Annotated in this window: 54 protein-coding genes (2 of these 54 only partly in view); 48 read left to right on the top strand and 6 right to left on the bottom strand. The window is 74.5% G+C overall.

The annotated features are described in order from the left end of the window. The 21 genes from ndk to ACWPWV_RS17865 form a co-directional block, all read left to right on the top strand. Positions 1-213 carry the final stretch of a nucleoside-diphosphate kinase gene (ndk, locus tag ACWPWV_RS17965; RefSeq protein WP_454044258.1) on the top strand. Its footprint begins 240 nt before the window's first position, so only the last 213 of its 453 coding nucleotides appear in the window; the start codon falls outside the window, past its left edge; its stop codon occupies positions 211-213. A 208-nt stretch (positions 214-421) separates the two neighbouring features. After that, a complete protein-coding gene (gene smc, locus ACWPWV_RS17960) occupies positions 422-3,994 on the top strand; it encodes a chromosome segregation protein SMC (protein ID WP_454044257.1) in 3,573 nt (1,190 codons plus the stop codon). Between the two features lie 152 nt (positions 3,995-4,146). After that, positions 4,147-4,572 (top strand): hypothetical protein, encoded by a 426-nt coding sequence (locus ACWPWV_RS17955; RefSeq protein ID WP_454044256.1) that lies wholly within the window; start codon positions 4,147-4,149, stop codon positions 4,570-4,572. A gap of 12 nt (positions 4,573-4,584) precedes the next feature. Further along, a complete protein-coding gene (ftsY, locus tag ACWPWV_RS17950; RefSeq protein ID WP_454044255.1) occupies positions 4,585-5,784 on the top strand; it encodes a signal recognition particle-docking protein FtsY in 1,200 nt (399 codons plus the stop codon). A gap of 203 nt (positions 5,785-5,987) precedes the next feature. Then, on the top strand, positions 5,988-7,301 hold the full coding sequence (locus tag ACWPWV_RS17945) for an ammonium transporter (protein ID WP_454044254.1): 1,314 nt from the start codon (positions 5,988-5,990) through the stop codon (positions 7,299-7,301). After that, positions 7,298-7,636: a P-II family nitrogen regulator gene (locus tag ACWPWV_RS17940; protein ID WP_454044253.1), complete on the top strand. Its 339-nt coding sequence runs from the start codon at positions 7,298-7,300 to the stop codon at positions 7,634-7,636. Before ACWPWV_RS17945 ends, ACWPWV_RS17940 begins: the two co-directional genes overlap by 4 nt. 16 nt (positions 7,637-7,652) lie before the next feature. Beyond that, positions 7,653-9,482 carry a [protein-PII] uridylyltransferase gene (locus ACWPWV_RS17935; protein ID WP_454044252.1) on the top strand — a complete coding sequence of 610 codons (1,830 nt, stop codon included), beginning with the start codon at positions 7,653-7,655 and terminating at the stop codon, positions 9,480-9,482. 103 nt (positions 9,483-9,585) lie between these two features. Further along, positions 9,586-11,199 (top strand): signal recognition particle protein, encoded by a 1,614-nt coding sequence (ffh, locus tag ACWPWV_RS17930; RefSeq protein WP_454044251.1) that lies wholly within the window; start codon positions 9,586-9,588, stop codon positions 11,197-11,199. 34 nt (positions 11,200-11,233) lie between these two features. Further along, positions 11,234-12,349 carry an amidohydrolase family protein gene (locus ACWPWV_RS17925; protein ID WP_454044250.1) on the top strand — a complete coding sequence of 372 codons (1,116 nt, stop codon included), beginning with the start codon at positions 11,234-11,236 and terminating at the stop codon, positions 12,347-12,349. A 160-nt stretch (positions 12,350-12,509) separates the two neighbouring features. Beyond that, positions 12,510-12,944: a 30S ribosomal protein S16 gene (rpsP, locus tag ACWPWV_RS17920; protein ID WP_454044593.1), complete on the top strand. Its 435-nt coding sequence runs from the start codon at positions 12,510-12,512 to the stop codon at positions 12,942-12,944. Then, a complete protein-coding gene (locus ACWPWV_RS17915) occupies positions 12,944-13,183 on the top strand; it encodes an RNA-binding protein (RefSeq protein WP_454044249.1) in 240 nt (79 codons plus the stop codon). The genes rpsP and ACWPWV_RS17915 overlap by 1 nt, the downstream gene beginning before the upstream one ends. Before the next feature lie 131 nt (positions 13,184-13,314). After that, the gene (gene rimM / locus ACWPWV_RS17910) at positions 13,315-13,854 is read left to right on the top strand and encodes a ribosome maturation factor RimM (protein WP_454044248.1); all 540 of its coding nucleotides are present in this window, start codon (positions 13,315-13,317) and stop codon (positions 13,852-13,854) included. 1 nt (position 13,855) lies between these two features. Further along, complete coding sequence (gene trmD, locus ACWPWV_RS17905) at positions 13,856-14,677, top strand: tRNA (guanosine(37)-N1)-methyltransferase TrmD (RefSeq protein WP_454044247.1); 822 nt, start codon at positions 13,856-13,858, stop codon at positions 14,675-14,677. A gap of 187 nt (positions 14,678-14,864) precedes the next feature. After that, positions 14,865-15,218 (top strand): 50S ribosomal protein L19, encoded by a 354-nt coding sequence (rplS, locus tag ACWPWV_RS17900; protein WP_454044246.1) that lies wholly within the window; start codon positions 14,865-14,867, stop codon positions 15,216-15,218. Between the two features lie 120 nt (positions 15,219-15,338). Continuing rightward, positions 15,339-16,178 (top strand): signal peptidase I, encoded by an 840-nt coding sequence (lepB, locus tag ACWPWV_RS17895; RefSeq protein WP_454044245.1) that lies wholly within the window; start codon positions 15,339-15,341, stop codon positions 16,176-16,178. Positions 16,179-16,282: 104 nt separating this feature from the next. After that, entirely contained in the window at positions 16,283-17,041 is a 759-nt protein-coding gene (locus ACWPWV_RS17890; protein ID WP_454044592.1) for a ribonuclease HII, read from the top strand. Between the two features lie 46 nt (positions 17,042-17,087). Next, positions 17,088-17,387 carry a DUF2469 domain-containing protein gene (locus ACWPWV_RS17885; RefSeq protein WP_024840525.1) on the top strand — a complete coding sequence of 100 codons (300 nt, stop codon included), beginning with the start codon at positions 17,088-17,090 and terminating at the stop codon, positions 17,385-17,387. Between the two features lie 141 nt (positions 17,388-17,528). After that, positions 17,529-17,888: a YraN family protein gene (locus ACWPWV_RS17880; protein WP_454044244.1), complete on the top strand. Its 360-nt coding sequence runs from the start codon at positions 17,529-17,531 to the stop codon at positions 17,886-17,888. Continuing rightward, positions 17,888-19,423 carry a YifB family Mg chelatase-like AAA ATPase gene (locus ACWPWV_RS17875; protein WP_454044243.1) on the top strand — a complete coding sequence of 512 codons (1,536 nt, stop codon included), beginning with the start codon at positions 17,888-17,890 and terminating at the stop codon, positions 19,421-19,423. The genes ACWPWV_RS17880 and ACWPWV_RS17875 overlap by 1 nt, the downstream gene beginning before the upstream one ends. Further along, entirely contained in the window at positions 19,416-20,882 is a 1,467-nt protein-coding gene (dprA, locus tag ACWPWV_RS17870; protein WP_454044242.1) for a DNA-processing protein DprA, read from the top strand. Before ACWPWV_RS17875 ends, dprA begins: the two co-directional genes overlap by 8 nt. Before the next feature lie 196 nt (positions 20,883-21,078). Next, a complete protein-coding gene (locus ACWPWV_RS17865) occupies positions 21,079-21,975 on the top strand; it encodes a tyrosine-type recombinase/integrase (RefSeq protein ID WP_454044591.1) in 897 nt (298 codons plus the stop codon). A 6-nt stretch (positions 21,976-21,981) separates the two neighbouring features. On the opposite strand, the gene ACWPWV_RS17860 is transcribed toward ACWPWV_RS17865, so the two are convergent. Next, on the bottom strand, positions 21,982-22,647 hold the full coding sequence (locus ACWPWV_RS17860) for a murein hydrolase activator EnvC family protein (protein ID WP_454044241.1): 666 nt from the start codon (positions 22,645-22,647) through the stop codon (positions 21,982-21,984). A 518-nt stretch (positions 22,648-23,165) separates the two neighbouring features. Between ACWPWV_RS17860 and rpsB the strand changes: the two genes are divergently transcribed. From rpsB to ACWPWV_RS17805, 11 genes are all read left to right on the top strand, one after another. Then, positions 23,166-24,185: a 30S ribosomal protein S2 gene (gene rpsB / locus ACWPWV_RS17855; RefSeq protein ID WP_454044240.1), complete on the top strand. Its 1,020-nt coding sequence runs from the start codon at positions 23,166-23,168 to the stop codon at positions 24,183-24,185. Between the two features lie 130 nt (positions 24,186-24,315). Further along, positions 24,316-25,155 carry a translation elongation factor Ts gene (gene tsf, locus ACWPWV_RS17850; protein ID WP_454044239.1) on the top strand — a complete coding sequence of 280 codons (840 nt, stop codon included), beginning with the start codon at positions 24,316-24,318 and terminating at the stop codon, positions 25,153-25,155. A gap of 157 nt (positions 25,156-25,312) precedes the next feature. Further along, a complete protein-coding gene (gene pyrH, locus ACWPWV_RS17845; RefSeq protein WP_454044238.1) occupies positions 25,313-26,071 on the top strand; it encodes a UMP kinase in 759 nt (252 codons plus the stop codon). Between the two features lie 51 nt (positions 26,072-26,122). After that, positions 26,123-26,680, top strand: coding sequence for a ribosome recycling factor (gene frr / locus ACWPWV_RS17840; protein WP_454044590.1), 558 nt, complete (start codon positions 26,123-26,125; stop codon positions 26,678-26,680). 29 nt (positions 26,681-26,709) lie between these two features. Then, positions 26,710-27,606, top strand: coding sequence for a phosphatidate cytidylyltransferase (locus tag ACWPWV_RS17835; protein WP_454044237.1), 897 nt, complete (start codon positions 26,710-26,712; stop codon positions 27,604-27,606). Between the two features lie 113 nt (positions 27,607-27,719). Then, complete coding sequence (gene rlmN / locus ACWPWV_RS17830) at positions 27,720-28,811, top strand: 23S rRNA (adenine(2503)-C(2))-methyltransferase RlmN (protein ID WP_454044589.1); 1,092 nt, start codon at positions 27,720-27,722, stop codon at positions 28,809-28,811. Then, positions 28,808-29,359, top strand: a complete 552-nt coding sequence (locus ACWPWV_RS17825; RefSeq protein ID WP_454044236.1) for a DivIVA domain-containing protein — start codon at positions 28,808-28,810, stop codon at positions 29,357-29,359. Before rlmN ends, ACWPWV_RS17825 begins: the two co-directional genes overlap by 4 nt. A gap of 43 nt (positions 29,360-29,402) precedes the next feature. Continuing rightward, on the top strand, positions 29,403-30,602 hold the full coding sequence (gene dxr, locus ACWPWV_RS17820) for a 1-deoxy-D-xylulose-5-phosphate reductoisomerase (RefSeq protein WP_454044235.1): 1,200 nt from the start codon (positions 29,403-29,405) through the stop codon (positions 30,600-30,602). A gap of 72 nt (positions 30,603-30,674) precedes the next feature. Beyond that, complete coding sequence (locus ACWPWV_RS17815) at positions 30,675-31,985, top strand: M50 family metallopeptidase (RefSeq protein ID WP_454044234.1); 1,311 nt, start codon at positions 30,675-30,677, stop codon at positions 31,983-31,985. 143 nt (positions 31,986-32,128) lie between these two features. After that, on the top strand, positions 32,129-33,268 hold the full coding sequence (gene ispG / locus ACWPWV_RS17810) for a flavodoxin-dependent (E)-4-hydroxy-3-methylbut-2-enyl-diphosphate synthase (RefSeq protein ID WP_454044588.1): 1,140 nt from the start codon (positions 32,129-32,131) through the stop codon (positions 33,266-33,268). Positions 33,269-33,272: 4 nt separating this feature from the next. Further along, positions 33,273-34,202 (top strand): GNAT family N-acetyltransferase, encoded by a 930-nt coding sequence (locus ACWPWV_RS17805; RefSeq protein WP_454044233.1) that lies wholly within the window; start codon positions 33,273-33,275, stop codon positions 34,200-34,202. A gap of 43 nt (positions 34,203-34,245) precedes the next feature. On the opposite strand, the gene ACWPWV_RS17800 is transcribed toward ACWPWV_RS17805, so the two are convergent. Further along, positions 34,246-35,163: an Fpg/Nei family DNA glycosylase gene (locus ACWPWV_RS17800; RefSeq protein WP_454044232.1), complete on the bottom strand. Its 918-nt coding sequence runs from the start codon at positions 35,161-35,163 to the stop codon at positions 34,246-34,248. Between the two features lie 33 nt (positions 35,164-35,196). On the opposite strand from ACWPWV_RS17800, the gene ACWPWV_RS17795 reads away from it, so the two are divergent. Next, the gene (locus ACWPWV_RS17795; protein WP_454044231.1) at positions 35,197-37,059 is read left to right on the top strand and encodes a proline--tRNA ligase; all 1,863 of its coding nucleotides are present in this window, start codon (positions 35,197-35,199) and stop codon (positions 37,057-37,059) included. Positions 37,060-37,096: 37 nt separating this feature from the next. Here ACWPWV_RS17795 and ACWPWV_RS17790 read toward each other — a convergent pair whose 3' ends face one another. Then, positions 37,097-37,726 carry a DUF4439 domain-containing protein gene (locus ACWPWV_RS17790; protein WP_454044230.1) on the bottom strand — a complete coding sequence of 210 codons (630 nt, stop codon included), beginning with the start codon at positions 37,724-37,726 and terminating at the stop codon, positions 37,097-37,099. Continuing rightward, complete coding sequence (locus ACWPWV_RS17785; protein ID WP_454044229.1) at positions 37,654-38,295, bottom strand: hypothetical protein; 642 nt, start codon at positions 38,293-38,295, stop codon at positions 37,654-37,656. Before ACWPWV_RS17785 ends, ACWPWV_RS17790 begins: the two co-directional genes overlap by 73 nt. A 122-nt stretch (positions 38,296-38,417) precedes the next feature. On the opposite strand from ACWPWV_RS17785, the gene rimP reads away from it, so the two are divergent. From rimP to ACWPWV_RS17710, 15 genes are all read left to right on the top strand, one after another. Then, a complete protein-coding gene (rimP, locus tag ACWPWV_RS17780; protein WP_454044228.1) occupies positions 38,418-39,038 on the top strand; it encodes a ribosome maturation factor RimP in 621 nt (206 codons plus the stop codon). Next, complete coding sequence (gene nusA / locus ACWPWV_RS17775; RefSeq protein ID WP_454044227.1) at positions 39,038-40,123, top strand: transcription termination factor NusA; 1,086 nt, start codon at positions 39,038-39,040, stop codon at positions 40,121-40,123. The genes rimP and nusA overlap by 1 nt, the downstream gene beginning before the upstream one ends. Positions 40,124-40,239: 116 nt before the next feature. Then, positions 40,240-40,524 (top strand): YlxR family protein, encoded by a 285-nt coding sequence (locus ACWPWV_RS17770; RefSeq protein WP_454044226.1) that lies wholly within the window; start codon positions 40,240-40,242, stop codon positions 40,522-40,524. Positions 40,525-40,719: 195 nt separating this feature from the next. Continuing rightward, a complete protein-coding gene (gene infB, locus ACWPWV_RS17765; RefSeq protein ID WP_454044225.1) occupies positions 40,720-43,569 on the top strand; it encodes a translation initiation factor IF-2 in 2,850 nt (949 codons plus the stop codon). 273 nt (positions 43,570-43,842) lie between these two features. Beyond that, positions 43,843-44,286, top strand: a complete 444-nt coding sequence (rbfA, locus tag ACWPWV_RS17760; RefSeq protein ID WP_251150676.1) for a 30S ribosome-binding factor RbfA — start codon at positions 43,843-43,845, stop codon at positions 44,284-44,286. After that, positions 44,267-45,250, top strand: coding sequence for a tRNA pseudouridine(55) synthase TruB (truB, locus tag ACWPWV_RS17755; protein ID WP_454044224.1), 984 nt, complete (start codon positions 44,267-44,269; stop codon positions 45,248-45,250). Before rbfA ends, truB begins: the two co-directional genes overlap by 20 nt. A 137-nt stretch (positions 45,251-45,387) precedes the next feature. Beyond that, positions 45,388-46,392 (top strand): bifunctional riboflavin kinase/FAD synthetase, encoded by a 1,005-nt coding sequence (locus ACWPWV_RS17750; RefSeq protein ID WP_454044223.1) that lies wholly within the window; start codon positions 45,388-45,390, stop codon positions 46,390-46,392. A gap of 5 nt (positions 46,393-46,397) precedes the next feature. After that, the gene (locus ACWPWV_RS17745; RefSeq protein WP_454044222.1) at positions 46,398-47,087 is read left to right on the top strand and encodes an ABC transporter ATP-binding protein; all 690 of its coding nucleotides are present in this window, start codon (positions 46,398-46,400) and stop codon (positions 47,085-47,087) included. Next, a complete protein-coding gene (locus tag ACWPWV_RS17740; protein ID WP_454044221.1) occupies positions 47,084-48,676 on the top strand; it encodes a DUF6297 family protein in 1,593 nt (530 codons plus the stop codon). The genes ACWPWV_RS17745 and ACWPWV_RS17740 overlap by 4 nt, the downstream gene beginning before the upstream one ends. A 186-nt stretch (positions 48,677-48,862) precedes the next feature. Beyond that, positions 48,863-50,806 carry a peroxidase family protein gene (locus ACWPWV_RS17735; RefSeq protein ID WP_454044220.1) on the top strand — a complete coding sequence of 648 codons (1,944 nt, stop codon included), beginning with the start codon at positions 48,863-48,865 and terminating at the stop codon, positions 50,804-50,806. 275 nt (positions 50,807-51,081) lie between these two features. Beyond that, entirely contained in the window at positions 51,082-51,351 is a 270-nt protein-coding gene (rpsO, locus tag ACWPWV_RS17730; RefSeq protein WP_251150682.1) for a 30S ribosomal protein S15, read from the top strand. A 291-nt stretch (positions 51,352-51,642) separates the two neighbouring features. After that, positions 51,643-53,892: a polyribonucleotide nucleotidyltransferase gene (locus tag ACWPWV_RS17725; protein WP_454044219.1), complete on the top strand. Its 2,250-nt coding sequence runs from the start codon at positions 51,643-51,645 to the stop codon at positions 53,890-53,892. 1 nt (position 53,893) lies between these two features. Next, on the top strand, positions 53,894-55,225 hold the full coding sequence (locus ACWPWV_RS17720) for a M16 family metallopeptidase (protein ID WP_454044218.1): 1,332 nt from the start codon (positions 53,894-53,896) through the stop codon (positions 55,223-55,225). 190 nt (positions 55,226-55,415) lie between these two features. Next, positions 55,416-56,159, top strand: coding sequence for a 4-hydroxy-tetrahydrodipicolinate reductase (dapB, locus tag ACWPWV_RS17715; RefSeq protein ID WP_454044587.1), 744 nt, complete (start codon positions 55,416-55,418; stop codon positions 56,157-56,159). Beyond that, positions 56,156-56,662, top strand: coding sequence for a tetratricopeptide repeat protein (locus ACWPWV_RS17710; protein WP_454044217.1), 507 nt, complete (start codon positions 56,156-56,158; stop codon positions 56,660-56,662). The genes dapB and ACWPWV_RS17710 overlap by 4 nt, the downstream gene beginning before the upstream one ends. 19 nt (positions 56,663-56,681) lie before the next feature. Here ACWPWV_RS17710 and ACWPWV_RS17705 read toward each other — a convergent pair whose 3' ends face one another. Then, the gene (locus tag ACWPWV_RS17705) at positions 56,682-57,140 is read right to left on the bottom strand and encodes a hypothetical protein (protein WP_454044216.1); all 459 of its coding nucleotides are present in this window, start codon (positions 57,138-57,140) and stop codon (positions 56,682-56,684) included. Between the two features lie 92 nt (positions 57,141-57,232). Next, a protein-coding gene (locus ACWPWV_RS17700) for an N-acetyltransferase family protein (RefSeq protein WP_454044215.1) crosses the window boundary here: on the bottom strand, positions 57,233-57,671 show its 3' portion. Its footprint extends 71 nt past the window's final position; only the last 439 of its 510 coding nucleotides appear in the window; its start codon lies beyond the right edge, outside the window; its stop codon occupies positions 57,233-57,235.

Raw genomic sequence — 57,671 nt, 5'->3', positions numbered from 1 at the left:
GTCCTCGCCGTCGTGGCCGAGGGCCAGGGCGTCATCCCCGGCTTCCGCTCGCTCGCCGGGGCCACGAACCCCACGGAGGCGGCGCCCGGCACGATCCGTGGCGACCTCGGCCGGGACTGGGGCCTCAAGGTCCAGCAGAACCTCGTGCACGGCTCGGACTCGCCGGAGTCCGCCGCGCGCGAGATCGCGCTCTGGTTCCCCGAGCTGGGCTGAGGACCGACCGCCGACACCTTCGCGGGGGAGGGGCGGGCCGTCGACCCGCCCCACCCCCGCTCCGTCCACCCGCTCGTGCTCGGCCCGTCCGCGCGGCGGTACGGTGCGTCGCGTCGTCCGGCTGTCGCGAGGTGCCGGCCGTCTCCGGGCTCTCCCCGCGGCCGCCGAGATGCGCGGGATCGTGGGGAGGCCGGTCTAGGCTCGGGCCGTGCACCTCAAGACGCTGACGCTCCGGGGCTTCAAGTCGTTCGCCTCGGCGACGACGCTGAGCTTCGAGCCCGGCGTGACGTGCGTCGTCGGACCGAACGGCTCCGGCAAGTCCAACGTCGTCGACGCGCTCGCCTGGGTGATGGGGGAGCAGGGCGCGAAGACGCTGCGCGGCGGCAAGATGGAGGACGTCATCTTCGCCGGCACGACCGGTAGACCGCCGCTCGGGCGCGCCGAGGTCGCGCTGACGATCGACAACACCGACGGCGCGCTGCCGATCGACTACACCGAGGTGACGATCTCCCGCACGCTGTTCCGCAGCGGCGGCTCGGAGTACGCGATCAACGGGTCGCCGTGCCGCCTGCTCGACATCCAGGACCTGCTCTCCGACTCGGGCCTCGGGCGCGAGATGCACGTCATCGTCGGGCAGGGACAGCTCGACGCGGTGCTGCGCGCGACGCCGGAGGACCGCCGCGGGTTCGTCGAGGAGGCCGCGGGCGTCCTCAAGCACCGCAAGCGCAAGGAGAAGGCGCTCCGCAAGCTCGACGCGATGCAGGCCAACCTCACGCGGCTCGCCGACCTCACCTCCGAGGTGCGGCGCCAGCTCGGCCCGCTCGGGCGGCAGGCCGAGGTCGCCCGCAAGGCCGCGACCATCCAGGCCGACGTGCGCGACGCACGGGCGCGCCTCCTCGCCGACGACCTCGCCCAGCTCACGGCGACCCTCGAGCAGGAGATCGCGGACGAGGCCGCGCTGCGCGCCCGGCAGGCCGACGTCGAGCGCGAGCTCGCCGTCGCCCGGGACCGCCTCGCGGCGCACGAGCGCGAGGCCGCCGCAGCGGCCCCGGCGCTCGGGGCGGCGACCGACGTCTGGTACCGGCTGTCGTCGCTGCGCGAGCGGCTGCGGGGTACGCAGACGCTCGCGGAGGAGCGGCTGCGCCTCCTCGGTCGCCCGGAGCCCGCCCAGCGCGGCCAGGACCCCGACGACCTCGACCGGCAGGCGGAGCGGGTGCGGGCCACCGAGGCGGAGCTCGAGGGCGAGGTGGCCCGTGCCCGCGCGGCGCTCGAGACGGCCGTCGCGGAGCGCGAGCAGGCGGAGGCGTCCGCGGGCGAGGCGGAGCGCGTCGTCGCGACGCTCCTGCGCGGTGCCGCCGACCGGCGCGAGGGTCTCGCGCGCCTCGCGGGCCAGGTCGCGGCGCAGCGCACGCGCGTGGAAGCGGCGGAGGCCGAGATCGGCCGGCTGCGCGAGTCCCTCGCGGAGGCCGAGCGGCGCGGCGCGCAGGCGAGCACGGAGTTCGCCGTCCTCGAGACCCAGGTCGTGGGTGTCGAGGAGGGGGAGGAAGGGCTCGACGCCGAGCACGAGGCCGCGGCCGACGAGGTGGAGCGCACGACGGCGGAGGTCACGGCGCTGCAGGAGCAGGCGGGCCGCGCCGAGCAGGAGCGCGCCACGTGGAGCGCGCGCATCGAGGCGCTCGAGCTGAGCCTCGACCGCAAGGACGGCGCCGGGGCGCTGCTCGCCGCGGACCAGGTCGGCGTCGTGGGCTCGCTCGCGGCGATGCTCGGCATCGAGTCGGGGTACGAGGACGCGATCGCGGCCGCCCTCGGTCCGGCGGCCGACGCGGTCACGGTCGAGTCGGTCGACGCCGCGGTCGACGCGCTGCGGTACTTGCGCACCGAGGACGCGGGCCGCGCCGGGCTGGTGGTCGCCCAGGACGGGGCGGGGGACGGACCGAGGACGGCGGCGGCGTCGCTGCCCGACGGCGTCCGGTGGGCCGCCGACGTCGTCACCGCGAGCGGGGGGGTCGGACGCGCCGTGGCCGAGCTGCTCGCGGGCGTCGCCGTCGTCGACGACCTCGCGCAGGCGCGCGCGCTGCTCGGGACGCGGCCCGACCTCGTCGCCGTGACCCGCGCCGGTGACCTGCTCGCGGCGGGGCGCGCCTGGGGCGGGAGCGCGTCGGCGCCGAGCGTCCTGCACCTGCAGTCCGCGCTGGACGAGGCCCGGGTCGCCCACGGGGAGGCGACCGCGCGCGCCGAGCGTGCCCGGTTCGCGCTCGTCGCCGCCCGGGAGGCCGAGACCGCGGCGCGCGGGCGCTACGAGGAGACGCTCGAACGGCTCAACGAGTCGGACGCCCAGCTCGCGGCGGTCGCCGAGCAGCTCGGGCACCTCGGGGCGGCCGCACGATCGGCCGCGGCCGAGGCGGAGAGGGCGCGCGCGACGCTCGCGCGGGCGTCGGACGGGCTGGACGAGGCGCGGACGGCGCTCTCCGCGCTCGTCGAGCGGCTCGACGCCGCGCAGGACGCGCCGGAGCAGTCGGAGGACGCCCTGACCGACGCGGGCGCCGAGCGCGACCGGCTCGCGGCCGGAGCGGTGGAGTCCCGGGCGCGCGAGACCGAGGCGCGGCTCGCGCTGCGCACGAGCGAGGAGCGGGCACGCGCCGTCGCCGGTCGCGCCCAGGCGCTCGCCCGGGCGGCCGCGGCCGAGCGCGACGCGCGGGAGCGCGCGGCACGGCGCGAGGAGCTGCGCGCGCGCCAGGCGGGCCGCGCGGCCACGGTGCGCGACGGCGCCGCGCTCGCCCTGTCCGCCCTCGAGCGCTCGCTCTCGCGAGCGGGCGACGAGCGCGACGCCGCGGAGGCCGCGCGGGTCGAGCACGACGCCGCAGTGACCGCGGCGCGCGCCGCGGTCGACGAGCTCGCGTCGCGACTGCGCGAGCTGACCGACGTGGCGCACCGCGACGAGGTCGCGCGCACCCAGCAGCAGCTGCGCATCGAGCAGCTGCGGGCGCGCAGCGTCGACGAGCTCGGCCTCGACCCGGACGTGCTCGTCGACGAGTTCGGCCCGCACCGTCCGGTGCCGGTCGCGGGCGCGGGCGACGGCGCGGACGACGCGCCGAGCGCCGTGCCCTACGACCGTGCAGCCCAGGAGAAGCGGCTCAAGGCCGCCGAGCGCGACCTCGGCCGGCTCGGGAAGGTCAACCCGCTCGCGCTCGAGGAGTTCGCAGCGCTCGAGGAGCGGCACAAGTTCCTCGCCGACCAGCTCGCGGACCTCAAGAAGTCCCGCGCGGACCTCCTCGAGATCGTCCGGGAGATCGACGAACGGGTCGAGCGGGTCTTCGCGGACGCGTACCGGGACACGGCCGAGCAGTTCGAGCGCGTCTTCGCGCGCATGTTCCCGGGCGGCGAGGGCCGGCTCGTCCTCACGGACCCCGACGACCTGCTCACCACGGGCATCGAGGTCGAGGCCCGACCGGCCGGCAAGAAGGTCAAGCGGCTCTCGCTCCTGTCCGGCGGCGAGCGCTCCCTCACGGCCGTCGCGCTGCTCGTCGCGATCTTCAAGGCGCGGCCGTCGCCGTTCTACGTCATGGACGAGGTCGAGGCCGCGCTCGACGACGTGAACCTGGGTCGGCTCCTCGAGATCTTCCGCGAGCTCCAGGAGGACTCCCAGCTCATCGTGGTCACGCACCAGAAGCGCACCATGGAGATCGCGGACGCGCTCTACGGCGTGACGATGCGCGGCGACGGCGTCACGACCGTCATCAGCCAGCGCCTGCGCGAGGCGAAGGAGCCGCAGCCCGCGTGACTCCTCGTCCGGGACGAACCGCCAGCGTGCGCACGGACCGGACAATCACCGAGAATCGTTGCAATTCCGCGGCTTGTGAAGATGTGGTGCTGATTGCCGGACCTTCCGCGCGCCGGTGAGCGATCGCCTCCTCCCACCGGATACTGGGACGCATGGTGTGGATGTTCGTGTGGCTCGGGATCGCGCTCGGCGCTGCCGCCGTCGTGTTCCTCTTCGCGAGCGTCGTCGCCCGGTCGGAGTCGGCGGCGACCGACGAGCAGGGGCTCGGAGGCTTCTGGCGGAACTTCCGGGCAGGGCTGCGCCCCGGACGCCGTGGTCGCGACCAGGAGGCCGCACGCCACGTCGGCACCGTCCGGCTGCCGAAGCCGGTCGACTCGACGATGGACGAGTTCTTCACGGCCACCGAGGTGTCCTCGAGGGCCTACGTCGACGCCGAGGAGCTCACGGAGGTCCTGCACCGGGCCCGCGAGCGGGCCACCCGTCCCCTGCACGCGCACGCCGAGCGGTCGCGGGGCTCGGCGGTCCCCGGAGCGGGCTCGCCGGCCGGTGCCGGCGACGACGGCACGACGACCGTCTGAGAGACTGCCCGCGTGAACGACCTCCTCCCGCTCTGGATCCTTCTCGGCCTCCTCGTCGTCGTCGGCCTCGTCACGGGCGGCGCGATGTCCGTCCGCCGCCGTCGCGGCGCGCCCGGCGCGGGGCCCGCTCCTCGACCGACGGGCATCACGACACCGCGGTCCGCGGAGCACGCGGACGGTGAGCTGCCAGGAGCCGTCGGGACGGCGGTGCTCGACCCCGACGCGGCCGTCGTCGAGGCCGAGGCTCCGTCCGCGCCACCGATCGAGCGCCCGGAGCCCGTCGGCGGTCGCCTCGTGCGACTGCGGGAGCGGCTCGCACGCTCCGGCTCGCCGCTCGGCGCGCGCCTGCTCTCGGTGCTGTCGCGCGACCACCTCACGGAGGACGACTGGGACGAGCTCGAGGAGACGCTCCTGCTCGCCGACGTCGGCGCGGGCCCGGCCGGTGAGCTCATCGAGAACCTGCGCACCCGGGTGCGCGTGCTCGGCGTGCGCGACGCGCAGAGCGTGCGGGCCCTGCTGCGCGACGAGCTCGTCGCGCTCGTCGACCCCACGCTCGACCGGTCCCTGGCGACCGCGCCCACGGCGACGCCGGAGGGGCAGGTCCCGGCCGTCGTGCTGGTGGTCGGGGTCAACGGCACCGGCAAGACGACGACCGTCGGCAAGCTCGCGCGCGTGCTGGTCGCCGAGGACCGCAGCGTCGTGCTCGGCGCGGCGGACACCTTCCGCGCGGCCGCGGCGGACCAGCTCCAGACGTGGGGCGCGCGCGTCGGCGTCCCGACGGTGCGCGCGGACCGCGACGGCGCGGACCCGGCGGCGGTCGCCTTCGACGCGGTGCGCCGTGGACGGGTCGAGGGCGTCGACGTGGTCCTCGTCGACACCGCGGGTCGCCTCCAGAACAAGGCGGGCCTCATGGACGAGCTCGGCAAGATCCGGCGCGTCATCACCAAGGAGGCGCCGTTGTCGGAGGTCCTGCTGGTGCTCGACGCGACGACGGGCCAGAACGGGCTCAACCAGGCCCGCGTCTTCGGCGAGGTCGCCGGGGTGACCGGGATCGTGCTCACGAAGCTCGACGGGACCGCCCGGGGCGGCATCGTCGTCGCGGTGCAGCGCGAGCTCGGCGTCCCGGTGAAGCTCGTCGGCCTCGGAGAAGGGCCCGACGACCTCGCCCCGTTCGACGCGGAGGACTTCGTGGACGGGCTGCTCGGCGCCTGACGGAGGTCACGGTCGTATCACGGTCCGATCACGCGGATGTCGCGATCCGGACGTCGGACACCGCCCGCGAGGCTCGGAAACGGAACGTTTACCTCCGAGAACCGCTTGTCACACCCGCGTAACACGACGACACCCCCGGTGAAACCCGCCGCCACCAACGTTGTCCCCGACCGGCCGCCCGGCTGGCGAGGGGAGATGATCCGATGGAGTGGGACACCGGGGCTACCGCGTGGATGCTGATCTCAGCATCCCTCGTGCTCCTGATGACGCCCGGACTGGCGTTCTTCTACGGCGGCATGGTCCGCGCCAAGTCCGTGCTGAACATGATGATGATGTCGTTCGGGGCCATGGCCGTGGTCGGCGTCGTGTACGTGCTGTGGGGATGGTCGATGTCCTACGGCGAGGCAGGGACGGGCGGGCTGTTCGCGAACCCGTTCGCGCAGTTCGGTCTCTCGGGGGCGATCACGGACGCCGAGGGCAGCGCCGTCGCCAGCACGCTCGGCAACTACCCGAACGTCGTCGACATCGCCTTCCAGGTGACGTTCGCGATCATCACGGTCGCGCTGATCTCCGGTGCGCTCGCCGACCGCGTGAAGTTCGGCACGTGGCTCGCGTTCACCGCGATCTGGGTCACCGTCACGTACTTCCCGCTCGCCCACATGGTGTGGGGCGGCGGTTTCCTCTCGGCCAACGAGAACGGCCTCGCGGCGATGGTCTTCGGCGTCACGGACGGCGCCGCCACGGTCGCGCCGATCGACTTCGCCGGCGGGACGGTCGTCCACATCAACGCCGGTGTCGCGGCGCTCGTGCTCGCGCTCCTCGTCGGCCGCCGCAAGGGCTTCGGCTCGGAGCCGATGCGTCCCCACAACCTCCCGTTCGTCATGCTCGGCGCGGCCCTCCTGTGGTTCGGCTGGTTCGGCTTCAACGCGGGCTCCGCGTTCGGCGCGAACGAGACCGCCGGCCTCGCCTGGGTCAACACGACGTCCGCGACCGCCGCGGGCATCATCGGCTGGCTCCTCACCGAGAAGATCCGTGACGGCCACGCCACGTCGCTCGGCGCCGCGTCCGGTGTCGTCGCGGGCCTCGTCGCCATCACGCCCGCCGCGGGCGCCCTCACCCCGGTCACGTCGATCGTCCTCGGTGTCGTCGCCGGTGCGCTCAGCGCCCTCGCGGTCGGTCTCAAGTACCGCTTCGGCTACGACGACTCGCTGGACGTCGTCGGCGTCCACCTCGTGTCCGGCCTCTGGGGTACGGTCGCGATCGGCTTCCTCGCCGCGGACACCGGCCTGTTCTTCGGCGGCGGGGCCCAGCAGCTCGTCGTCCAGGTCCTCATCGCCCTCGTCGCGATCGTCTTCTCGGCGGTCACCACGCTCGTCATCGGCCTCATCCTCAAGGTGACGATGGGCTGGCGCGTCAGCGAGGACGCCGAGGTCGGCGGCATCGACCTCGCGGTGCACGGCGAGACGGCGTACGAGTCCATCCAGCAGGGCAGCGTCATCAAGGAGGTTCGGGCATGAAGCTCGTCACGGGAATCATCCAGCCCCACCGTCTCGACGACGTGAAGTCGGCGCTCGAGGCAGCGGGCGTGCGTGGCATGACCGTCAGCGAGGCCAGCGGCTACGGCCGGCAGAAGGGCCACACCGAGGTCTACCGCGGCGCCGAGTACACGGTCGACCTGGTCCCCAAGGTCCGCATCGAGGTGCTCGTCGACGACGCCGACTCGGAGGTCGTCACCGAGGTCATCGTCAAGGCCGCCCAGACCGGCAAGATCGGTGACGGCAAGGTCTGGACGGTCCCGGTGGAGGACGTCGCCCGGGTGCGCACGGGCGAGCACGGCCCCGGCGCCCTGTGAGGATGCTGATCCGCGCATGACGGACAACGCCGACACCCCGACCACGGGCGGGGTCGCGGGGGGATCGGCGGAGCACGGCACGGAGGTCCCGCACCCTGACGGGGTGCGGGACCTCCGCGCTCGCACGCTCGAGCTCGCCCGCTCCATGAGCGGCCGCGGCCGCAGCGCCGTCGCGCGCCGCGCCGCCGTCGTCGACCTCGTGACCACGAGCCTCGCGACGCTGTGGAAGGAGGCCACGGACGACGTCGCCCCCGACGGGATCGCGCTCGCGGCCGTCGGCAGCCTCGGCCGAGGCGACATGGGCCCGGCGAGCGATCTCGACCTGGTGCTCGTGCACGACGGCCGGACCCACTCGCCGGAGCAGGTCGCCCGGGTCGCCGAGCGCCTGTGGTACCCCCTCTGGGACGCCGGCGTCGACCTCGACCACTCCGTCCGGTCGCTCTCGCAGTGCCGCCAGGTCGCGTCGAAGGACGTCCCCGCGGCCGTCGGCTGGCTCGACGTCAGCGCCGTCGCCGGTGACGCCCTCGTGGTGCACCGCGCGTCGTCGGCGGTGCTCACCGACTGGCGGTCGGCGTCACGGCGCCGGCTGCCGGAGCTCCTCTCGTCGACCCGCGACCGCGCCGAGCGCTCCGGCGAGCTCGCCTACCTCATCGAGCCCGACCTCAAGGAGTCCCGCGGCGGCATCCGGGACGCGGTGGTCCTCTCGGCGCTCGCGGCGACGTGGCTCACGGACCGCCCGCACGGGTCCGTCGACCGCGCGTACGCCCACCTGCTCGACGTGCGCGACACGCTGCAGGTCGTGACGGGCCGGCACACGAGCCGGCTGCTCCTCGCGGACCTCGACGAGGTCGCCGACGACGCGGGGTTCGACGACCCCGACGAGCTCCTCGCGAGCCTCGCCGAGGCGGGGCGCGAGATCTCCTACGCCCTGGACACCACCGTGCGTCGCGCCCGCCAGGCGCTGCAGCGGCCCTCGGTCGCCCGTCGGCCGGTGCTCATCCGTGGCCGCCGTGCCGCGCCGCGCCTGCGCTCGGTGGGCGACGGTCTCGTGGAGCACGACGGCGAGCTCGTCCTCGCGGTCGACGCGCACCCCGCGTCCGACCCGCTCCTGTCGCTGCGCGCCGCCGCGACGGCGGCGCGCACCGGCCTGACGCTCTCCCCGGTGTCGGTCGCGAGCCTCGCCGAGTGCCCCCCGCTGCCCGAGCCGTGGCCGAAGGCCGCCCGGACGGCCTTCCTCTCGCTGCTCGGCTCGGGCCAGGCGCAGGTGGCCGTGTGGGAGGCGCTCGACCTCGCGGGCGTCGTCACGACGTGGATCCCCGAGTGGGCCGGCGTCCGGAACCGGCCGCAGCGCGCCGCGGTCCACCGCCACACCGTCGACCGTCACCTCGTCGAGGTCGTGGCGCGTGCGTCCCGCGACCGCAAGGGGGTCGCGCGGGGGGACCTGCTCGTGCTCTCCGCGGTGCTCCACGACATCGGCAAGCGCGCGGGCGCGTCGGACCACTCGATCGAGGGCGCGAGGCTCGTGCCGGTGATCCTGGGGCGGATGGGCTTCGACGCGGGCGTCGTGGCCGACGTCGAGCGCCTCGTGCGGCACCACCTCACCCTCTCGCGGCTGGCCGTGAGCGAGGACCCCGACGACCCGGCCACCGTCGCCGAGCTCGCCGAGGCGGTGGACCACCGGCCGGAGGTCCTGGAGGTCCTGCGGGCGCTCACGGAGGCCGACGCCTCGTCGCTCGGCCCCAGCGCGTGGACCGCGTGGCGCGCCCGGCTCGTCGACGACCTCGTCGGCGAGACGGCGCGGGTGCTCCGCGCGGACGACGACGCCGGGCCTCGGGCGCCCGGGTAGGCTTGACCCTCGCGGACGCGCCGTCCCGTGCCCTTCCGGTGTGACGGGTCGGGTGGCGCGAGCCCGCTCCCCGAGACGACCGGCGACTGGTGAGGATGACGCGGTGTTCAACACGCTGTCGGACCGACTGACATCGACCTTCAAGAACCTGCGGGCGAAGGGCCGGCTGTCCGAGGCGGACATCGACGCGACGATCCGGGAGATCCGTCGCGCGCTGCTCGACGCCGACGTCGCCGTGCCGGTGGTCCGCGAGTTCACCGCGACCGTGCGCGAGCGCGCGCTCTCGGCGGAGGTGTCGGGCGCGCTCAACCCGGCGCAGCAGGTCGTCAAGATCGTCAACGAGGAGCTCGTCGCGATCCTCGGCGGCGAGAGCCGAGGGCTGCGCTTCTCGAAGACCCCGCCGACGGTGATCATGCTCGCCGGCCTCCAGGGCGCGGGCAAGACGACCCTCGCGGGCAAGCTCGCGCTGCACCTGCGCGAGCAGGGGCACACGCCGCTCCTCGTCGCGGCCGACCTCCAGCGGCCGAACGCCGTCACGCAGCTCTCGGTCGTCGCCGAGCGCGCAGGCGTCCCGGTGTTCGCCCCGCACCCGGGGAACCAGAGCGGCGTCGAGGTCGACGACGTCATCGGCGACCCGGTCGCCGTCGCGCGCGACGGGCTCGAGACCGCTCGCCAGCGCCAGCACGACGTCCTGATCGTCGACACCGCCGGCCGCCTCGGTCTCGACTCCGTGCTCATGCAGCAGGCAGCGGACATCCGCGACGCCGTGAGCCCCGACGAGATCCTCTTCGTCATCGACGCGATGATCGGTCAGGACGCCGTCGCCACGGCGAAGGCCTTCGAGGAGGGCGTCGACTTCACGGGCGTCGTGCTCACCAAGCTCGACGGCGACGCCCGTGGTGGCGCGGCGCTGTCCGTCACCGGCGTCACCGGGCGTCCGATCCTCTTCGCGTCGACCGGTGAGAAGCTCACCGACTTCGAGGCCTTCCACCCGGACCGGATGGCGTCACGCATCCTCGACATGGGCGACGTCCTGACGCTCATCGAGCAGGCGGAGAAGGCGTTCGACGCCGAGCAGGCCGCGAAGATGGCCGAGAAGCTCGAGTCCGGTCAGGACTTCACGCTCGCGGACTTCCTGGTGCAGATGCAGCAGATGAAGAACATGGGCTCGATGAAGAAGATGCTCGGCATGCTGCCCGGCATGGGCCAGATGCGGGAGGCGCTCGAGAACTTCGACGAGCGGGAGGTCGACCGCATCGAGGCGATCATCCGCTCGATGACGCCCGCGGAGCGCGAGAACCCGAAGATCATCAACGGCTCGCGCCGGGCACGGATCGCGCGGGGCTCGGGCGTGCGCACCTCGGACGTCAACCAGCTGCTCGAGCGGTTCGCGGGCGCGCAGAAGATGATGCGCCAGATGGGTCGCGGCGGCGGGATGCCCGGCATGCCGGGGATGGGGAACCTGCCCGGCATGGGCGGGAAGAAGGCCCGCGGCCGCCAGGCGCCGCAGCGCAAGGCGAAGGGCCGGTCGGGCAACCCGGCGAAGCGTGCGGAGCAGGAGCGCGCGGCGGCGGCACGTGCCGCGGGGGAGGTCGTGCGCCCGTCGTCGCCCGCGGGGTCGGCGTTCGGGCTCGGCGGGGGGACGAGCCCCGCGGCGCCCCAGGTCCCCGACGACCTGGAGCTGCCCCCGGGGTTCGAGAAGCTCCTCGGCCGCTGACCGCACGTCCCGACCCTCCCCACCCTGGAGCCGCATGTCCGCGCTGGAAGGCCCGTCGCTGCACGTCCGCGGCCACGTCCTCATCGGTGACGACCGCGAGGTCGGCGACCTGTGGGTCAAGGGCGGGCGCGTCAGCCTGACCCGTCCGTCGGCCCAGGGCACCAACATGGTCGACCTCGAGGGCTGGGTGCTGCCCGGGCTCGTCGACGTGCACTGCCACGTCGGGCTCGGTCCGCAGGGCGCGGTCGACACGGCCACGGCCCAGGCCCAGGCCCTGGAGGACCGCGACAGCGGCGTGCTGCTCGTGCGCGACGCCGGGTCGCCGGCCGACACCCGGTGGGTCCACGGACGACGCGACCTGCCCCGCCTCGTGCGCGCGGGTCGCCACATCGCACGCCCGAAGCGCTACCTCCGGCACTACGGCCTCGAGCTCGACGACCCGTCCGGCCTGCCCGAGGCCGTGCGCCGGGAGGCACGCGAGGGGGACGGCTGGGTCAAGCTCGTCGGCGACTGGATCGACCGCGACCTGGGCGCGGACGGAGACCTCCGGCCCCTGTGGCCCGACGACGTGCTCGCCGAGGCCGTCGCGGTCGCCCACGCCGAGGCGGCCCGCGTCACCGTGCACGCGTTCTCCGACGAGGTGATCCCGTCGCTGCTCGCCGCCGGCGTCGACGGGATCGAGCACGGGACCGGCATCCACCCCGACCTCATGTACGAGATCTCGGAGCGGGGCATCGCCGTCACGCCCACGCTGCTCCAGGTCGGGCGCTTCGAGGACATCGCCCGGCAGGCGGACGCCCGCTACCCGAGGTTCGCCGCCCGCCTGCGCCGGCTGCACGCGCGCCGGTACGAGCAGGCGCGCGCGCTGCACGACGCCGGGATCCAGATCCTCGTCGGGACCGACGCGGGCGGGACGATCGGCCACGGCCGGCTCGCCGACGAGTGCGCGGAGCTCGTCGCCGCCGGCATCCCGCCCGCCGCCGTCGTCGCCGCGGCGAGCTGGCAGGGCCGTGAGTACCTCGGCTTCACGTCCCTCGTCGAGGGCGCCTCGGCCGACTTCGTCGTCTACCCCGCGGACCCGCGGCTCGACGTCGACGTCCTGCGCGCGCCCACCGCCGTCGTGCTGCGGGGCGAGATCGTCCGGCAGTAGCCCGGCTTGGCCGCCCACCCGGCCGTCTGGCACAATGGCCCGGTACTCGGCGTGCCCGGCCCCTCTCTCCGTGCGCGTCGTGTCCTGAACCCCCCGTCGTCCTGGTCCCCACCGGACGAGCACGGGTTCACCCAAACCAGAACCAGGAGTGACCACCACAGTGGCCGTCAAGATTCGTCTGAAGCGTCTCGGCAAGATCCGGGCGCCGTACTACCGTGTCGTCGTCGCGGACTCGCGCACCAAGCGTGACGGTCGCGTCATCGAGGAGATCGGCAAGTACCACCCCACCGAGGAGCCCTCGTTCATCGAGATCACCTCCGACCGCGCGCAGTACTGGCTCGGTGTCGGCGCGCAGCCGACCGAGCAGGTCCTCGCGCTCCTCAAGGTCACCGGCGACTGGCAGAAGTTCAAGGGCCTGCCGGGCGCCGAGGGCACCCTCCGGGTCAAGGGCGAGAAGGCCGACCCGGCCGCCGCGATCGAGGCTGCTGCCGCGGACGCGGAGAAGGTCAAGGCCAAGGCCGCGCAGAAGAAGTCGGAGCCCGCTCCCGAGGCCGCCGACTCCGCCGACGCTGCACCTGCCGGCGACGAGGCCTGATGCTCGCCGAGGCCCTCGAGCACCTGGTGCGCGGCATCGTGGACAACCCGGACGACGTCCGGGTCGGCACGAAGACGCTGCGCCGCGGTGACCTCCTCGAGGTCCGGGTCCACCCCGACGACCTCGGCAGGGTGATCGGGCGGGGCGGGCGCACGGCGCGAGCCCTGCGCACGGTGATCGGGGCCCTCGCGACCGACGGCCCGGTGCGGGTGGACGTCGTCGACGTCGACCGCCGCTGAGACCCGTCCTCGAAGGACCACGTCCCGCGAGGGACACGGAGACCCGGCTCGCCGCGAGGCGGGCCGGGTCTTCTCGCTCCCGGACGGCACCCGGGACGAACGACCAGACGAACGACCAGAGGAGCACGACCATGCAGCTGACCGTCGCCCGCATCGGCAAGGCGCACGGGCTGCGCGGCGAGGTCGCGCTCGACCTGCGCACCGACGACCCGGAGTCCCGCCTCGCCGTCGGGTCCGCCGTGCCCACCGAGCCGCCGGACGCCGGGCCGCTCACGGTCGCGTCGGTCCGCGTGCACCAGGGACGGTGGCTCGTCCGGTTCGAGGGCGTCGGCGACCGGACGACGGCGGAGTCGCTGCGCGGGATCGAGCTCGTGGTCGACGTCGAGGAGTCCGACGAGGAGGACGCCTGGTACCCGCACGAGCTCGCCGGCCTGCGCGCGGAGGCGACGGACGGCACGGAGCTCGGACGCGTGGAAGGGCTGGAGGAGGCGCCGGCTCACGACCTGCTGATCCTGCGCGAGCCCGACGGGACGCGGACGCTGGTCCCGTTCGTGCGCGCCATCGTGCCGGTCGTCGACGTCCCCGGCGGGAAGGTCGTGCTCGACCCGCCCGGCGGTCTGCTCGCGTCGGACGCCGACCGGCTCGACGTCGCCACGCCCGAGGAGGACTGACGTGCGCGTCGACGTGGTCACGATCTTCCCCGACTACCTGGCCGCGCTCGACCTGTCCCTCGTGGGCAAGGCCCGGACGGCGGGGATCCTCGACCTGCGCGTGCACGACCTGCGCGACTGGACGACCGACCGGCACCGCACGGTCGACGACACCCCGTTCGGCGGGGGAGCGGGCATGGTCATGCGGCCCGACGTGTGGGGTCGGGCGATCGCGGACGTGACACGCGAGGGGGCGCCGTCGGGGGGCCCCGACGACGCAGCCCCACCCGGCGCGGCCGCGCACCTCGTCGTCCCGACGCCGTCGGGCGCCACGTTCTCCCAGCGCACCGCGGAGGCGCTCGCCGGCGAGGAGCACCTCGTGTTCGCGTGCGGACGCTACGAGGGCATCGACGCGCGCGTCGCCGAGCACCACCGCGCGGCCGGTGGCACGGTGAGCGAGCTCTCCATCGGCGACTACGTGCTCAACGGGGGCGAGGTCGCGGCGCTCGTCATGATCGAGGCGGTGGCACGGCTGCTGCCGGGTGTCGTGGGCAACCCCGAGTCGCTCGTCGAGGAGTCGCACGGCGCGGCGGGACTCCTGGAGTACCCCGTGTACACGAAGCCGCCGGTGTGGGAGGGCCTCGAGGTCCCGGACGTCCTGCTGTCCGGCCACCACGCGCGCATCCACCGGTGGCGCCGGGACGAGGCGCTGCGGCGGACCTCCGCGCGCCGGCCCGACATGGTCCGGGCCCTGGACCTGGCGGCACTCGACCGGCGCGACCTCGAGGTGCTCGCCGAGTCCGGCTGGTCGCCTCGAGGGGACCGGCTCGAACGGGACGGCTGACTCCCCGGTCCTGCGGTGTGGCAGAATGGGCCCTCGGTGTGCGCCGAATCCCGGACTCTGCCACAGGGGACGTCCGGGACACGACATCAGCTCGACGGCACGTCACGCACCGTCCTGACGAGATCAGCCCGGGTCGTCCTGGGCCACGAGCACGCGTTCCGACCTGTGGCGGGCGAGGAGAGACATCATGCACACGCTGGACAGCGTCGACGCGGCATCGCTGCGATCGGACGTCCCGGACTTCCGTCCCGGTGACACCCTCAAGGTCAACGTCAAGGTCGTCGAGGGCAACCGCTCTCGCGTCCAGGCGTTCCAGGGCGTGACCATCGCGCGCCAGGGCCACGGCGTCCGCGAGACCTTCACGGTCCGCAAGATCAGCTTCGGCGTCGGTGTCGAGCGCACGTTCCCCGTGCACTCGCCGTCGATCGAGTCGGTCGAGGTCGTCACGCGCGGTGACGTCCGTCGCGCCAAGCTCTACTACCTGCGTCAGCTTCGCGGCAAGAAGGCGAAGATCAAGGAGAAGCGCGAGACCGCGCGCTGACCGACCGCAGTCGCGACCGGGCGGCCGTCCCCACGGGGGGCGGCCGCCCGTCGCGGTCTCCGGGCGTCCCGACCCCCGACCCGTTTCCCGGAAGTCCCCCGAAGGTGGCAAGGTGAACGCGTGACCGACAGCGCCCCCCCACGTGGCCCTCGACCCGACGCCCGACCCGAGCGCGGGACGGACGCGGTCGACGACGTCGGCACCCCTCACGGGTCCGCGAACGGCGCGCCGGTCGAGCCCGACGACGGGCACGACGGGGACGCGCCGCGCGAGGATGAGGCGCCGGCGCGCCGCTCCTCGCTCCTGCGGGAGACCGCGATCATCGTCGTGAGCGCGCTGGTCCTGTCGCTGCTCATCAAGACCTTCCTGGTCCAGGCGTTCTTCATCCCGAGCGCCTCGATGGAGGACACGCTCGTGGAGGGCGACCGTGTCATGGTGTCGAGGCTCGTGCCCGGCGCCTTCGACGTGCACCGTGGCGACGTCGTGGTGTTCAAGGACCCGGGCGGATGGCTTCCCCCGGCGGTCCCGCAGGAGCAGAGCGCGCTCTCGGAGGCGGCCACGACCGCCCTGACGTTCATCGGGCTGCTGCCGCAGGACACGGGCGAGCACCTCATCAAGCGCGTGATCGGGACCCCGGGCGACCACGTGGTCTGCTGCGACGCCGAGGGTCGGGTGAGCGTGAACGGGGAGCCGATCGACGAGACGTACGTCAAGCCCGGGTCGGTGCCGAGCCAGGACCCGTTCGACCGGGTCGTGCCCGACGACATGCTCTTCGTCATGGGGGACAACCGGCAGAACTCCCAGGACTCGCGCTACAACACCGGCAAGCCCGGTGGAGGCTACGTGCCGATGAGCAACGTCGTCGGCACCGCGTTCGTCAAGGTCTGGCCGCTGTCCCACGCGGGCCTGCTCCGCAACCCCGGCGACGTGTTCGCCGACGTCCCGGAGCAGGAGCCGTGACGAGCGGCACGGTCGCGGCGCCACGGCGCGGCGCCGGCTCCCGTGCCGCCACCTCGGCGGGCGGGGGCGTGCGGCGTCGCCCGGACCTGCGCCACGAGCGTGCGATGCTGCGCGACGGCGCGCGCTACGTCGCGGGGATGGACGAGGTGGGGAGAGGCGCGCTCGCCGGACCGGTCTCCGTGGGCGTCGTGGTCGTCGACCTGGCGACGAAGCCGTGCCCGCCGGGCCTCACCGACTCCAAGCTCCTCACGCCCGGCGCGCGCGAGGCGCTCGTGCCGCTCGCACGCGCCTGGGCGGTCGCGTGGGCCGTCGGGCACGCCGGGCCGGCGGAGATCGACGCCCACGGGATCGTCGGTGCCCTGCGTCTCGCGGGACGGCGCGCGCTCGCCCAGGTCCGTCGCTCCGTGGGCGCCGTCGAGGCCGTCCTGCTCGACGGCAAGCACGACTGGTTGAGCCGTCCCTCCGTCGACCTCTTCGAGGCGTTCGACCTGGACCCCCAGGACGACGGTCTCGCCGACCCGCGCGTGCGCACGCTCGTCAAGGCCGACCTGCAGTGCGCGTCGGTCGCCGCGGCGAGCGTCCTGGCCAAGACCGAGCGGGACGCCCTCATGACGCGGCTCGCGCGCCAGTACCCGGTGTTCGGGTGGGACCAGAACAAGGGCTACGGCGCGGCGACGCACGTGGAGGCGCTGCGCGAGCACGGGCCCACCCCGCAGCACCGCCGCAGCTGGCGGCTGCCGGAGCGCGGCGACGAGCTCTCGCCGCTGCTCGACGCGACCGGACCGGCGGACGTCGCCCCGGTCTACGGGCCGCCGGTCGTCGCGCTCGAGCTCGACCCCGAGGCCTCGCTCCCGACCAGCTGAGCGCGGCCGGACCTGCACGAGCGTCCCGATGGTCCATGATGGAGACGTGAGCGCCGAAGACCTCGAGAACTACGAGACCGAGATGGAGCTCGCGCTGTACCGCGAGTACCGCGACGTGGTGGGCCTGTTCTCGTACGTGGTGGAGACCGAACGCCGCTTCTACCTGGCGAACCAGGTGGACCTCCAGGTGCGGTCGGCCGCGGGCGAGGTGTACTTCGAGCTGCGGCTCGCCGACGCCTGGGTCTGGGACGTGTACCGCTCCGCGCGGTTCGTGAAGTCCGTGCGCGTCGTCACCTTCAAGGACGTCAACGTCGAGGAGCTGGCGAAGGCCGAGCTCCAGCTGTAGACCGCTGGAGCGCTGCGTCGTGCGCTCCCGGCGATCCTGGCCGTCCACAGGCCCCTGCCTCGCTGTGCCCCTCCACACCGTGCTCCCGATCCCTGGCCGCCGGGTCGTGCCCGGGCCCACCGTGGTGCGCGGAGGTGAGCCATGGGAGCGAAGGACGCCGTCGGGCGGTACGGGGAGAGGGTGGCCGCGGCCCACCTCGTGGAGGCGGGCTGGACCCTGCTCGACCGCAACTGGCGCGGGCACGGAGGGGAGCTCGACGTCGTGGCGCTCGACGGCGACGTCGTGGTGGCGGTCGAGGTCAAGACACGCCGGGGGACCGCTTACGGGCACCCCGCGCAAGCCGTCACGCCGCGGAAGCTGGCGCGGCTGCGCCGCCTGACCGGGGAGTGGCTCGCGACGCACGACGTCCGTGCCGGGTCGGTACGGATCGACGTCGTGGCCGTCGTCGTGCAGCGGGCCGGGGCCGCGCGGGTGGAGCACCTCGTGGGGGTGAGCGCCTGATGCCGCTCGGGACGACCCGGGCCGTCGCGCTCGTGGGTCTCGCCGGGCACGTCGTGGAGGTGCAGGCACACCTCGCGGCGTCCGTCCCGGGCTTCGTGCTGGTCGGTCTCCCGGACACGGCGCTCAGCGAGTCGCGCGACCGCGTGCGTGCCGCCGTCGCGTCGTCGGGCCTCACGTGGCCCCAGCGCAAGATCACGGTGAACCTCTCCCCGGCGGCGCTGCCCAAGTCGGGGACCGGCTTCGACCTCGCCATCGCCGTCGCGACGCTCGCCGGGGCGCAGCTCCTGCCCGCCTCGGCGGTCGAGGGCGTCGTGCACCTCGGAGAGCTCGGCCTCGACGGCCGGCTGCAGCCGGTGCGGGGCGTGCTGCCGGCCGTCGCGGCCGCGGTGGAGGCAGGCTTCCGCGACGTCGTCGTCCCCGCCGCCGACGTCGCGGAGGCGAGCCTCGTCCCCGGCGCCCGTGTCGTCGGCGCCGTCAGCCTGGCGGACGTCGCGCGGCGGTACGGTGCCGACCTCGACGGCCCGGAGGACGTCGACGCGGTCGCGCCCACGCGACCCGCGGCGCCCCGCAGGCGTGACGGCGACCTGTCCGACGTCCTCGGTCAGGAGGAGGCGCGGCACGCGCTGGAGGTGGCCGCCGCCGGGGGACACCACCTGCTGCTCGTCGGCGCGCCCGGTGCCGGCAAGACGATGCTCGCCGCGCGGCTGCCCGGCATCCTGCCGGACCTCACGGAGAGCGAGGCGGTCGAGGTCACCTCGGTGCACTCCGTCGCGGGCGTCTTCGACCCCGGCGGCGGCCTCGTCCGCCGGCCCCCGTACGAGGACCCGCACCACACCGCGACGCCGGCGGCGATCGTCGGCGGCGGCACGGGGATACCGCGGCCGGGTGCCGCCTCGCGAGCGCACCGAGGGGTCCTCTTCCTCGACGAGGCGCCCGAGTTCGGCGCGCGCGTGCTGCAGACGCTGCGTCAGCCGCTCGAGCACGGGGAGCTCGTCATCCACCGCGCGGCGGGCTCCGCGCGCTACCCCGCCCGGTTCCAGCTCGTCCTCGCGGCGAACCCCTGCCCGTGCGGCAGGAGCGTGGGCAGGGGACTGGACTGCACGTGCAGCGCCGTCGCGCAGCGCCGGTACTTCGGCCGGCTCTCGGGTCCGCTTCTCGACCGCGTGGACGTCCAGGTCGAGGTGCGCCCGGTGACGCGCGTGGAGCGGGCGTCGGCGGTGGCACCCGAGTCCAGCGCGACGGTGGCCGCGCGCGTGCTCGCCGCCCGGGAGGCGGCGGCCCGGCGCCTCGCGGGAACCGGGTGGCGGACCAACGCCGAGGTCCCGGGGACGTGGCTCCGCGACCGGCTGGGTCCGGACCCCGGCCTCCTGCGGGACGTCGACACGGCGCTCGACCGCGGCACGCTCAGCCTGCGCGGCGCGGACCGCGTCCTGCGGCTCGCGTGGACCGTGGCCGATCTCGCCGGCCGTGAGGCCCCGTCACGGGCCGACGTCGGTGCCGGGCTGGCGCTGCGGACGCGGGGCTACCGTGGGTGAGCGACCGGGCGGCACGACGGCGAGCGCTCGGCCGGGGTTCGACGTCACCGACGAGCGTCTCGCCCGCGCGGCGTGGTCCCGCCTCGCAGAACCGGGCGACGAGGTCGCAGGAGCGCTCGTGCGTTCGCTCGGCGCTGCCGACGCCCTCGCCTGGGTGTACGACGCCGTGAGCGACCCCGCCGAGGCGCGGCGGGTCCTCGTCGCGGCGGCGGGGCGGCGCTCCGGTGCGGGAGGCGCTCGCCCGGGCGGTCTCGCCGCCGTCCTGGCTCCGTCCGGAGCAGCCCTCGACGACGACACGACCGGCGTCGACGACACGGTCGGCCCCGACGACACGGTCCGGCCCCCCGACACGGCCGGGCCCGACGGGGCCGGGCTCGACAGGGCGCGACGTGACGACGGGTCCACGGTCCGGTGGGACGTCGGCAGCGACCGTCGCCCCGCGGCCCCGGTCGCGCGCGTCCTGCGGGCCGTCTCGCGCTGGGCGCCGCGCCTGGACGGGCTCGACCCGCGTCGCGAGCTGCGCGTGCTCGCGCGGCTCGGCGGAGCCCTCGTCGTGCCCGGCGACCCGGGCTGGCCGACGGGCGTCGACGACCTGGGCGTCTCCGCCCCGCTGTGCCTGTGGGTCCGCGGCGCGCCGGACCTCGCGGCCCTCTCGCGACGGTCGGTCGCCGTCGTGGGCGCGCGCGCGTGCACCGACTACGGGCGCTACGTCACGGGCGACGTCGCAGCGGGTCTCGTCGGCCGGGGCTTCACCGTCGTCTCGGGTGGCGCCTACGGCATCGACGCGGCCGCCCACCGGGGAGCGCTCGCGGCTGACGGGGCGACCGTCGCGTTCCTCGCCGGCGGCGTCGACCGCTTCTACCCGGCGGGGAACGCCGACCTCCTGCACGCCGTCGCCGACTCGGGCGGCTCCGTGGTGTCCGAGGTCCCGCCCGGCTCGGTGCCGAGCCGTGTCCGGTTCCTGCTGCGCAACCGCCTCATCGCGGCGTTCGCCTCCGCGACCGTCGTCGTCGAGGCGGCGTGGCGTTCGGGGTCGCTGAGCACCGCGGCGCGAGCGGCCGAGCTGTCGCGCCCCGTCGGCGTGGTGCCGGGACCGGTGACGTCGGTGGCGTCGTCGGGATGCCACCGGCTCCTGCGGGACGGGGCCGCTGTCTGCGTCACCGATGCCGACGAGGTGGCCGAGCTCGCGGGGGCGCTCGGTCGGGACGCGGCGCCGTCGGGGCCGCGGCCGGGGCAGGAGCGGAGCGCGGCGCACGACGGTCTCGACGCGGTGGAGGCCCGAGCGTGGGAGGCGCTGCCGTTGCGATCGGGCAAGCCGGTCGAGTCCGTCGCGCGGACGGCCGGCCTCGCTGTGCCCGAGACGGTCGCGGCGCTCGGACGGCTCGAGCTCGCGGGTCTCGCCGATCGCGTCACGGGCGGGTGGCGGCGAGGTGACGGACACGCACCCTCGTTGCCCTGATGCACGGCGTCGGACACTCGGCGCTCCGGGCGCAGCCGGCGCAGTCCCGAGCGCGGCGGAGAGCCTCCTGCCGGGCGGCGGCTCTCCGCGGCACACTGAGGGCGTGGACCACGAGAGCCGGCAGCAGGACGCGGACGGGGGGCCGACGCCCGCCGTCGCGGGGGAGTCGGACGCTCGTGCCCCGCTGCCGCGCGGCATGCAGGACGCGCTCGACGAGTTCACCACGCACCTGGAGCTCGATCGAGGGGTGTCCACGCACACCGTGCGGGCCTACGTGGGTGACGTCGACGGTCTGCTGCGGCACGCGGTCCGCCAGGGGGCCGGGTCGCTCGCCGCCGTGGACCTCGCGATGCTGCGCTCGTGGCTCACCGTGCTGTCCGAGCGTGGGCTCGCCCGCACGACGCTCGCGCGCCGGGGGGCGGCCGCGAGGGCGTTCTTCGACTGGGCCCGCACGACGGGCCGCGTCACGACGGACCCGGCGGCGCGGCTCGCGAGCCCCCGCGTGGCGCGCACGCTGCCGACCGTCCTCGCCGTCGACGCCGCCGCCCGCCTGCTCGACGTCGCGCGCGCGGCGGCCGACGAGGGCGAACCGGCGCGGCTGCGCGAGTGGGCGGCCGCCGAGCTGCTCTACGGCGCCGGTGTGCGTGTCGGTGAGCTCGCGGGCGTCGACGTCGACGACGTCGACCTGGACCTTCGCACCGTGCGCGTGCTGGGCAAGGGCGCGAAGGAACGCGTCGTCCCGTTCGGCGTGCCGGCGGCGCGCGCCGTCGGACGCTGGCTGGGGGACGGGCGCCCGGCCCTCGTCACCGACCGCTCCGGCGCGGCGCTCTTCCTCGGGGACCGCGGTGGCAGGTGGGGGCAGCGGCAGGCGCGTGACGCGGTGCACCGGCTCGCGGCGGCCGCCGGCGTGGACGACGTCGCTCCGCACGACCTGCGCCACAGCGCCGCCACCCACCTCCTCGCGGGTGGGTCGGACCTGCGCAGCGTGCAGGAGATCCTCGGGCACTCGTCGCTCGCGACGACGCAGCGCTACACCCACGTCACCGCGGAGCGGCTCCGCAGCTCGTTCGAGCAGGCGTTCCCGCGCGCCTGAGCCGCCTCAGGACAGGGGTAGCAGGGGCAGCAGGAGGATGGGCGGCCGTTCGCCGAGCAGTGCGAGCGGGTCGACGTAGCGGTCTGCCCGGCGCACCCCCCAGTGCACGCAGGTCGCGGCGCAGTGACCGCCGTGCTGCGACGCCGTCGCTCCCTGGAGGCCCGGGACCTCGGTCGTCCCCACGACGTCGCCGGGAGCGACCCGCGCGCCGGGGCGCACATGACCTGCCACCGGTTCGAGCGAGGTCCGCAGGCCGTCGTCGTGCAGGATCACGACGACTCCGCGTCCCGCGACGGGTCCCGCGAAGGTCACGACACCGCCGGACGGTGCGTGCACGGGCTCACCGGGGGGTGCCGCGAGGTCGACGCCGCGGTGACCCGGCAACCAGTCCTGCGCGGGCGGGTCGAAGGGCGCGAGCACGCCCAGCGCGTCGAGCGGGCGGTCCAGCGGCGGCACCCAGGCGCCGGCCCGAGACGCCGGCGCGGCCCGAGACGCCGGTGCGGCCCGAGACGCCGGTGCGGCCCGCTCGGCCTGTTCGGGCCCGACCGCGGTCCCCGGAGCGCCGGAGGCGGGCGTGGTGGAGCCGGCCACGGACGGCTGGGGGAGCCCGAGGACGAGCGTCGCGACGAGCACCGCGACGGCGAGGTGGTCCGCGGGACGGAGAGGGTCCATCCCGACAGGGTGGCGTCCCGCCCGCGCGGCGCGGGCCGCCCGGACGACCCTGTGGACCACGCGGTCCGGCGAGGTGGCCTGTGGTCGACCATGGCGCGAGCCGGCGCCCCGCGCGGCGTCCGCCGCTCACCTCTGCTCACCGGGCTGCCCGCCGTCCGCCCGCCGTCCGCGGTGCCGCGCCCGGTCGGGTAGAGTGGACCGCGCGATCGGCACGACCGTGAGCCACCTCGACACACCACCTCGCACCCTCGGGCGCCGGGCGGGAGGTGGTGGGCCGCGTCGGTCGACTTCGCGCGTCACGTTCCCGCCTCCTCCCGGCTGCTGCCGGGCGCCTGCGGGCCGCGTCCGGCGTCGGTCCTGCTCGTGCGAGCGAGCAGGCGTCGGCTCGGGTGACGCCAGGGGTGCGTACCGCCGTGGTCCGCACCGACCAACCGCAACGCGGCCCACCTCGCGAGGGGGGCCGCCCAGAGCGTGCGCGCGCCGGGAGGATCCCGGGCCGCACGGTGAAAGGACGTGTCATGGCCGTCGTGACCATGCGCCAGCTCCTCGAGAGCGGTGTCCACTTCGGACACCAGACCCGCCGTTGGAACCCGAAGATGAAGCGGTTCATCCTCACGGAGCGCAACGGCATCTACATCGTCGACCTCCAGCAGTCGCTGTCGTACATCGACCGCGCCTACGAGTTCGTCAAGGAGACCGTCGCCCACGGCGGTTCCATCCTCTTCGTCGGCACCAAGAAGCAGGCGCAGGAGCCCGTCGCGGAGCAGGCCGCGCGCGTCGGCATGCCCTACGTCAACCACCGCTGGCTCGGTGGCATGCTCACCAACTTCACCACGGTGCACAAGCGCCTGCAGCGTCTCAAGGAGCTCGAGGAGATCGACTTCGACGACGTCGCCGGCTCGGGGCTCACGAAGAAGGAGCTCCTCGTGCTGCGCCGCGAGAAGGACAAGCTCGCCCGCACGCTCGGCGGCATCCGCGACATGGCGAAGGTCCCCTCCGCCGTGTGGATCGTGGACACGAACAAGGAGCACCTCGCGGTCGACGAGGCGCGCAAGCTCAACATCCCGATCGTCGCGATCCTCGACACGAACTGCGACCCGGACACCGTGGACTACAAGATCCCGGGCAACGACGACGCGATCCGTTCGGTCACGCTGCTCACGCGCGTGATCGCGGACGCCGCCGCCGAGGGTCTGCTGCAGCGTCACTCCGGGCGCTCGGGTGCCGAGGCCGGTGCCGACGCCGACGCCGAGCCGCTGGCCGAGTGGGAGCGCGAGCTCCTGGCCGGTGCCGAGCAGCAGCTCGAGGCCGACGAGGCCGCCGCGAACGCGTCCGCCACCGAGGGTGCCACGGGCGCCGAGGAGGCCGTCGCGCCGGGTGCGGACGCCGCTCCGGCCGTCGAGGCCGCCGCGGAGGCCGCCGAGGCCGAGGTCGAGGCCACGCCCGCTGCCGAGGCCACCGAGGCGCCTGCCGCCGAGGAGGCGCCGGCCGAGGAGGCCCCCGCCGCCGAGGCCACGGAGACCGACGAGTCCAAGTGACGTCCCGGGGCGCGCGGCGAGCAGGTCTCGCCGCGCGCCCCGCGACGCGCCTGGACGCGCCACGTCCGGCCGGCACGCGTCAGGCACCACCCAGCACGTACCCGTGACACACCACGAGTGAGGACCCACCATGGCGAACTACACCGCCGCTGACATCAAGGCGCTGCGCGAGCGCACCGGCGCCGGCATGCTCGACGTCAAGAAGGCTCTCGACGAGGCCGGCGGCGACGCCGACAAGGCGCTCGAGATCATCCGCGTCAAGGGACTGAAGGGCGTCGCCAAGCGCGAGGGCCGTTCGACCTCCGAGGGCCTCGTGGCCGTCGACATCCGCGACATCGAGGGCGGCCAGGTCGCGACCCTCATCGAGCTCAACTCCGAGACCGACTTCGTCGCGAAGAACGAGACGTTCATCAGCCTCGCCGACCGCGTGCTCAAGGCGGCCGCGGAGGCAGGCGCGCGCGACGCCGACGCGGCGCTCGCCGCGGACGCCGGTGGCGAGACCGTCCAGGAGGTCATCGACAACCAGGCCGCGACGCTCGGCGAGAAGATCGTCCTGCGTCGCGTGACCCGCGTCGCGGGCGAGCGCGTCACCGCGTACCTGCACCGCACGGCTCGCGACCTGCCGCCGTCGATCGGCGTCGTCGTGGCGACCGACGCGGCCGGCGAGGCCGTCGCGAAGGACGTCGCCCAGCACGTCGCCGCGATGTCGCCGACGTACCTCTCGCGCGACGAGGTCCCCGCGGACACCGTCGAGAACGAGCGCCGCATCGCCGAGGAGACCTCGCGCAACGAGGGCAAGCCCGAGGCCGCGCTCCCGAAGATCGTCGAGGGGCGCCTGAACGGCTTCTTCAAGGACGTCGTCCTCGTCGACCAGCCGCTCGCGAAGGACCCCAAGAAGACCGTGGGCCAGGTCGTCTCCGAGACCGGCGGCACCATCACGGAGTTCGTGCGCTACCGCGTCGGCGCCTGACGTCCTCGCAGGCCCGGTCCCCCCGCTCGTCGCGGGAGGGCCGGGCCATGCCGCACCCGGGCCTCCCGCCGGGCAGCCGCCCTGCAGCGGGCCCCGGCCACAGCCCTCCCCGCGACGACTCGACCCGCACGCCCCACCGGGCGACGACCAAGGACAGGTGGCGACAGTGAGCACAGCCGACCAGACCCGTGACGGTTCCGACGGCGCGACCCCGCGTCGCGTCCTCCTCAAGCTGTCGGGCGAGACCTTCGGCGGGGGACAGATCGGGCTCGCGCCCGACGTCGTGCAGCGGGTCTCCCGCGAGATCGCCGACGCGGTCGCGCAGGGCGTCCAGGTCGCCATCGTCGTGGGCGGCGGCAACTTCTTCCGCGGGGCCGAGCTGTCGCAGCGCGGCCTCGACCGCGCGCGCGCCGACTACATGGGGATGCTGGGCACGGTCATGAACTGCCTCGCGCTCCAGGACTTCCTCGAGCAGGCGGGCGTGAAGACGCGCGTGCAGACGGCGATCACGATGGGCCAGGTCGCCGAGCCCTACATCCCGCTGCGTGCGATCCGTCACCTGGAGAAGGGGCGCGTCGTGATCTTCGGCGCCGGCGCCGGCATGCCGTACTTCTCGACCGACACGGTCTCCGTCCAGCGTGCGCTCGAGACGCACTGCCACGAGGTCCTCATGGGCAAGAACGGCGTGGACGGCGTCTACACGGCCGACCCGCGCAAGGACCCGACGGCCGTCAAGCTGGACCACCTGACCTACACGGACGCGCTCGTCAAGGACCTCGGCGTCATGGACGCCACGGCCCTGAGCCTGTGCCGCGACAACGACGTGCGCATGCGCGTCTTCGGCATGGGCGAGCCGGGCAACGTCACCCGGGCCCTCGTCGGCGAGAATATTGGCACACTGGTCACGACGGACTGACGAGCAGCTCGCAGACGACGAGACGTGACCGACCGAACGAAGGAGCACTGGGTGATCGACGAGACCCTCCTCGAGGCAGAGGAGAAGATGGACAAGGCGGTCGAGGTGGCCAAGGAGGACTTCGCCACCATCCGCACCGGCCGGGCCAACCCCGCGATGTTCAGCAAGATCACCGTCGACTACTACGGTGCCCCGACCCCGCTGCAGCAGCTCGCCTCGTTCCAGACGCCCGAGGCCCGCACGATGATCGTGTCGCCGTTCGACAAGAGCGCGATGTCGGCGATCGAGAAGGCGCTGCGCGACTCGGACCTCGGCGTGAACCCGTCGAACGACGGCAACATCATCCGCGTCGTGCTGCCCGCCCTCACCGAGGAGCGTCGTCGGGACTTCGTGAAGCTCGCGAAGTCGAAGGCGGAGGACTCGCGGGTCTCGATCCGCAACGTGCGACGCCGCGCCAAGGAGGAGCTGGACCGCATCGCGCGCGACGGCGAGGCGGGCGAGGACGAGGTCGCGCGCGCCGAGAAGGAGCTCGAGGGCCTGACCAAGCAGCACGTCGACCAGATCGACGCCCTCCTCGTCGGCAAGGAGAGCGAGCTGCTCGAGGTCTGAGCCGACCCCGGCTCCGGAGCACCGTGCCCATGTCAGACATCTTCCCGTCCACCGCAGGCGCCGACCCGTCCGCGGGCCGGGCCGACGGTCCGGAGCCCGGGGGCGCGGCGAGCGGCCGCGCCCCGCGCGCGGGACGCAACCTCCCGGTGGCGATCGCGGTGGGCCTCGGGCTCCTCGTCGTCGTCGCCGCGAGCCTCGCGTTCCGGCCCGAGCCGTTCGTCGCCCTTGCCGTCCTCGCCGTCGGGGCGGCCGTCTGGGAGCTCGCCAAGGCTCTCGAGCGCCGCGACCTGCACGTGCCGGTGCTGCCGCTGCTCGTCGGGACCGTCGGGATCCTCGTCTCGTCGTACTACTCGGGTCCCGAGGCGCTGCTCGTCTCCTTCATGCTCACGGTCGCGGGCGTGGTGGTGTGGCGCGTCATCGACGGGTCGGGCACCGCCGCGGTGCGCGACGCCGCCGCGGGGACGTTCGCGGCCGCCTACCTGCCGTTCATGGGCGGGTTCGTCATGCTGCTCCTGGCCCAGGACGACGGGCGCACCAAGGTGCTCCTGTTCATCCTCCTCGCCGTGGCGAACGACGTCGGCGGGTACGTCGCGGGCGTGCTCTTCGGCAGGCACCCGCTCGCGCCGTCGGTGAGCCCGAAGAAGTCCTGGGAGGGCCTTGCGGGCTCCTTCGTCCTCGCGACCGGGGTCGGGGTCGTCGGGGCCGTCGTGGGTCTCGGCGCCAGCCCTCTCGTGGGCGTCGCGCTGGGGATCCTCGCGCCGCTCACGGCGACGATCGGGGACCTCGCCGAGTCGATGATCAAGCGCGACCTAGAATTGAAGGACATGGGGTCGCTCCTGCCCGGTCACGGAGGCATCCTGGACCGGCTGGACTCCATGCTCCTCACCGCACCGTTCGTCTACGTGCTGCTCACCATGGCCGTGTGACACGGCGCGCCCCGCCCCCCACGCTTGGACCCTCCATGACCGTCCGTCCGCCCGCCCCGCCCCCTGCCCGCTCGGTCCGCCCCTCGGCGGAGTCGACGCCGCTCCCGCTCGTCATGTCCGCTCCGCGGCGCGGCAAGCCGCCGCGGCACTTCGCCGACCTCGCGCCGGAGGAGGTGCGGGAGGCCGTCGTCGCGCTGGGCGAGAAGCCGTTCCGGGCCAAGCAGCTCGCGACGCACTACTACGCGCACCTCACGCGCGACCCCGAGGCGATGACGGACCTGCCGAAGGCGTCGCGCGACGTCCTCGCCGAGGCGCTGTTCCCCCCGCTGCTGACGGCCGCCCGTCGCATGGAGGCCGACGGCGGGACGACGGTCAAGACCCTGTGGCACCTGTTCGACGGCGCCAAGGTCGAGTCCGTCCTCATGCGCTACCCGCAGCGCACGACCCTGTGCGTGTCGAGCCAGGCGGGCTGCGGCATGGCGTGCCCGTTCTGCGCGACGGGACAGCTCGGCCTGACGCGCAACCTGTCGGTCGCGGAGATCGTCGAGCAGGTGCGTGCCGCGGGGCGGGCGCTCGCCGACGGTGAGATCCCGGGCGGCCCGACCCGCCTCAACAACCTCGTCTTCATGGGCATGGGCGAGCCGATGGCCAACTACAAGGCCGTCATGGGCACCGTGCGTCGGCTCGTCGCGCCCGCGCCCGACGGCCTCGGGATGTCGGCCCGCAACATCACGGTCTCGACCGTGGGCCTCGTCCCGGCGATGCGCAAGCTCGCCGACGAGGGCATCCCGGTGACGCTCGCCCTCTCGCTGCACGCGCCCGACGACGACCTGCGCAGCGAGCTCGTGCCGATCAACACCCGGTGGAGCGTCGACGAGACGCTCGACGCCGCGCGGCACTACTTCGAGGTCACGGGCCGTCGCGTGAGCATCGAGTACGCGCTCATCAAGGACATGAACGACCACGCCTGGCGGGCCGACCTCCTCGGCGAGAAGCTCAACGCGCGCGGGCGCGGCTGGGTGCACGTCAACCCCATCCCGCTCAACCCCACGCCGGGGTCCATCTGGACCGCGAGCGACCCTGCCGTCGAGGCGGAGTTCGTGGCACGATTGCGCGGGCACGGGATCCCGACGACGATCCGTGACACCCGCGGCAGCGACATCGACGGCGCCTGCGGGCAGCTCGCTGCAGAGGAGGACGAGTGAGTTCGCTGTTCACCACGGTCTCGAAGACGCGGAACGGGTACGACCCCGAGGAGGTCGACGACTTCTTCGAGCACGCGCGCGACGTGTACGAGGGACGTGCGTCGGACCGGCTGACGAGCACCGAGATCCAGACGTCCGTGTTCGACCTGATCCGGGGCGGCTACGACACGCACGAGGTGGACGCCGCGCTCGACCGTCTCGAGGGCGCGTTCATCGCCCGTCAGCGCGCGGAGTACGTCGCGGCGCACGGCCAGCAGGCCTGGATGAACGCGCTCGCGGAGCGCGCCCGGACGCTGTACGGGCGCCTGGGGCGGCCGGACGGCGAGAAGTTCGCGCCCGCCGAGCGCGGCAAGCCCGCGTACGACATGGACGACGTGGACGAGCTGTGCGACCGGCTCGTCGCCTACTTCGACCGTCAGGTCCCGATCACGGCCGCCGAGGTCCGTGCCGCGACCTTCGGGCGTGCGCGGGGCCGCGACGGCTACGCGGAAGGTGCGGTCGACGCGTTCTTCGCGCGGGCCATCGAGGTGCTGCTCGGCGTCGAGTGACGAGCCGGTGCGCCGCGGCCGGCAGACCTGGGAAGATGGGCCCATGCCCGACCGCCCGTCCTCCGCACCTCGCTCCCTGACGATCCTCGGGTCGACCGGCTCGATCGGGACGCAGGCGATCGAGGTCGTCCGCTCGCACCCCGGCCGGTTCCGCGTCGACGCGCTGACGGCGGGGGGTGGCGACGTCGGGCTGCTCGCGCGCCAGGCCGCCGAGCTCGGCGTCGCGGCGGTCGCGGTGGCCGACGCGACCCGGGCGCGCGCGCTCGACGCGGCGCTCGCCGACGCGTTCGCGGGGCGCGGCCCCGCCCCGGAGCTCCTCGCCGGGCCGCACGCCGCCGCCGAGCTCGCGGGACGGGGCAGCGACGTCGTGCTCAACGGCGTCACGGGTTCCGTCGGCCTCGGCCCCACGCTCGCCGCGCTGCGCGGGGGGTCGACCCTGGCCCTGGCCAACAAGGAGTCGCTCGTCGCCGGCGGCGCGCTCGTGCGCGCGGCGCAGCAGCGCGACGACCAGATCGTGCCCGTCGACTCGGAGCACTCGGCCATCGCGCAGTGCCTGCGGTCGGGGGCGCGCGGGGAGGTGCGCCGGCTGGTCCTCACCGCGTCGGGCGGGCCGTTCCGGGGCTGGGCGGCGGACGCCGTGAAGGCCGCGACGGTCGACCAGGCGCTCGCGCACCCCACGTGGGCCATGGGCCCGGTCGTCACCGTCAACTCGGCGAGCCTCATGAACAAGGGCCTGGAGCTCATCGAGGCGCACCTGCTGTTCGACGTGCCGGTCGCCGACATTACCGTGGTCGTGCACCCGCAGTCGGTCGTGCACTCCATGGTGGAGTTCGTCGACGGCTCGACCGTCGCGCAGGCGTCGCCCCCCGACATGCGCCTGCCCATCGCCCTCGGCCTCAGCTGGCCCGAGCGTCTCGACGTCGTGACGCCGCCGTGCGACTGGACGCGGGCGACCTCCTGGACGTTCGAGCCCCTCGACGACACCGCGTTCCCCGCCGTCGGCCTGGCCCGTTCCGCGGTCGCCGCGAGCGCGACCCATCCCGCGGTCTACAACGCGGCGAACGAGGAGGCCGTCGCCGCGTTCCTCAGCGGACGCGCAGGTTTCGGTGACATCGTGGCGACCGTCGAGCGCGTGCTCGCGGCGCACGAGGGAACCGCGGCCGAGCGCGTGACGTTGGACGACGTGTCCGCCGCGGAGGACTGGGCGCGTGCGCGAGCGCACGAGCTGCTGGGCCGACGGTGAACGCGGCTCGGCGGTATCGAGGAACGAGGACCGGTCGATGAGCGACGGGTCGAGGGACGGGTTGAGGAACGCATGGCAGTCGTGATCGGCGTCGCCGTCTTCGTGCTGGGGCTCGTGGTGTCCATCGCCCTGCACGAGGTGGGTCACATGGTGCCCGCGAAGAGGTTCGGCGTGCGCGTGAGCCAGTACATGGTCGGCTTCGGCCCCACGCTGTGGTCGCGCCGCCGGGGCGAGACCGAGTACGGGGTCAAGGCCGTCCCGCTCGGCGGCTACGTGCGCATGGTCGGGATGATGCCGCCCGCACCGGCCGGCGCACGACCGCGCGGTCAGGGCTTCTTCTCCCAGGTGGTCGCCGACGCGCGCGACGCGAGCACCGAGGAGATCCGTCCCGGCGAGGAGCACCGGGCGTTCTACAACCTCTCCGCACCGAAGAAGGTCGTCGTCATGCTCGGCGGCCCGTTCATGAACCTGCTCATCGCCGTGGTGCTCACGCTGATCGTGTTCGTCGGCATCGGCCTGCCCGCCGCGACGACGACGGTCGCGAGCGTCACGCCGTGCGTCTCGGGGACGGTGACCGCCGAGCAGGCGCGGTGCGCGGCAGGGGACCCGGAGTCGCCCGCCGCGGCGGCCGGTCTCGAGCCCGGCGACACGGTCGTGTCGTTCGACGGCGCCCCCGTGGACTCGTGGGACCAGCTCTCCGGCATGATCCGCGGGGCGGCCGACGAGACCGTCCCCGTCGTGGTCGAGCGCGGCGGCGAGGACGTGACGCTCTCGATCACGCCCGTCGAGGTGCAGCGCCAGGTGGTCGCCGACGACGGGACGCCCGTCGTCGACGACGCGGGCGAGCCGGTCACGGAGCCCGCCGGCTTCGTCGGCTTCACGCCGTCGGCCGAACGGCAGCCGCTCGGGGTCGGCACCGCCCTCGACGCGACGTGGCAGCAGGTGACCGGCACGGCGGCGATCGTCGTGACGCTGCCGGCCAAGGTCGCCGACGCCGTGCACGCCACGTTCACGGACGCGCCGCGCGACCCGAACGGTGTCGCGAGCATCGTCGGCGCGGGGCAGGTCGCGGTGGACATCGCGGGCAGCGACAGCGAGGTGGTCGCCCAGGTCCAGCAGTTCCTGCTCCTGCTGGCGGCGCTCAACGTCGCGCTGTTCGTGTTCAACCTCATCCCGCTCCTCCCGCTCGACGGCGGGCACGTGGTCAACGCGCTCTACGAGGGCGCGAAGCGCACGGTCGCGCGCGTGCGGGGCCTCCCGCGACCGGGCCCCGCGGACGTCGCGCGCATGATGCCCGTCGCGTACGTGATGTTCGTCGTGCTCGTCGGCGTCGGGGCGCTGCTCATCCTCGCGGACATCGTCGACCCGGTTCGGCTCACCTAGCGCGCTGGTCAGACGCCGTGTGGAGGTTCCGCGACGATGTGCCGGACCGACCGGGAAGGTGACGTCCCGGACAGGGCCGGCGTGCGCCGTCGGGCACCGTCGCGGGGGATACTAGGGACGTGAGCGTACCCATCAGCCTCGGAATGCCTGCTGCCCCGCCCCCGGTCCTCGCGCCGCGACGCCCGACCCGCAAGATCCGGGTCGGCAAGGTCGAGGTCGGCGGGGACGCTCCCATCAGCGTCCAGTCCATGACGACGACGCCCACGACCGACATCAACGCCACGCTCCAGCAGATCGCCGAGCTCACGGCGTCGGGCTGCGACATCGTGCGCGTCGCGGTCCCCAGCGCGGACGACGCGGAGGCCCTGCCCGCGATCGCGCGGAAGTCGCAGATCCCCGTCATCGCGGACATCCACTTCCAGCCGAAGTACGTCTTCGCGGCGATCGACGCGGGCTGCGCCGCGGTGCGCGTGAACCCGGGCAACATCCGCAAGTTCGACGACCAGGTCAAGGAGATCGCGCGCGCGGCCAAGGACGCGGGCGTCTCGCTGCGCATCGGCGTGAACGCGGGCTCGCTCGACCCGCGCCTGCTCGCGAAGTACGGCAAGGCGACGCCCGAGGCGCTCGTCGAGTCGGCCGTGTGGGAGGCGTCGCTGTTCGAGGAGCACGACTTCCACGACTTCAAGATCTCCGTCAAGCACAACGACCCCGTCGTCATGGTCCGGGCCTACGAGCTGCTCTCCCAGGCGGGGGACTGGCCGCTGCACCTCGGCGTGACCGAGGCCGGGCCGGCGTTCCAGGGCACGATCAAGTCCGCGACCGCGTTCGGCGCGCTCCTCAGCCAGGGCATCGGCGACACGATCCGCGTGTCGCTCTCGGCGCCGCCGGTCGAGGAGGTCAAGGTCGGCAACCAGATCCTGCAGGCGCTCAACCTGCGCCCGCGCAAGCTCGAGATCGTCTCGTGCCCGTCGTGCGGCCGCGCCCAGGTCGACGTGTACACGCTCGCGGAGAAGGTGACCGCCGGCCTCGAGGGCATGGAGGTCCCGCTGCGCGTCGCGGTCATGGGCTGCGTCGTCAACGGCCCGGGCGAGGCGCGCGAGGCCGACCTCGGTGTCGCGTCCGGCAACGGCAAGGGCCAGATCTTCGTCAAGGGCGAGGTCGTCAAGACCGTGCCCGAGTCGCTCATCGTGGAGACGCTCATCGAGGAGGCGATGCGCATCGCCGAGACGATGACGCCGGAGAACGACGCGCAGGCCGGTCCGCCGGTCGTCACCGTGGGCTGAGACGGTGGCACGCTGGCGTCCGTCGGTCCCGGCCCTGCGGCCGCGGGCCGGGTCGGACGCGCGCGAGCTCACCGACGCGGACGTGCCCGAGGCGCTCGCCGTCTGCGCGACGGACCCGGTCGCCTCGGCGCTCGCGGCCGCGCGCCTGGAGGTCGCGCTGCGCGTCGGCCTGCGCGCCGCGGGCGGTCACGCGTGGGGCTTCCCCGCGCGAGGTCCGCTCCAGGCCGTGTGCTGGGCGGGCGCCAACCTCGTGCCGGTGGTCCCGCCCGCGCTCGACGACGCCGACCGCCGGGCCGCCGTGGCCGGCTTCGCGGCGTTCGCGCACCGCGCCGGTCGCCGCTCGTCCTCGGTGGTCGGGGAGCGCGACGCGGTCCTCGCGCTGTGGGGCGTGCTCGCCGAGACGTGGCCGGCACCGCGCGAGGTGCGCGCCGACCAGCCGTCGCTCGCCCTCGACCGTGCGCCCGACGTCGAGCCGGACCCGTCCGTCCGTCGCTCGACGGTCGCCGAGGTCCCGGTCGTCCTGCCCGCGTGCGTGCGGATGTTCACCGAGGAGGTCGGGTACTCGCCCGTCGAGGGCGGTGGCCGGGCGTACGAGGAGCGGGTGCGCTCGCTCGTCACGGCCGGGCGGTCGTTCGTCCGTCTCGGCGGGTCCGGCGCGCAGACCCACGTGGTGTTCAAGGCGGAGCTCGGTGCCGTGACGGACCGGGTCGCCCAGGTGCAGGGCGTGTGGGTCGACCCGCGCTACCGCGGTCGCGGGCTCTCCGCGCCCGGGATGGCGGCGGTGGTCGCGCTCGCCCGGGCGACGCCGCCCGGGTCCTCGGTCCGCCCGCCCGTCGTCTCGCTCTACGTCAACGACTACAACACGCGGGCGCTCGCGACGTACCGCCGCGTCGGGTTCGAGCAGGTGGGCACCTTCGCGACCGTCCTGTTCTGACCGGCCGCCCCGGCCGGCGGCTCCCGGTGGCTCCGGCGCCGCGTCACTTGAGCAGGCGCGACAGGCGACGGTCGGCGAGCACCTGACCGCCGGTCTGGCACGTCGCGCAGTACTGCAGGCTCCGGTCGGCGAAGCTCACCTCGCGCACCGCGTCCCCGCACACGGGGCACGGCTGGCCCGTCCGCCCGTGGACGCGCATCCCGGAGCGCTTCGCGTCCTTGAGCTCGGCGGCCGGACGGCCCGACGACGCGGCGACCGCCTCGCCGAGCACCTCGCCCACCGCGGCGTGCACCCGGGCGACCTCGTCGGGCGTGAACGAGCGCGTGAGCTTGAACGGGCTGGTCCGTGCGGCGTGGAGGATGTCGTCGGAGTACGCGTTGCCGATGCCCGCGATCAAGGACTGGTCGCGCAGGAGCCCCTTGACCTGCTGGTTCCGCGCCGCCATGAGCCCGGCGAGGACCTCGGTCGTGAACCCCGGGTCCAGCGGCTCGACGCCCAGCGTCCCGATCGCGCGCACCTCGGCCGGGTCCCGCACGACGTGCACCGCGAGCCGCTTGCGCGTGCCGGCCTCCGTGAGGTCGAAGCCGGACCCGTCGTCGAACCGCACGCGCAGCGCGAGCGCGGCGATCTTCCCGCCGCCGCCGCCACCGAGGCGCGGTCGCACGGGCGTCGTGGGCGCCTTCTCCGACCAGCGCAGCCACCCGCCGCGGGCGAGGTGGAACACGAGGTGCAGGTCGTCGGCGCCCGGTCCACCGGGCGCTGCCGGGGGCGCCACGACGAGGTCGAGCCACTTGCCGTGCCGGCGCGCCCCCGTGACGGTGCCGCCGACGAGCGCCGTGACGGGCGGGTCGAACGTCTTGAGCGCCGCGATCTGCGCGACGTCGGCGGCGACGACGGTGCGTCCCGTGGCGCGGTCGTCGAGGAAGCGGACGAGGGCCTCCACCTCGGGGAGCTCGGGCATGGGCCCATCCTCCCCGCCGGTAGGGTTGGGCGCATGTCTTCCGTCACGTCCGGCGCCGTCCCCGTGCGCCGCTCCAGCACCGGCGCTGCCGACCTGCTGCGCCTGTCCTCCCTGTTCGTCCGGACGCTGCGCGAGGACCCGGCCGACGCCGAGGTCGCGAGCCACCGGCTCCTCGTGCGCGCGGGCTACATCCGCCGCGCCGCCCCCGGCATCTACACGTGGCTCCCGCTGGGCCTGCGCGTGCTGCGCAAGGTGGAGGCCGTCGTCCGCGAGGAGATGGCCGCCGCGGGCGCTCAGGAGGTGCACTTCCCCGCGCTGCTGCCCAAGGAGCCGTACGAGGCGACGGGCCGGTGGACGGAGTACGGGCCCAACATCTTCCGGCTCAAGGACCGCAAGGACGGCGACTACCTCCTCGCGCCGACGCACGAGGAGATGTTCACGCTCCTCGTCAAGGACCTGTACTCGTCGTACAAGGACCTGCCGCTGACGATCTACCAGATCCAGACGAAGTACCGCGACGAGGCGCGGCCGCGCGCAGGCCTCATCCGCGGACGCGAGTTCGTCATGAAGGACGCGTACTCGTTCGACGTGTCCGACGACGGCCTCGAGCGCTCGTACGAGGCGCAGCGCGCCGCGTACCGGCGCATCTTCGAGCGGCTCGGTCTCGAGTACGTCGTCGTCGCCGCGACGTCGGGCGCGATGGGCGGCTCGCGGTCGGAGGAGTTCCTCACCCCGACGCCGATCGGCGAGGACACCTTCGTGCGCTCCGCCGGCGGGTACGCCGCGAACGTCGAGGCCGTCGTCACCCCGGTCCCGGACGCGGTCGACTACGCCGACGCGCCCGCCGCGCACGTCGAGGACACGCCGGGCACGCCGACGATCGACTCCCTCGTCGCCTTCGCCGACGAGCACCACCCGCGCGCCGACCGCGCGTGGACCGCCGCCGACACGCTGAAGAACGTCGTCCTCGCCGTGACGCACCCCGACGGGCGCCGCGAGGTCGTCGTCGTCGGGCTGCCGGGCGACCGCGAGGTGGACCTCAAGCGCGTCGGCGCGGCCTTCGAGCCCGCCGAGGTCGAGCCCGCGACGGATGCGGACTTCGCCGCGCACCCGGAGCTGGTCAAGGGCTACCTCGGCCCGCAGGTCCTCGGCCCGAACGTCCAGCGCGACGTGGTCGAGGGCGAGGACGGCGAGCCCGTGCGGCACTCGATCCGCTACCTGCTCGACCCGCGCGTCGTCGCGGGCACCCGCTGGATCACCGGCGCGAACGAGACCGGTCGCCACGTGTTCGACCTCGTCGCGGAGCGGGACTTCTCCGCCGACGGCACCGTCGAGGCCGCCGAGGTGCGCGCGGGCGACCCCGCACCCGACGGCTCGGGCCCGCTCGAGCTCGCGCGCGGGATCGAGATCGGCCACATCTTCGCGCTCGGCCGCAAGTACGCGCAGGCGCTCGGGCTCACGGTGCTCGACGAGAACGGCAAGCAGGTCGTCGTGACGATGGGCTCCTACGGCATCGGCGTGACGCGCGTGCTCGCCGCGCTCGCGGAGGCGAACCACGACGACGCCGGCCTGGCGTGGCCCGCGCACGTCGCCCCGGCCCACGTCCACGTCCTCGCCACGGGCAAGGACCAGGCCGTCTTCGAGGAGGCCGAGCGCCTGGCGAACGAGCTCGTCGCGCGCGGTGTCGAGGTCGTCTACGACGACCGCCCGAAGGTCTCGCCGGGCGTGAAGTTCAAGGACGCCGAGCTGCTCGGCGTGCCGCTCCTGCTCGTCGTCGGCCGCGGCCTGGCCGACGGGGTCGTCGAGGTGCGCCCCCGGGCGGGCGAGGGCGTGCAGGTCGCGGTGGCCGACGCCGTCGAGCACGTCGTGCAGCAGGTCGACGCCCTGCTCGCCTGACCGGCACCGACCCCGGCGCCGCCGGAGCAGCGACCCCTCAGGAGGCGGTCTGCTGCTCCGGCAGCCCGGGGAACGCGACGGGCGTGGCGCCCCACGAGAGCGCGGCGAGCCAGGAGTCCGTGAGCAGCGCGAGCGCGTCGCCCCGGGACTCCGCCGCGGCGGTCGCGACGAGCGACGCGTACGACGTCGTGAGGTCGGTCTCGAGGCGCCGGGCGAGCGTGGTGAGGTCCTCGCCGTCGGGGAGCACGTAGGCGGTCCGCCGGGGATCCTGGTCCGTCCCGTCGGTCCCGGCGGCGAGCGCCCAGGCCTGGGCCCGCGCACGGTGCTGCGCGGCCCGGGCCACGGCCGCGGTGCGCGCCTCCCCGTCGACCTGCGCGCCGCGCACCTCGAGGGCATACCCGGCCGCGTCCTCGGCGGCGACGAGCGTCGCGAGGTCGGCGGCGCCCACCCCCGAGGGCGCCTCCTCGACCGGCACGACGGCGGCGTCGAGGTCCGCCGCCGCCGCCGAGCCCGTCGCGGCGGCGAGGCGCCTCGCCGAGACGTGCTCCGACGTCGCGACCGAGGCGAGCAGCCGGGCGAGCTCGCGGTCCTGCGTCACGTCGGCCGACGCGCGCGTGCGCTGCGCCGCCCCGACGAGAGCGGTGACGACGTCGTCCGTGGTCGGCACGGCGGGGCTCGGCCCACCGGTCGTCGGGTCCCCGGTGCCGGCGCCCGGTGCGTCGTCTCCGCCACCGTCGGTGCCGCCGTCCCCGCCGTCACCGTCCCCGCCGTCGCCGTCGCCGTCCCCGCGTCGCCCGCGGCCGGCGAGGTGGTGACCTCGACCGGGTCGGGGGAGCCGTCGCCGTCGTCCGCCGCGGGGTCCGCAAGACCCGAGTCGTACACGCCGCCGAGCGCCTGCGCGTGCTCCTCGGCGAAGCGGCCCGCGTCGTCGAGCGCGGCGAGCACGGCGGGGTCGGTCACGGTCGGGGTGGCACGGGTCACGAGGTCCGCGACGGCGAGCGCGTCGTCGACGGCCGTCCGGCGGACGACCTCGTGCACGTCGGGGCTCGGCTCCGTGGGCTCCGGGGTCTCGAGCCGCACGCCGCACCCCGCCGCGAGCAGCGACGTCACGAGGGCGAGCGCCGTGAGCGTCGCCGCGCGCCGCCGTCGCCCGGTGGCCGGGGTCCGAGGGTTGCGCGGAGCGACCCGCCCGGGGGCTCCGGGCGCGGGGCGGGCAGCGGTGGCGTCGGGTGTCATCGGGGGCGATGATGTCATGCTCCGGGTGCGCGAGTCGTTACGCTGGACCCTGGTCGAGCAGACAGCACAACAACACACCGGTCGTATCCGTGCCCGGCGTGGGAGCGGACAGGAGCTGAGTGATGGCAGGGCAGGCGGGCCGACAGGCCGCTGGGGAGACCGGCGGCAGAGGCGGTGACGCGCTCCGGGAGAGCGTGCGCCGGGGACTCGAGCCGGTGGTGAGCGAGGCTGGCCTCTTCCTCGAGGACGTCACGGTGTCCCGCGCCGGTGCGCGGTCCGTGGTGCGGGTGGTCCTCGACCTTCCCGAGGAGGCGCAGGGCAGCCTCGACCTGGACGCGGTGGCCGAGGCGACGCGCCCGATCTCCGCCGCCCTCGACGCGCTGGACGCGCTCCCGGGCGCCTACACGCTCGAGGTCTCGACGCCCGGCACCGACCGGCCGCTCACGGAGCGCCGGCACTTCCTGCGGGCGCGCGGACGCCTGGTGCGGCTCGTGCTGACGGACGGGAAGACCGTCGAAGGGCGGCTCCGGGCCGTCGACGACGCCGGGCTGCACCTCGAGGTCGCCGGCCCGCGCGGGTCGACGACGGACCGTGCCGTCCCGCTCGCGGACGTCGTGCGCGGCCAGGTCCAGGTCGAGCTGAAGCGTGCGCTCGAGGCCGACCTGCCCGGGCTCGACGCCGACGACACGGTGGACGCCGACGACGAGACCGCGGGTCGCGGTCCCCACCACGAGGAGGTCTGATGGACATCGACATGAGCGCGCTGCGCCTGCTGGAGCGCGAGAAGGACATCAGCCTCGACGTCCTCGTCGCCGCGATCGAGCAGGCTCTGCTGTCCGCGTACCACCGCACCCCCGACGCCTACGCCCGGGCGCGCGTCGAGCTCGACCGCAAGACCGGCCACGTGACCGTGTGGGCGCGCGAGGAGCTGCCGGCCGCGCCGTCGGAGGACGACGCCGAGGACGCGCCCCGCGGTCCGGTCGAGCACGGTCCCGAGTTCGACCACACGCCGGCGGACTTCGGCCGCATCGCGACGTCCACGGCGCGCCAGGTCATCGTGCAGCGCCTGCGGGACGCCGAGGACGACCAGATCCTCGGCACGTTCCGCGGCAAGGAGGGCGAGGTCCTCGCCGGGGTCATCCAGCAGGGCCGCGACCCGCGCGTCGTGCTCGTCGACGTCGGGGGGACCGAGGCGGTCCTGCCCCCGCACGAGCAGGTCCCGACGGAGGAGTACGTGCACGGCGAGCGCCTGCGCGCGTACGTCCTCGAGGTCGCGCGGGGAATGAAGGGCGCGCAGATCACGTTGAGCCGCACGCACCCGAACCTCGTGCGCAAGCTCTTCGAGCTCGAGGTCCCCGAGGTCGCGGACGGCTCCGTGGAGATCACCGCGATCGCGCGCGAGGCCGGTCACCGGTCGAAGGTCGCGGTGCGCTCGACGGTCCCGGGCCTCGGCGCGAAGGGCGCGTGCATCGGGCCGATGGGCTCGCGCGTCCGCGCGGTCATGGCCGAGCTGCACGGCGAGAAGATCGACATCGTCGACCACAGCGACGACCCGGCGCGCTTCGTGGCGAACGCCCTGTCGCCCGCCCGTGTGTCGTCCGTCACGGTCGTCGACGCGGAGGCCCGTTCCGCCCGCGTCGTGGTCCCGGACTTCCAGCTCTCCCTCGCGATCGGCAAGGAGGGGCAGAACGCCCGGCTCGCCGCGAAGCTCACGGGGTGGCGCATCGACATCCGCTCCGACGAGGGCGGCGAGGGGGCGGCTCCCACCGAGCGGGACGCGTCCGTCGGCGAGGCTCCGACCGCAGGTCGAGAGCCCGCGGAGCGGTAGCGCGCAGGGTGCCTCGGTCACGTACCGCGGGGCAGCGCGCTAGACTGTCATCGACCGGGCCGCGTGCCCGCACCTCGACCATGCCCACGGATCACCCCCTGACCGCCGGAGAACCGGTGCAGGGTCCGGTCCGTACGTGCGTCGGGTGCCGGGAGCGCGACCTGAGATCCGTCCTCCTCCGTCTGGTCGTCGACCGGTCCGGCACGAGCACCGACGAGCCCCGGCTCGTGGTCGACGCCGGGCGGTCGCTCCCAGGGCGCGGCGCGTGGCTCCACGCGACGGCGCGGTGCCTCGAGGCGGCGGAACGCCGGCGGGCCGTCCCGCGGGCACTGCGACACGCAGGCCCGCTCGACCTCGCCGCGGTCCGCGCCGTCGTCGAGGTCCACCAGGAGAAGGACTGACCTACCGCGCGTCACGACCGGGACCCCGGACGATCCGGGCCGGGTCATCCTGTGGCCGCACGCACGGCCGCACTGCACGACACGTCGACAAGGAAGCGGGTTAGAAGCCGATGGGCACCCGATGAGTACCCAGCGATGAGCACCCAGCACTAACGACGGTCCTCCCTGTCCGGGGCGGGCCGAGACAGGAGAGTTGTGGCAAAGGTCCGCGTCTACGAGCTCGCGAAGGAGCTCGGGGTGGAGAGCAAGACCATCATGACCAAGCTGACGGAGCTCGGTGAGTTCGTCCGCTCGGCATCCTCGACCATCGAACCACCGGTGGTCCGCAAGCTGCGCGACGCCTTCCCCGCCGGGGGAGCAGCGCCGAGCCGCCCTGCGGCCGCCCGACCGGCGCCCGCGGCGCCGTCGAGGCCCGCAGCGCCGAAACCCGCCCCGAAGGCGGAGCCGCGCCCGGCCCCCGCGACGGAGGCCCCGGCCGCCGAGGCGCCGGCCCCGGCGCCCGCCCCGCAGGCACCCGCGGCCAAGGCCGCGCCGACGGAGCGACCGGCCCCCGCGCCGGCTCCGGCACCGGCTCCGGCCCCCGCGCAGAAGCCGACCGCCTCGCCCAAGCCGGGCGGTGGCTCCAACACGCCCGCGCCGCGACCGGGCGCACGCCCCGGCGCCTCGCGCCCGGGCAACAACCCGTTCGCGCCCAGCCAGGGCATGCCGCGCCAGGGCGGACCTCGCCCCGGGGCCCCGCGCCCGGGCAACAACCCGTTCGCGCCCAGCCAGGGCATGCCCCGTCCGGGCAGCCGGCCGGAGCGCTCCGACGCCGGTGCCCCGGCCGCCGGCGGCGAGCGCCCGGGCGGTCCCCGCCCCGGCGGTCCCCGTCCCGCGCCGCGTCCCGGCGGCCCGCGCCCCAACCCGGGCATGATGCCCGGCCGCACCTCCGTCGGTCGTCCCGGTGAGCGTCCTGCTCCCGGCGGTCGTCCCGGCGGTGGCGGTGGCGGCGGAGGCCGTGGTGGCTTCGGCGGCCGTCCCGGTGGCGGCGGCGGTGCCCCCGGCGCCGGCGGCGGTTTCGCCGGTCGTCCCGGTGGTGGCGGCGGCCGCGGTGGCGCCGGTCGTGGGTCGACCCAGGGTGCGTTCGGTCGCGCCGGTGGTCGCCCGGTCCGTGGACGGAAGTCGAAGCGGGCGAAGCGCCAGGAGTTCGAGCAGATGCAGGCGCCGTCGCTCGGCGGCGTGCAGGTGCCCCGTGGCAACGGCAAGACGGTCGTCCGCCTGCGGCACGGCTCGTCCCTGAACGACTTCGCCGACAAGATCGACGCGAACCCGGCGAGCCTCGTCACGGTGCTCTTCCACCTCGGTGAGATGGCGACCGCGACGCAGTCGCTCGACGAGGACACGTTCGGCACGCTCGCGGTCGAGCTCGGCTACGTCATCGAGATGGTCTCGGCCGAGGAGGAGGACCGCGAGCTGCTCGGGTCCTTCGACATCGACCTGGACGCCGAGCTCGAGGCCGAGGGCGACGACGAGCTCGCGGCCCGTCCGCCGGTCGTCACCGTCATGGGCCACGTCGACCACGGAAAGACCAAGCTGCTCGACGCGATCCGCCAGACGGACGTCGTCGCGGGCGAGGCCGGTGGCATCACGCAGCACATCGGTGCCTACCAGGTGCGCCACGAGCACGAGGGCAACGACCGCGCCATCACCTTCATCGACACCCCGGGTCACGAGGCGTTCACCGCCATGCGTGCCCGTGGTGCCCAGGTGACGGACATCGCGATCCTCGTCGTGGCCGCCGACGACGGCGTCATGCCGCAGACCATCGAGGCGCTCAACCACGCCCAGGCGGCGAACGTCCCGATCGTCGTCGCGGTGAACAAGGTGGACAAGGAGGGGGCCAACCCCGCCAAGATCCGCCAGCAGCTCACCGAGTACAACCTGGTGGCCGAGGAGTACGGCGGCGACACGATGTTCGTCGACGTCTCCGCGAAGCAGAACATGGGCATCGACGACCTCCTCGAGGCCGTCCTGCTCACGGCCGACGCCTCGCTCGACCTGCGCGCCAACCCGGACAAGGACGCGCGCGGCGTCGCCATCGAGGCGAACCTGGACAAGGGCCGCGGCGCCGTCGCGACCGTCCTCGTCCAGTCCGGCACGCTGCACGTCGGGGACGCGATCGTCGCCGGCACGGCCCACGGCCGCGTCCGCGCGATGTTCGACGAGCACGGCAACGCCGTGACCGAGGCGGGCCCCGCCCGCCCGGTCCTCGTGCTGGGTCTCGCGTCCGTGCCGAGCGCGGGCGACACGTTCCTCGTGGCGCCCGACGAGCGCACGGCTCGCCAGATCGCCGAGAAGCGCGAGGCCGCCGAGCGCGCCGCCCTCCTGGCCAAGCGTCGCAAGCGCATCAGCCTCGAGGACTTCACGCAGGCGCTCCAGCAGGGCAAGGTCGAGACCCTCAACCTCGTCCTCAAGGGCGACGTGTCCGGTGCCGTCGAGGCGCTCGAGGACGCGCTGCTCAAGATCGACGTCGGCGAGGAGGTCGAGCTGCGCGTCATCCACCGCGGTGTGGGTGCCATCACGCAGAACGACGTCAACCTCGCGACGGTCGACAACGCGATCATCATCGGCTTCAACGTGAAGTTCGGCGAGCGCGTCGAGGACCTGGCCGAGCGCGAGGGCGTCGACGTCCGCTTCTACTCGATCATCTACCAGGCGATCGAGGACGTGGAGGCGGCCCTCAAGGGCATGCTCAAGCCGGAGTACGAGGAGGCCCAGCTGGGCGCCGCGGAGATCCGCGAGATCTTCCGCTCCTCCAAGTTCGGCAACATCGCCGGGTCGATCGTGCGGTCCGGCGAGATCCGCCGCAACGCCAAGGCGCGCGTCCTGCGCGACGGCAAGGTCGTGGGGGACAACCTCACGGTCGAGTCGCTCAAGCGGTTCAAGGACGACGCGACCGAGGTCCGCGAGGGCTACGAGTGCGGTATCGGGCTCGGGTCCTTCAACGACCTGCAGATCGGCGACACGATCGAGACGTTCGAGATGCGGGAGAAGCCGCGTTCCTGACGTGACCGACGACCGGGGGTGGGCCCAGCGCCCGCCCCCGGTCGGCGTCTGTGCGTCCGGGCCCCGGGCGTACCTCCGCGAGGGCGGCGGCGGGTCTACCATCCGCCCGCTCGTGCCTCGCGGGCTCCCGCCAGACCCGCCACGACCCGCCGCCGCCCTCGCTGCGGCACGCCCTCGTCCTCCCTGACCCCGGTCGTACGACGCCCTTCTCGGGCGCGTCCGCCGCGGGCGCGGCAGGGTGGGGCAGTGTTGGCGGAACGAAAGGAAGAAGTCATGGTCGATCACCCTCGGGCGAGGAAGCTCGCCGACCGGATCAAGGTCATCGTCGCGCAGATGCTCGACACGCGGATCAAGGACCCGCGGCTCGGGTTCGTCACCGTCACCGACGTGCGCGTGACCGGCGACCTGCAGAACGCCTCGGTGTTCTACACGGTCTACGGCACCGACGAGGAGCGGGAGGGCACCGCCGCCGCGCTCGAGAGCGCCAAGGGGATCATCCGCTCGGAGGTCGGAAAGCAGACGGGCATCCGCCTCACGCCGACGCTCGAGTTCCACCTGGACTCCGTGCCGGAGACCGCCGCGCACCTCGACGCGGCGCTCATCGAGGCGCGGCGCCGCGACGCCGAGCTCGCTGCGCTGCGCGAGGGCAAGTCCTTCGCGGGCGACGAGGACCCGTACCGCACGCCCGAGCAGGGCGATGAGCGCGCCGAGGACTGACCGCCCCGCGCCCCCGCCGCGGCGCCCGACCGCGCCCGACGGGCTGGTCGTGGTCGACAAGCCGTCCGGCTGGACGAGCCACGACGTCGTCGGGCGCGTCCGTCGGCTCGCGGGCACGCGCAAGGTCGGGCACGCCGGGACGCTCGACCCGATGGCGACCGGGGTGCTCGTGCTCGGCGTCGGCCGGGCGACGAAGCTGCTCACCTACGTCGTGGGCGCCGACAAGGAGTACACGGCGACCGTGCGGCTCGGCGTGACGACCACGACGGACGACGCCGAGGGCGAGGTCGTGGACCGGGCCGACGCGTCCGGCGTCGCGCGCCCGGCGCTCGACGCCGAGGTCGCCCGGCTCACGGGCGAGATCCTCCAGGTCCCGAGCGCCGTGAGCGCGATCAAGGTCGACGGGAAGCGCGCGTACGCGCTCGTCCGCGCGGGCGAGCAGGTCGAGCTCGCGGCCCGGCCGGTGACCGTCTCGCGGTTCGCCGTGCACGACGTGCGCCCCGTCGCGCCCGGCTCGTCCGGCGTGCCCGACGCGGCCTCCGCCGCTCTCGACCTCGACGTCACCGTGGTGTGCTCGTCCGGCACGTACGTCCGCGCCCTCGCGCGCGACCTCGGGGCCGCCCTCGGCGTCGGTGGCCACCTCACCGCGCTGCGCCGCACGCGGGTCGGCGGCTACGCGCTCGACGGCGCCGTCACCCTCGAGGACGCCGAGGCGCAGGCCGACCGCGACGGCGTGCTCCGGACGCTCCCGCTGGCCGACGCCGCCCGGGCCACGTTCCCGGTGCGCGACGTCACGCCGCAGGAGGCGACCGCGCTGTCCTACGGCCAGTGGGTCCCCGCGTCCGGGACGCCGGGGACGACGGCGGCCGTCGCGCCCGGCGGGGATCTCGTCGCGCTGCTCGAGGACACGCGCCGGGGCGGGAAGGACCTCGCGCGCCCGGTCCTCGTGCTCCCCCCGGCATGACCGGGGTCCGGGACGACGACCCGGTTCGGCGTCGCGGCCCGGTCGTGGCAGGCTTGTCCAGCGCGGCCACGGCCGACGCCGCCCCGCGTCGCCCGTGGACCGGTGACCCCACCACGACCACCCCGAGGAGTTCTCGCGTGCACCTGTGGACGGACCTCAGCCAGGTCCCGCCGGGGTTCGGCCCGACGGTCGTGACCCTCGGAAACTTCGACGGCGTCCACCGCGGCCACGCGCAGGTCCTCGGGCGCATCGTCGACCTCGCCCGGGCCCGTGACGCCCGCGCGGTCGCCGTGACGTTCCACCCGCACCCGGCCGCGGTGCACCGGCCGGACGAGGCACCGGAGCTCATCACGGGCATCGCGGACCGCATGGAGCTGCTCGCGGGCACGGGTCTCGACGCCGTGCTCCTCGTCGAGTACACCCTCGACTTCGCGCGGCAGACGCCCGAGGAGTTCGTGCAGACGTATCTCGTCGACGGCCTGCACGCCGGGACCGTCGTCGTCGGGCACGACGTCCGGTTCGGCCGGGACAACTCGGGCACCCTCGCCACGATGGTCGAGCTCGGCGCGCGCCACGGGTTCGAGGTCGTCGCGATCGACGACGTGGGCCAGCACCAGGGCGTCCCCGTCACGGAGGGCGACGCCGGGCACGACGCCCGCTGGTCGTCGACGGGCGTCCGCGCGCTGCTCACGGCCGGCGACGTCCGGGAGGCGGCGCGCATCCTCGGGCGTCACCACCGCGTGCGCGGAGCCGTCGTGCACGGCGACGCGCGCGGTCGCGACCTCGGCTTCCCGACGGCCAACCTCGGCGAGATCGCCGGCATGGTCCCGGCGGACGGCGTCTACGCGGGCTGGCTCGAACGCCCCCAGCTCGCCGCGGCGGACCCCGAGCACCCGGACGTCCGGCTGCCCGCCGCGATCTCGATCGGCACGAACCCGACGTTCGACGGCGTGGAGCGGCGCGTCGAGGCCTACGTGCTCGACCGCACGGACCTCGACCTGTACGACGAGGACGTCGTCCTCGAGCTGGTCGACAGGCTGCGGCCGACCCTGAGGTTCGACGGCGTCGAGCCCCTCGTCGCGCAGATGCACGACGACGTGGCGCGCGCGCGCACGGTGCTCGCCGCCGACGCGGGGGAGTGAGGCCCGTGCGCGAGGACCCGGCCGTCGTCGCGCGCGACCTGCGTGTGGGGTACGGGGACGTCGCCGTGTGCGCCCCCGTCCACCTCAGGCTCTCGCCGGGGGAGGTGCTCGCGGTCGTCGGTCCGAACGGGAGCGGCAAGTCCACGGTGCTCAAGACCGTGCTGGGCCGTCTCGACGCGCTCGGCGGCACCGTCGAGGTCCTCGGACGACCGGTCGACGAGCGCGAGCGCGCGTTCCGCGCCCGCGTCGCCGGCGTGGGGGACGACGACGCGTACTTCCCGGGCCTGAGCGTGCGCGAGCACCTCGTGCTCCTCGCGCGCGGGCACGGCGTCGCGGCGGCGGGCGACGCCGTCGACGAGGTCATGGCGATGCTCGGCATCACGTCGCGCGCGGACGCCGCACCCACCGAGCTGTCGTCCGGACAGCGCCGGCGCCTGCTGCTCGCGACCGCGTTCGTCCGCCCGCGAGACGTGCTCGTGCTCGACGAGCCCGAGCAGCGTCTCGACCCGGGGACCCGCCGGCTCGTGGCCGACCTCGTCGCCGCGGAGGCCGCTCGCGGTGTCGCCGTGCTGCTGGCGACCCACGACGCCGAGGTCGCGGCGCGCACGGGCGCACGGGGCCTGCTCGTCGGCGAGGACGCCTGCACCGACGTCGCACGCGACGACCTCGCCGGGGTCCTCACGGCGGTGCGATGACGTCGATCGGCGCTCCCGACGTGCGCACGGCACCCGAGGAGCAGCTCACGGGCCGCGAGCTGCGACGCCTCACGGCCCGTGTCGCGACCTGGCACGCGCGGCGTGCCGGGCGCGGGCCGGGCCAGCTCCTGGTCGACGTCGCCTACGTCGTCGTCTCCGTCCTGCTCGCCGGCGTCCTCGTCGGCGGATCCGTCGCCGCCCTGGGAGACGTGCTGACGAGCGAGCAGGCGTGGACCGTCGGCGCGACGCCGGGCGCGGACCTCGATCCCTGGACCGGCGGTGCACGACCCCCGGCACCGGGCGTGGTGGTCCTGCTCGTGCTGTGCGTGCTCCTCGGCCTGGTGGCCTCGACCGCGGCGCGGCTCGGCCCCGCGGGGGTCGGGACCGCCGGGGTGCGCTGGTGGCTGCCGACGCCCGCCGACCGTCGCGGGCTGCTCCTGCCGTCCGTGGGCGCGGCGACCGGATGGGCCGTCGTCGCGGGAGCGCTCGGCGGTGCGGCCGCGGGGCTCCTCGCTGCGGCCGGGCCGACCGGCGCGCTCTCCGCCGCCCTCGTGGGGGCGCCGGCCGCCGTCGTGGTGGTGTCCCTCGCGGGCCTCGTCCAGCATCGGGGCTCGCGCACGGCCGTGCTCGTGGGCGACACGCTCGTGGCGTGCGTCCCGGTCCTCGGGCTCGTGCTCGTCGTCACCGGGCTGGACGTGCCCGTCCTCGGGCCCTCGACCACCCTCACGGCTCTCGCGGCGGTGCTCGCGGTGCTCGCGGCAGGTCTGGCCCCGGCCTGGTCGGCGCGCGTCGCCCGGCTCCGCCTGCCGGTCCTCGCGGCCCGCAGCGGTGAGTCCGACCGGCTGGGTGCGGCGCTGCTCTCGCTGGACCCGCGCGACCTCGGGCGTGCGCTCGACGCCGGTGCGCGGCCGCGCCGACCGCGCCGCGGCCGGTCGTTCCGTGCCGTGCGGGGCCCCCGGAGCGCGGTCGTCGCCGCCGACGTCGCGCTGCTCGTGCGCACGTCGTCCTCGTGGACGCAGCTCGTCGGGCTCGTCGCGCTGCTCGTGCTCGCGCACCAGGTGCCCCTGCTCGCGGCCGGGCCCGGCCTCGTGGCCGTGGTCGCCGTCGCGGGCGCGCGGGCGGCGGGGCTCGGCGCCGGCGGCGCGCGCCACGCCGAGATGGTGCCGGCCCTGGACGCGTCCCTGCCGCTGTCCGCCCGCGCGGTCCGGACGGTGCGCCTCGTCGTCCCCGCGGCCACGAGCGCCCTCGCGCTCGTCGTCGTTCTCCTGCCCGTCGCCCTGGCGACCGGCTCCCCGGGGTGGCTCGTGCTCGCCGTGCTCGTCGGCGTCGGGTGCGGCGCCGGAGCGGTGCGCGGCGCGCTGCGGCCGGAGCCGGACTGGTCGGGACCGCTGCTCGCGACGCCCATGGGCGCGCTCCCCCTGAACGCCGCGTCGGTGGCGCGGCAGGGCCCCGACCTCCTCCTGCTGAGCCTCGTGCCGTTCACGGTCGCCGCGCTGCTGGGCGTCGTCACCCCGGTGCTCGTCGTCGTGCAGGCGGTCGCGGCGCTCGCGGCGGCGGCGATCGCGACGCACGCCCCGCGACGGCGCTAGGCGCCGCCGGCACGGCGCGGAGGCGTCGGCCGGCGCCCCGACCGTGTCACGGACGGCTGCGCGCTCTCTCCCTCTCCGTGTGAGGCCCGTCATGCGTGCGTGACGCGCCCGTCGCGGTCGTGGTGCCCGGCAGGTCCGGACCCGCCCGCACGTGTTCTCACCCCGCTCTCACAGAGAGGCAGAGCCATGGAGGCTCAGCAGAACCCGGCGGCCACCGTCGCCGAGGACGTGGTCGACGCCGTCGCCCCCGACGCGGTCGACCAGGCGTCCACCCCGATCGGCCGGACGGTGCGCAGCGTCGGCCACGGGTCCACCGTGGCCGCCGTCGACGACACCACCGACGAGCACGTCGACCCCGCGTCGTCGAACGCGCCGCTCCTGCCCGCCGCGGAGGCGGCCGTCGCCCGCGACCACCTGCTGCACCGGTACGACTCCACGACCGCGTTCGACTACCTGTTCCCGGAGCTCGCCGACCGGTTCCCGGCGTTCCACCTGCCGGCGGGCGACGGCGCGACGGCGAGCACGGTCCAGGCGCTCACGGCCCTCGGCACGGCCATGGTGGCTCGTCCGGGACCCGTGCCAGGGCGGCCGCCGGTCGACCTCAACTCCCACGTCCCGGCTGTCTACACCTACTGGGGCCAGTTCATCGACCACGACATCACGCTCAACACCAACGGGCCGGACACGACGACCGGCGACGGCGGCGACCAGGCGCTGGGCGACGTCGACGCGTCCCCGTTCGCGGTCTTCGGCCCGAAGGTCGTCGTCCGCTCGCTCCACAACGGCCGCCACCCCGCCCTCAACCTGGACTCGCTCTACGGCAGCGGACCGGTCTTCGAGGGGGAACCGGGCGTCGGCACCACGCGCAGCGAGGCGTCGTACGTGCCCGGGTCGGCCAAGCTCCGGCTCGGCCGCATCGCGACGGAGCCCGTCGCGTTCCCCGGCGGCCCGACGTTCACGCTCGTCGCGCCCGGGGACGACGCGCAGCGCGACCTGCCGCGGGACGACGGCGGCGCTCCGCTCATCCCGGACGGGCGCAACGACGAGAACCTCGTCGTGGCGCAGTTCCACCTCGCGATGATCCGGTTCCACAACGCCGTCGTCGACTGGGTGGGCGAGTTCGAGCCGTGGGTCCGCGTCGGAGGGGAGCGCGCCGTCTTCGAGCGCGCGAGCCAGCTCGTGCGGTGGCACTACCAGTGGCTCGTCGTCAACGACTACCTGCGCACGCTCACGAAGCCCGGGGTGCTCGACGCGGTCCTGCTCCGCGACACGTCGGTGTTCCGTCCGCGCTACCCGATCTCGATGCCGCTCGAGTTCGCCGTCGCGGCGTTCCGGTTCGGCCACTCGATGATCCGCGACACGTACGACTTCAACGTCAACTTCACGGGACCCCCGCCCGCCAACGCGAGCCTCGTCGAGCTGTTCCAGTTCACGGGCAACGGTGGCAGCCTGTTCCCGGGTCCGTCGGGCGGGCCGGCCCTCCCGTCGAACTGGCCGATCGAGTGGGCGAGGTTCGTGGACAAGGGCGACGCGTCGCCCTTCCGCATGGCCGAGAAGATCGACACGTTCCTCGCGCCGAGCCTCGGGACGCTCGTCAAGGAGGGCGTCCTGCCCGCCGAGCCGCCCGCGCACACCCCGCAGCAGCTCGCCGCGAGCGCCCTGCAGAAGCAGCTCGCCCAGCGCAACCTCCTGCGCGGCTACATGCTCGCGCTGCCGACGGGCGAGGCCGTGGCGAACGCCCTCGGCGTCTCGCCCCTCACGACCGCCCAGCTCGAGGAGCGTGCGGGGGACGACGTCAAGCAGGCGCTCGCCGCGCTGCGCACCGGCGACCACGGCGGCACGCCGCTGTGGTACTACGTGCTCAAGGAGGCGGAGGTCCAGGGCAACGGGAGCTTCCTCGGTGACGTGGGGAGCAGGGTGCTGGCGGAGACCTTCGTCTACCTGCTGCGCCAGGACGAGACGTCGTACGTCCGGGCGAGCAACCACTGGACGCCCGCGCAGGGCGTGCACTTCGAGGACGGCTCGCTCGTCCTCACGCTGCCGGACGTCCTGCGGTTCGCGGGCGTGCTGCCCGACGCCGCGGGGGAGTTCCGCGGCGGCGGCACCGCCGGGCACGACGGCGCGCCGTGACCTGACCGCCGACCTGACCACCACCCGACCACCGCCTGACCACCGGGCGCGACGGCGCGGCGTCCCTCGCGGGAGCCGCGCCGTCGTGCTGCGTCCGTGCCGTCCGTGCCGTCCGTGCCGTCCGTGCCGTCCGTGCCGGCCGCAGGTCCGGACGCCGCCGGACCGGACGAGGGCGTCCACCTGGTAAGATCGATGCGCCGTCTGATCGGCCGCGGATCCAGAGAGCCTCAGGAAGTTCCTCCTGACGCGCCGCGCAACGAACCCGAAGGAGAACCGTGCCGCTCGACACTGCCACGAAGCAGCGCATCATGACCGAGTACGCGACGAGCGAGGGCGACACCGGTTCGCCGGAGGTCCAGATCGCGATGCTCTCGCAGCGCATCAAGGACCTGACCGAGCACCTCAAGGAGCACAAGCACGACCACCACAGCCGTCGTGGCCTGCTCCTCCTCGTCGGCCAGCGTCGCCGTCTCCTCGGCTACCTGCAGAAGGTCGACATCAACCGCTACCGCAGCCTGATCGAGCGTCTCGGTCTGCGCCGCTGAACCACCCTCTCCAGCCCGGTCCCCTGCGGGGGCCGGGCTGGTCTGGTGAGATGTACCCGTAGAACACCCACTGCGCCGCCGGCCTCTCGTTCGGTCCTCGGTAGTGGCCCACGGACCCCGTCGCGCGTCGTCCTCCCGGACGACGGACGGGCACCGCCGTGGACCTCGATCGAAGACCGCCGAGCGTCGAGCGCGACCGGAGCCCTCTGCGCGCCAGACGCGCGCGAGCGGCACGGACCGGAACCCTCGACAGGGCTACCCGGGCGGCGCTTCGAGAAGAGGAGGGCACCCGTGGAGGGTCCCGAGATCCAGTTCGCCGAGGCCACGATCGACAACGGTCGCTTCGGCACCCGCACCGTCCGGTTCGAGACCGGGCGCCTCGCCCGTCAGGCGGCGGGCTCCGTCGCCGCGTACCTCGACGACGAGACCATGCTCCTGTCGACCACGACGGCCGGCAAGCACCCCAAGGAGCAGTTCGACTTCTTCCCCTTGACGGTGGACGTCGAGGAGCGCATGTACGCCGCGGGCCGCATCCCCGGCTCGTTCTTCCGCCGCGAGGGCCGTCCCTCGACGGACGCGATCCTCGCCTGCCGCCTCATCGACCGCCCGCTGCGCCCCTTGTTCGTCAAGGGCCTGCGCAACGAGGTCCAGGTCGTCATCACCGTCCTCGCGATCCACCCGGACGACGCGTACGACACCCTCGCGATCAACGCCGCCTCGGCGTCGACGCAGATCTCCGGCCTGCCGTTCTCCGGCCCGGTCGGCGCGGTCCGCATCGCGCTGATCGACGGCCAGTGGGTCGCGTTCCCCAAGTACTCCGACAAGGAGCGCGCCGTCTTCGACATGGTCGTCGCCGGCCGCAACGTCGTCGCGGCGGACGGCTCGACCGACGTCGCGATCGCCATGATCGAGGCCGAGGCCACCGACAACGCGTGGGGCCTCATCAAGGACGAGGGCGTGGCCGCGCCGACCGAGGACGTCGTCGCCGAGGGCATCGAGGCGGCCAAGCCGTTCATCAAGGCCCTGTGCGACGCACAGGCTGCGCTCGCCGCGCAGTCCGCGAAGCCGGTCCGCGAGTTCCCGGTCTTCCTCGACTACCAGGACGACGCGTTCGCCGCCGTCGAGGCCGAGGTCGCCACGGACCTGCGCGACGCGCTCGCGATCGCGGACAAGCAGGACCGCGAGAACCGTCTCGACGAGATCAAGAACGAGATGGTCGGCAAGCTCCAGGCCGGGTTCGACGGCCGCGAGAAGGAGCTCTCCGCCGCGTACCGCTCGCTGCAGAAGAAGCTCGTGCGCCAGCGCGTCCTCACGGACGGCGTGCGCATCGACGGGCGTGGGCTCGCGGACATCCGCACGCTCTCGGCCGAGGTCGAGGTGCTCCCGCGCGTGCACGGCTCCGCGCTGTTCGAGCGTGGCGAGACCCAGATCATGGGCGTCACGACGCTCAACATGCTCCGCATGGAGCAGCAGATCGACTCGCTCGGCCCGGAGACGCGCAAGCGCTACATGCACAACTACAACTTCCCGCCCTACTCGACCGGTGAGACCGGCCGCGTGGGCAGCCCGAAGCGCCGCGAGATCGGGCACGGCGCGCTCGCCGAGCGCGCGCTCGTGCCGGTGCTGCCGAGCCGCGAGGAGTTCCCGTACGCCATCCGTCAGGTGTCCGAGGCCCTCGGCTCCAACGGGTCGACGTCGATGGGCTCGGTCTGCGCCTCGACGCTCTCGCTGCTCAACGCGGGCGTGCCGCTGCGCGCGGCCGTCGCGGGCATCGCGATGGGCCTCATCTCCGACACCGTGGACGGGGAGACCCGCTACGCGGCGCTCACCGACATCCTGGGAGCCGAGGACGCCTTCGGCGACATGGACTTCAAGGTCGCCGGCACGCGCGAGTTCGTCACGGCCATCCAGCTCGACACCAAGCTCGACGGCATCCCCGCCTCGGTGCTCGGCGGCGCGCTGACCCAGGCCCGCGACGCGCGCCTGACGATCCTCGACGTGCTCGCCGAGGCGATCGACGTGCCGGACGAGATGTCCCCGAACGCCCCGCGCGTCATCTCCGTGAAGGTGCCGGTCGACAAGATCGGCGAGGTCATCGGCCCCAAGGGCAAGATGATCAACCAGATCCAGGAGGAGACGGGCGCGGACATCTCCATCGAGGACGACGGCACCGTCTACATCGGCGCCACCGACGGCCCCTCGGCCGAGGCCGCCCGCGCGGCGATCAACGCGATCGCCAACCCGCACGTCCCCGAGATCGGCGAGCGCTTCGTCGGCACGGTCGTCAAGACGACGTCCTTCGGTGCGTTCATCTCGCTCTCCCCGGGCAAGGACGGTCTGCTGCACATCAGCCAGATCCGCAAGCTCGTGGGCGGCAAGCGCGTCGAGAACGTCGAGGACGTGCTCTCCATCGGCCAGAAGGTCCAGGTCGAGATCGGCGAGATCGACCCGCGCGGCAAGCTCTCGCTGCACGCGGTCGTCGAGGACTCCGGTGACGGCGCTCCCGAGGATGCTCCGGCCACCGAGGGCGGCGACGCCTGACGTGCCCTGGGACCTCCCGCTCGTCCCCGCCGGCAGCGCCGGGGCCGAGCTGACCGCCGGGCAGGACGGTGCGACGATCCGTCGCTCCGTCCTGCCCGGCGGGGTCCGCGTGCTCACCGAGTCGATGCCGGGCCTGCGCTCGGCCACGATGGGCGCGTGGGTGGGCGTCGGCTCGCGCGACGAGACCGACGGCCACTTCGGCTCGACCCACTTCCTCGAGCACCTGCTGTTCAAGGGCACGGCACGCCGGTCCGCGATGGACATCGCCGAGGCGTTCGACGCCGTCGGCGGCGAGGCCAACGCGGCGACCGGCAAGGAGCACACGTGCTACTACGCGCGCGTGCTCGACACCGACCTCCCGATGGCGGTCGACGTCGTCGCGGACATGGTGACCTCCGCGCGCCTCGACGCCGACGAGCTCGAGACCGAGCGCGGCGTCATCCTCGAAGAGCTCGCGATGAACGACGACGACCCCTCGGACGTCGTGCACGAGGAGTTCGCGGCGGCCGTCCTCGCCGGCCACCCTCTGGGAAGGCCGATCGGCGGCACGCCCGACACGATCAACGCGGTGCCGCGCGACGCGGTCTGGGAGCACTACCGGTGGCACTACCGCCCCGAGACCCTCGTGGTCGCGGCGGCGGGAGGCGTCGACCACGACGTGCTCGTGGACCAGGTGACGGGGGCCCTGAGCGACGGCGGGTGGGCGCTCGACGCGTCCGCCGCCCCGCGCGCGCGACGCGACCCGCACGACCCCGCGCTCGCGGGCGTGGGGGCCGACGCCGTCGAGCTGACGATCCGGCGCACGGTCGAGCAGGCGAACGTCATCATCGGCGGGACGGGTCTGTCCGCCACCGACGACCGGCGCTTCACCCTCTCGGTCCTCAGCGCCGCCCTCGGTGGCGGCATGAGTTCGCGCCTGTTCCAGGAGATCCGCGAGAAGCGCGGTCTGGCGTACTCGACGTACTCGTTCGCGTCCGGCCACGGCGGCATCGGCACGTTCGGCCTCTACGCGGGCTGCGCGCCGTCGAAGGTCGACGAGGTCACGGCGCTGCTGCACGGCGAGCTGGACCGCTTCGCCGACGACGGCATCACGGGCGCCGAGCTGGACCGCAGCATCGGCCAGCTCGCGGGCGGCCTGGTCCTCGGTCTCGAGGACTCGGGCTCGCGCATGAGCCGCCTCGGCAAGGCCGAGCTCGTCTACGGCGAGCTGCTGAGCCTCGAGGAGTCGCTCGACGCGATCCGGTCGGTCACGGCGGACGACGTGCGCAAGCTGGCCGGCGAGCTCGCCTCGCGCGCCCGTTCCGTGGTCCGCGTGGGCCCGTTCGGCGACTGAGCGCCGCCACCCGGTCGACCACGGCACGGCCGCCCCTCCGCACGGAGGGGCGGCCGTCGTCGTCCCGCCGACCGGCCGACGCCACCCGCCGGATAGGGTGACGGGCGTGAGCGAGCAGAACACCACCGGGCAGAGCACCACCGAGCACGACACCGTCGGGGAGGGCTCCTCCAGGCGGCTACGGGTCGCGGTGCTCGGCGCCGCGGGCCGCATGGGCACGACGGTGTGCGCGGCGGTCGACGGCGCCCCCGACCTCGAGCTCGTCGCGCGCCTCGACGCGGGCGACACGGTCTCGGCCGCGACGCTCGGCGGCGCCGACGTCGCGGTCGACTTCACCGTGCCCTCCGCGACGGAGGCGAACGTCCACGCCCTCGTCGACGCCGGGGTGCACGCCGTGGTCGGGACGACGGGCTGGACCGACGAGAGCCGGGGCCGCCTCGTCGCGCACCTCGGACGTGCCGCCGCGGACGGGCGACCCGGTCTCGGCGTCCTCATCGCGCCGAACTTCGGGCTGTCCGCGGTGCTCGCGATGACGTTCGCGGCCAAGGCCGCGCGCTACTTCGAGTCGGCCGAGGTGATCGAGCTCCACCACCCGGACAAGGTCGACGCGCCGTCGGGCACCGCGCGCCACACCGCCGCGGCGATCGCCGCGGCCCGTGCCGACGCAGGGCTCGCGCCCGCTCCCGACGCGACGGAGACCGGCTGGGAGGCGCGCGGTGCCGACGTCGACGGCGTGCGCGTGCACGCGGTGCGGCTGCGCGGGCTCGTGGCGCACGAGGAGATCCTCTTCGGCAACCCGGGGGAGCAGCTCGTCATCCGGCAGGACTCGTTCGACCGCGTGTCCTTCATGCCGGGCGTGCTGCTCGCCGTGCGCGAGGTCGTCTCGCGCCCGGGCCTGACCGTCGGGCTCGAGAACGTGCTGGACCTGGCATGAGCCGCGCTCGGCCCGACGACTCGAGCGGTCCCGTCGCACGGCGGGCACGCCGTCCGTGGAAGGCGGTCGTCGGCGCGGTGGTCGTCACCGCGCTGCTCGCCCTCTACGTCTGGCAGGTCGCGGGCCGTGCCGCCGCCCTGATCCGGACCGGCGAGCCCGCCGCGATGGCGATCGGTGCCGGCGTGCTCGTCCTGCCGCTCCTCGTCGTCGGGCTCGTGGGCAAGGAGTTCCTCCTCGCGGGGACCGTGCAGCGGATGGCCGACGAGCTCGCGGGCTCCGGGCGGCTGCCCGTCGACGACCTGCCGCGGTCCCCGGGGGGCCGCATCGACCGCGCCGCGGCGGACGAGGCCTTCGCGCCGTACCGGGCGGCCGTCGAGGCGGACCCGGAGAGCTGGGAGGCCTGGTACAACCTGGCCTTCGCGTACGACGCCTCGGGCGACCGGCGGCGTGCCCGCGAGGCGCTGCGCTCGGCCGCCAGGCTGTACCGCGCACGCCCCCGCTGACGGGCTCCCGGGCCGACGCTCAGAGGCTCGTCCAGCAGTACAGGCGGTGCCCGGTGTCGTCGGCGCGCACGCACAGCGTCGCCAGCTCGTGGAGGGCAGCGGACAGGTCGCCGGGGTCCGAGCCCGCGAGCTCGGCCGTCGCGGCCCACCGCACGGCGAGCCGGTCCAGCGCGGTCGACGTGGTGGCGGCGAGCGCGGCCACGAGCTCCTCGGACACGCTGACCACCCACGGTCCTTCGTCGCCCGCGGTCGCGACGAGCGTCCCGTGCCGGGGGTGGCGGACGACCTCCGCGTACGGCCGGTCGACGAGGAGGCTCGTCAGCGTGCCGAGCACCACGAACGGGTCGATGCCCGGGAGCTCGACGGCGGCGAAGGTGCGCCGCATCGTCGCGGGGTCGACCGCGCGAGGACCCTCGACGGCGACGCTCGCCGCGCGCTCGTCGCCCTCGGCTGTGAAGTAGTCGGTGAGGAGGCCCATGGCGGTCGATCCTCGCAGGGGGTCGGACGCCGTGGGTCACGACCGTGTCACCGTCGTGTGACGAAGTGGGTCGCTCGACCGCGCGCGCTGCGTCAGACCTCCGCGACCCACCGGTGCTCGACGACGTCGCGCACGCCGGTCGCGAGGGTGCGGGTGCGCCCGTCCGGACCGAGGCCCGCCCCCGCGAGGAACTCCTCCCGGCCGGCGTCGCCGTCGAGCACCCACGTGACGACCTCGCTCGACCCGTCGCGCCGGAGCCGGTCGACGGCGGCCGACAGCAGGCGCGAGCCGTGCCCGCCCCGCTGGTGGCGCGGCTCGACCTCGAGCGCGAGCACCTGGCCGGGGGCGACGGCCGCGAACCCGACGACGTCGGGGCCGTCGCACGCGACCAGCACGCCGAAGCCCGGGCCGGGCGGGGACGAGATCGCGGCCGCCCACTGCTCGCGCATGCGGACGGTGTCGAGCGCGTCGAGCACGTCGTCACCGAGCACGTCGCGGTGGTGCGCGCGCCAGGCGCCCACCTGGATCGCG

The organism is Cellulosimicrobium sp. Marseille-Q8652, assembly GCF_965112045.1.
Note: the sequence above shows the minus strand (reverse complement) of the source record. Positions and strands in the feature narration are given on the sequence as shown.

Coding starts and splice junctions, on each gene's coding strand:
- ACWPWV_RS17955 (WP_454044256.1), top strand. CDS start 4,147: ATGGTGTGGATGTTCGTGTGGCTCGGGATCGCGCTCGGCGCTGCCGCC.
- ACWPWV_RS17945 (WP_454044254.1), top strand. CDS start 5,988: ATGGAGTGGGACACCGGGGCTACCGCGTGGATGCTGATCTCAGCATCC.
- ACWPWV_RS17940 (WP_454044253.1), top strand. CDS start 7,298: ATGAAGCTCGTCACGGGAATCATCCAGCCCCACCGTCTCGACGACGTG.
- ACWPWV_RS17935 (WP_454044252.1), top strand. CDS start 7,653: ATGACGGACAACGCCGACACCCCGACCACGGGCGGGGTCGCGGGGGGA.
- ACWPWV_RS17925 (WP_454044250.1), top strand. CDS start 11,234: ATGTCCGCGCTGGAAGGCCCGTCGCTGCACGTCCGCGGCCACGTCCTC.
- ACWPWV_RS17915 (WP_454044249.1), top strand. CDS start 12,944: ATGCTCGCCGAGGCCCTCGAGCACCTGGTGCGCGGCATCGTGGACAAC.
- rimM (WP_454044248.1), top strand. CDS start 13,315: ATGCAGCTGACCGTCGCCCGCATCGGCAAGGCGCACGGGCTGCGCGGC.
- rplS (WP_454044246.1), top strand. CDS start 14,865: ATGCACACGCTGGACAGCGTCGACGCGGCATCGCTGCGATCGGACGTC.
- ACWPWV_RS17890 (WP_454044592.1), top strand. CDS start 16,283: ATGCTGCGCGACGGCGCGCGCTACGTCGCGGGGATGGACGAGGTGGGG.
- ACWPWV_RS17880 (WP_454044244.1), top strand. CDS start 17,529: ATGGGAGCGAAGGACGCCGTCGGGCGGTACGGGGAGAGGGTGGCCGCG.
- ACWPWV_RS17875 (WP_454044243.1), top strand. CDS start 17,888: ATGCCGCTCGGGACGACCCGGGCCGTCGCGCTCGTGGGTCTCGCCGGG.
- ACWPWV_RS17865 (WP_454044591.1), top strand. CDS start 21,079: ATGCAGGACGCGCTCGACGAGTTCACCACGCACCTGGAGCTCGATCGA.
- ACWPWV_RS17860 (WP_454044241.1), bottom strand. CDS start 22,647: ATGGACCCTCTCCGTCCCGCGGACCACCTCGCCGTCGCGGTGCTCGTC.
- rpsB (WP_454044240.1), top strand. CDS start 23,166: ATGGCCGTCGTGACCATGCGCCAGCTCCTCGAGAGCGGTGTCCACTTC.
- tsf (WP_454044239.1), top strand. CDS start 24,316: ATGGCGAACTACACCGCCGCTGACATCAAGGCGCTGCGCGAGCGCACC.
- ACWPWV_RS17835 (WP_454044237.1), top strand. CDS start 26,710: ATGTCAGACATCTTCCCGTCCACCGCAGGCGCCGACCCGTCCGCGGGC.
- rlmN (WP_454044589.1), top strand. CDS start 27,720: ATGTCCGCTCCGCGGCGCGGCAAGCCGCCGCGGCACTTCGCCGACCTC.
- dxr (WP_454044235.1), top strand. CDS start 29,403: ATGCCCGACCGCCCGTCCTCCGCACCTCGCTCCCTGACGATCCTCGGG.
- ACWPWV_RS17815 (WP_454044234.1), top strand. CDS start 30,675: ATGGCAGTCGTGATCGGCGTCGCCGTCTTCGTGCTGGGGCTCGTGGTG.
- ispG (WP_454044588.1), top strand. CDS start 32,129: ATGCCTGCTGCCCCGCCCCCGGTCCTCGCGCCGCGACGCCCGACCCGC.
- ACWPWV_RS17800 (WP_454044232.1), bottom strand. CDS start 35,163: ATGCCCGAGCTCCCCGAGGTGGAGGCCCTCGTCCGCTTCCTCGACGAC.
- ACWPWV_RS17795 (WP_454044231.1), top strand. CDS start 35,197: ATGTCTTCCGTCACGTCCGGCGCCGTCCCCGTGCGCCGCTCCAGCACC.
- ACWPWV_RS17785 (WP_454044229.1), bottom strand. CDS start 38,295: ATGACACCCGACGCCACCGCTGCCCGCCCCGCGCCCGGAGCCCCCGGG.
- rimP (WP_454044228.1), top strand. CDS start 38,418: ATGGCAGGGCAGGCGGGCCGACAGGCCGCTGGGGAGACCGGCGGCAGA.
- nusA (WP_454044227.1), top strand. CDS start 39,038: ATGGACATCGACATGAGCGCGCTGCGCCTGCTGGAGCGCGAGAAGGAC.
- rbfA (WP_251150676.1), top strand. CDS start 43,843: ATGGTCGATCACCCTCGGGCGAGGAAGCTCGCCGACCGGATCAAGGTC.
- truB (WP_454044224.1), top strand. CDS start 44,267: ATGAGCGCGCCGAGGACTGACCGCCCCGCGCCCCCGCCGCGGCGCCCG.
- ACWPWV_RS17740 (WP_454044221.1), top strand. CDS start 47,084: ATGACGTCGATCGGCGCTCCCGACGTGCGCACGGCACCCGAGGAGCAG.
- ACWPWV_RS17735 (WP_454044220.1), top strand. CDS start 48,863: ATGGAGGCTCAGCAGAACCCGGCGGCCACCGTCGCCGAGGACGTGGTC.
- ACWPWV_RS17710 (WP_454044217.1), top strand. CDS start 56,156: ATGAGCCGCGCTCGGCCCGACGACTCGAGCGGTCCCGTCGCACGGCGG.
- ACWPWV_RS17705 (WP_454044216.1), bottom strand. CDS start 57,140: ATGGGCCTCCTCACCGACTACTTCACAGCCGAGGGCGACGAGCGCGCG.